Genomic DNA, 55,388 nt, shown 5'->3' on the forward strand with positions numbered 1-55,388 from the left:
GAAAGCGGATTCGGTCAAGCGGAATTGCTTCATTATGGGACTTCACGCCGTATTCATGGCGTGACCGTACAATCGAGTTTGGAACATTAAGCGAACATTGCTGGTTCGACTTGTGGCTTTTTCGTGTCGATAATGTAGAAGACGGCTTTGATCCAGTTGCGGGTTTGTCGCCTCAACGCTAGCCTTGTTCGAGCTAGCAAGTGCTGCTGACAGGAGATGTCAGGAGCGATCGACCGGACCGTTCCACCGCTTTATGGCTTGCATCGACCGTATTGACTTTCACTTCATACAAGAACATAACAAGAACGGAAGCAACAGCCTGTTCAAAACGCCAATTTGCCGCGGCAGCGCCTGCGGCGAAGCGGTAGGATAGGTCATCGGATCGGGGCGAGACCCCAGGTTGCGATAGTCGAAATATCGGCCTTGGCTTCGCGCGCGGGTCGGCAGTGTAAGGAAGTCATCATGGCGGGCAGCGTCAACAAGGTTATCCTCGTCGGCAATCTGGGGGCCGATCCAGAAGTGCGCAACCTGCCCAACGGCGGTAAGGTGGTGAACCTGTCGATTGCCACCTCGGAAAACTGGAAAGACAAGAACACCGGCGAGCGGCGCGAAAAGACCGAATGGCATCGCGTGGTGATCTTCTCGGAAGGTTTGACCCGCGTGGCCGAGAGCTACCTGAAAAAAGGCAGCAAGGTGTATATCGAGGGCCAGTTGCAAACGCGCAAATGGCAGGACCAGAGCGGCGCCGATAAATACTCCACCGAAATCGTGCTGCAAGGCTTCAATTCGAACATGACCCTGCTCGACGGCCGCGGCGACGGCGACAATGCGGGCGGTGGTGGAGAAACCGGCTTCCGCGGCACCCGCCAATCGGACAATGGCGGGGGCGGCGCCCGCCGGCCATCCTCGAACGCTCCAGCCTTCGAGTCCGGCGGCATGGACGACGATATTCCGTTCTGAGACTAACCTAGTGTGCCGGGTCTGTTGCTTGCTTGAAGGTAGCAACCAGACCTGGCAGGGCGCTGGCCAATCGGTCTGCTGCCGCCAGAGCTGGCGCCGAGCGCTGGAGATTGAACTGACCGTAAGAATGCATGACGCGGTGGCGAAAGCTGCGCGTTTCGTGCAAGTCCGCCGCTGCGGCCGGTGTCAGCAGTGCAGGCCGCGCGTGTTGGCCCTCGACAACTCGAGCCAATCGATCGATGAGCCGGGCGTGCCAATCATCACCGGTTGGCCGCTCCTCATCAAAAATTCGCAATATCCTGAGAAGGCCAGCCTCCGTCGCGGTGTGGGCCGACTGCATCGCATGCATCAGGGCCATTTCAGCGCGATAGCGATCAAGTCCGACACCGTCGAAACCGCCCGTGCCGCTAAGGGCTATAGCGTTTTCAAAGTGCCGGACGGCTGTTGCGATATCGACATCGACATCGAGCCAACGAGCATCGCTCATGGCAGCATGATCCCATCCCGGTCGATGCGCAGACGCAAGTCCTGCCCGATCTCGGCAATGAAATATGCGTCGGCACAAAGGCCCAAGCCGGTGCAGAGCGTTTCGACGTAATCACGCGCCTGTGGCCCCAGTTCGCCAGGAAAATCAACGACAACGTCGAAGTCGCTATCGAAGCGGATGTCGTTCCGCGCGACGGAGCCGAATATAATGAAGTGGCCGGCATGTTGAATGGCATAGGCCCGCAAGTCGGCGATGGCCACTACAGCCGCTTCGCGAAGCTGCTGTACCTTGCGAGTTTTTCGCTCAGGAACTGTGACGACCATGCCTGCCTCCACGACGTGCGCAATTATAGGCTGCGTAGTGAGCTTGGACAACCAGGCCGGTCAAGCAACGCCTGTGCTCCACCCTAGAGCATGTCGGTATCGCCGGTTCACTTCGTGAACGGCACTTCGGCGCGCAGGCTTTCGCCGGTTTCCACATAGACTACCTGGAAGCCCACATCGATCTGCTGGGCGGTCAGCGTGATATCGGCGGTGATGCTGATGTCGCGGCCGTCTTCGTCCTGATCGCGCTCGCGCAGGTTGAAGACCAGGCCGCGACCGCGTTTCTGGCCCACGGCAATGCCTGAAAAGGTGGCGTTCGAGGTCATCGCTGCTTCAAAGCGCGCGCTGGCATCGATATAGGCCAGCGTGCCATTGATCGATAATGTGGTGCCGGCCAGCGTGCAGCGGCCCGAATAGTTCACCTTCTCGTCATTGCCGTCCTTGAGGGACATGCGGCACACGACGGTTTCCGTCTCCGCCCCGGTCAAGGTGCCGCGCCCGCGCCATTCCCCGACATAGGATTTGAGCAAGGCCACGTCAACGGGCGCCGCAAATGCCGAGCCTGCGGCCATCGATGCCGCTAGGCCGGCAAGCATGACACGGCGCAACAGCGGTCCAACAATCGTCATGGCCTATTTCTCCAGTTGAGCGCCAAGCTTGAGCCGCGCTCAGCAGATGGCGGCCGGTGCAACCGCCCAGCCTTGTCATAACGGCATTGGCCGCCACTTGATCCACGACGCCGAATCGATTGCGCCATCTAAACGGGCCATCGGCATGCGGGCAAGCCGACGCACACGCCGGGCCGTTGTGCATGAAACGGGCAGCCGATCGCGAATGGCGTTCGAGGCGTGGCGTGTTAATCCGAACGGCGCAAATTATTTTTGGGCTTTGTCCGTTTGCGGAGCACCACGCCGTCAGAGTGTGCAGAGCCGGATGGTCCGGCTCAGCAACTCAAGGAATATCGCATGAGCCATCGTCTTGTTGGTGCCGCGATTGCGGCAATGCTCGCATTGCCCGTTCAGGCCGCACCGTTTACGCTGTTTATCTACGAAGATCAGGCCCAGCTCGACCTGCGCCCCGGTACGGACAGTGCGTCGCAGGCCTATTGGTCGGCCTATGATGTCTACGGCAAGGATCTTGCGGCGGCCGGCGTGCTGCGCGGCGGGTCGGCGCTCAACACGAGCGGCAGCGTCGCGCTGGTGACGGCAGCCAGGGCCGAGGTCGCTTCGTCTGCCTATGCCCCTTCGTCCTTGGCGCTTGGCGGCTATTTCCAGATCGACGTGCCCAGCGAAGCTGATGCTGTCCAGTGGGCACAGAAGGCACCGCTGGGTGGCGAAAGCCTGATCGAGGTCAGGGCTGGCTATCCGGTGCCCGCCATGATGATGATAAGCAACTGAGCAGGGGGACAAAATGCAATACATGCTGATGTTTTATGAGAACGAGGCCGAGATCGCCGCCCAGCGCGACCAGGCCGAACGTGCCGGACCCTATTGGGGCGCGTGGAACGCCTATATCGGTGCGCTGTACGAAGCAGGCATCGTCCTCAGAGGCGACGGGCTCCTGCCCCCTGCGGCGGCAACCACGGTACGGCTCGAAGGCGGCAACCGCCTGGTGCAGGACGGACCAGTGGCGGTTACCAAGGAACAGCTGGCCGGTTACGTCGTGATCGAGGTACCGGACCTCGATGCAGCGCTGTCCTGGGCGGCGCGCAGCCCTTCGTCTTCCCACGGGGCTACCGAAGTGCGCCCCGTGCTGCCTCCGCCCAACCAAGGCTAAGCGGTGGACGGCAGCCTTCAAGAACACGGGCGGCGGACGGCGGAGAACGCTGCCCGCACCTCCTATGGGCGCCTCCTCGCGTATCTCGCGCGAGCATGGCGCGACGTGGCGGCGGCTGAAGACGCGCTCGCGGAGGCCTTTGCCCAAGCGCTCGACATCTGGCCCACGAAAGGCGTGCCGGCCAACCCCGATGCCTGGCTGATGGTGGCGGCGCGAAACCGGCTGCGCGATGGCGCGCGGGCGCGCAAAACACGCGAACAAATGGCCAGCAGCCTCCTGGTGCTGGCACCGACCGACAGCGAGGACATGCCCCGGATTGCCGACAGACGGCTGGAACTGATGTTCGTGTGCGGGCACCGGGCCATCGATGCCGCCGCGCGCACGCCGTTGATGCTGCAAACAGTGCTCGGATTGACGGCGGAGCGTATTGCATCTTCGTTCCTGGTTTCGCCCGATGCGATGGGGCGGCGGCTGAGCCGGGCCAAGGCGCGTATTAAGGACACCGGGATTGCCTTCGAAGTGCCGGGGGAAGACGAGCTGGGCGAGCGCATGGACAATGTGCTCGAGGCCATCTATGCCGCCTATGGGCAGGGCTGGGACAGCACGGGCAGCGACGACCAGACGCGCAAGGGGCTGACCGAAGAGGCGATCTGGCTGGCACGCGTGCTGGTGGACGTGCGCGCCGACGATGCCGAGGCGCTGGGCCTTCTGGCGCTGATGCTGTTTTGCCAAAGCCGGGCCAGCGCGCGCCGGGTCGCCGGAGGCTATGTGCCGCTGGCGGAGCAGCGGACGGAACTGTGGGACCTCGACATGGCGCGCGAGGCGGAGGCGGTTTTGCGGACGGCCGGTGCGCTCAAGCGCTCCGGCCGGTTCCAGCTCGAGGCGGCGATCCAATCGGCCCTGGTGCAATCGCGCCTGACGGGAAACGACATGCGGCACCCGATCTGGGCCTTGCACGCGCTGCTTGCCCAGCAGGCGCCAACGGTCGGCAATCTCGTCGGGCTTGCGGCAGCAACCGCCGAGGTCAAGGGTCCGCAGGCCGCCCTCCATGAGCTGTCGCGAATCGCGCCGGAGCGGACCGCGGACTACCAGCCCTATTGGGCGCTGGTCGCGGACCTGCTGCGCCGGATCGGCACCGATCCCCAGGCGCAGTCACAAGCGTTCAATCGGGCGATCGGGTTGACCGAGGATCATGCGGTGCGACAATATCTGCTCGAGAGGTAAGCCATCTAGCGGGGCGGTGAACCGGGATGGGGCGCATCGGTCGTGGTGTCGCCGGTGGGATCGTCGGGCGTCGGATCGTGATCGGCGGTGCGCACGCGCAGCCGGCCGAGCGGATGAAAGAACTTACCGCCCGCCGCCAGCAGCGAGGGCAGGATGAACAGATCGCCGAGCACCGCCAGCGCCAGGGTGATGACGAACAGCGAGCCGAACAGGGCAACTTGCGGCAGTCCTGAAAACATCACGATCGACACCCCCGAGCACAGGATAAGGGTGGTCGCCACGATGGCGCCGCCGATCCGGTCCAGCGTGTGCTTAAGCGCATCCATGTGATCGCGCTTTTCCTCGCGCCGCGCATGCAGGTAATGCGACAGGAAATGGACGGTGTCGTCCACGGCAATGCCGAAGGCGATGGTCAGCGCGATTCCCGTGATCAATTGCAGTCCTTGCCCGGTGAAATACAACCACGCCTCGGTTCCCAGGACCGGAAACAGATTGGGAATGGCCGAAGCCAGCGCCACCCGGAACGACTGGAAGGCGAAGCCGATCAGCGCCAGGTTGACCAGCACCGACACCGTCAGGTCGAGCTGCAAACCGCGCACGATCTGGTCGGTGGCAAACGTGGTCATGATGCGGAAGCCGCCGATTTCGGCACCCTTGATGCCGGCCTGGTCCAGTTTGGCCGTCACGTTCTCGACCAGTTTCTTGAGCACGTCGCTGTCGATGATAGTGGGCATGAAGCCGGTGACCAACGCCTGCGCGCCATCCTCGGTGACGAAACGCCGGCGCAGGAACGGCCCGACGGCGTCGAACACCTCCTCGCGGATGAAACCGGTATCGGTGTAGTTGCTGATGCTGGCGGCAGAAATGACCTTGTTGGTGCCCAGCTCGCTTTCAAGGATAGCGTGCACCGTGCGGATGGTCTGGAAGTCCGTGTCGCTTATAGTGGGGTCATTCCCCGCCAGCGGCACGCGGATATAGAGCGGCGCCACGCCGCCGACGCCGCTGTCGATCTGCTCCGCCGTGGTCAGCGCATCCGACCCCTTGGCCACGAAGTCCTCGAAGGAAAAGTGCGGCTGGATCAGGGCGTAAGGCACGAACAGCAGCAGCGTGACGATGATGGCCAGGATCGACATCGGCCGCCCAAAGCGGGAGGCGATGAACCAGCTTAGGGGCAGGGGCGCGGTCAAAACCAAGCTGGAGCGCTTGGGGGGCTTGAAGCCGAGGCGGATGGCGGCCTTGAGCAGCAGGGGCAGGAAAGTCATCAGGCAGGCGAATAGCAGGAAACAGCCGATGGCGCCGGCAATGGAAAATTCCTGCACGCCCTTGCCCGGCGTCAGCGACAGCGACGCGAACGACACCAGCGTGGTTAGCATGGTCAGCGATGTCGCCGGGCCGACCAGCTTGACCGTGGCATCCACCGCCTGGTTGGGCGCCATGCCGTCATCGCGCCAATAGGCTAGCCAGTTGAAAACGAAGAACATCGATTCAGCAAAGCTGATCACCAGGACCAGCGTGGTGACGATGATGGTCAAAAACGAGAACGAGCCGAAAAACAGCAGCACGATGCCCATGGTCCACATCACTGCCAGAAACGGCGTCGCCGCCACAAGCAGCGCGCCAGCCAGCGAACGCAGCGCCAGGAGCGAGATAATTGCGCCCAGGGCAAAACCATAGACGGTGAACTTGATCTGGTCTTCCACCGCTGCATCGAGCATTTCGGAGGTCCAGATCGGCGGCCCGGTCAACTCGATGCCGAGGTCCGCGCTCTGGTATGGGGCGATAACCTGGCGCAGGCTGGCGAGCATGGCCTTGGTTCCATCGCCCTTGGTCAGCTCCGGATTGGGGAACATGATCAGCACGACGCCGGAGAGATCGGGCGTGATCAGGTTGCGCATCATCGGATCGTTCTGCTGCAAATCCGACAGCGCGATGGCGACCTGGGCGAAGTCCGTCATGCCCTCGGGCACTGCCGGAACGGAGCCGCCCTGGCCATCGGGCTTGCGCAATGTGAAAGGCGACATGGTGCCCAACGCGAATTCGTTGAGTTCCAGGTCGAACGCCAGGTTGCGCACCTGTTCGAGCACGACGGGGTTGGTCAATTGGGGCGAGTTGACCAGCACATAGATGTCGTTCTCGAAAGTGCCGAACGTATCGGCCAGGCGCTCATAGGCGTCGTAGTAATGACCCGAATTCGCGTAGACCCGCAGCGGGTCGCCATCGACATTGGCCCTGGGCACCTGGGAAAAGCACAGGATCGAGAACAGCAGCACCCCGATTGCCACGGCGCGGGGATAACGCAGTGTCAGCAGCCCGATATATTCAAGCCCGAAGCCGATGGAGCGGTCGTAACTGATGTACGCCCAAAGGCGCTTGAGCCCGAACCCCTTAGCCAACCAACCCGACTCCGCAGCGTCCGCAAGGTAGCGCGATTGGTACGCGGTTGCATCGATCTCGTCCAGCGGCCGCGGCCCTAGGCGGAATGTCGGCTGACCTGATCAGCCAATCGATCGGCACTTCAGACCGTATGGTTGTCGGCTATCCACTGACTGGAAAATTCTTCAAGCCATGCAATTTCGAGCTCGAGCTGGCGGATGGTCAATGTCACCATGGATTGGGCCACCACAATGCGCGCGCCCTGATCGGCATTGATTTCCAAGAGCGTCATTTGCTCGCGAGTCAATTCCGAAACCAGAAAGGCATGCCGCTGTTGAACGATCCGGACGACATCGTCATGGCGGGCGTGGATTGACAGGGCCAGCCAAGTCGCGAAGGGGTCGGGAATGCGCGACGTCGCCCATGATGCCCTCCCGAGTGCATCGGCGAGCGCCGCTGCACCATTTGCTCCAACGCTATAGACGGTTTTGGCCCTACCACCCCTCTCGCCGGCGTCGATAAGCGCCAAGGCGGACAGCTTTTGAATCGCGTAGTAGACGTGGGCCCTCGAGACACTTGCCCAATCGCGCACCTCCTGGCGCTCATATTCGCGCAAGAGTTCGTAGCCGTGCATGGCGCGCTCCGATAGCAGGCTCAACACCACAAGATCGGCGGCCGTCAAGACCGAGCCTCCTGTTCGCCGACTGGCGACTCCCCTTAGCGCTGCTGTTTCAATTGACATGGACCGGTGCTCCAGCTATTAGTCTGATTAAGATTATTAGAACAGTTCGGGGCGAGAATGCAATTCCGATACACCATAATCTATGTGCCTGACGTAGCCGCAGCGGTGAGGTTCTACGAGGCCGCTTTCGGCCTTTCGTCTCGGTTCATTCACGAAAGCGGGCAATACGCGGAGATGGAAACCGGCAGCACCGCCCTGGCTTTTGCCGGCGAGGAGTTTACGACGACTTGCCATCTGTTCGCGCCGAACCGTAAAGACGATAAACCGGCGGGCGCAGAGGTCGCTTTTGTTACAGATACCGTACAGGCGGATTTCGAAAAAGCAGTCGCAGCAGGCGCGACGTGCGCAGTTGAACCCATGGTGAAGCCTTGGGGACAGACCGTTTCCTATGTCCGCGATCTCAATGGCTTTCTCGTCGAGATTTGCAGCGAAGTGAGTGCTTAGCGTGCAGGGCGATGGTTCGTTCGAGTGTCGCTAATTATCTGTGCTTTGAAATGTCGCGCAGCAGCGTCAGCGATTTGAGGCTCCTTGACATTGAGACATGGCGCGTTGGCGGCGCAGTCCGCTGGCGCAATTGACATTCGCCTCTGCATCCTTGATGAGCACAGCCTAAGGCCCACGACCTTTGTCCCGCCACCATGCATGAGGCATGATTGGCGAAGCGCAGGATTGCCGGACCGTCACGCCCCGGCGTGGTGCCAGGGCGCGCGCAGTCCCAATCTAGTGTGTCCAGCGCAACAAGATTGCCGATGCTGGGACGACCTTGGTTCCCGCTTCCGCGACGACCTGGTCTCACGAAGCGTTGAACACGCAACAGCCTCCCAATAGCCCCGGCAATCCTAGCTACAGCCGCTTTCAATCGGGTTGGAGGCGACTGCCGTCCAGAGTTCCGTCGCTCTTGACGACTTGCAGGCGTGGGGCGCGGCCGTGTGTCAAGTGTGTCGTAAATCTCGTTCAGGGTAATGGACCTAGCCAATGAGGGTAGCGGGATCGCGACAGCGTAGTCCTCGATGGTCTTTTCGGTCCAAGTGCCGCCTTGCTGGGGTCTGCTAACCTTGACGAGGGCGATCTCGGACTCGATTTGCAGCACGGTATCGATGCCGTCCACGCCTTCGTACTCGCGAAGCTTAGCGCCGCAGTCGAACACCGCAGTGCCGGGCGAGGAGACGTCAACGACAATTGTGGGTTTAGGGGCGGTCAGCGCAGAGGCATTGGGCGGGCCACAGTCAACTACTTGTCGGGACACCGCACGCTGTCGGGTGCCGGCTGTCTGGCGGTGTCACTGGACGTGGTGCGACACCCTTTCGCCTTCCCGGCCTGAACCAGAGCCGTCTGAACGTTACCGAACACGACGTTACGCCCCTGCCTCGTACCTGCCATCGCATAGGCAAACCCCATCCGCGAACTCGTAGCGCCCCGCGAGGCCGGAGATTGCCGCGAAGAATTCGTCCACTGTCAGCTTGTCGCGCTCTGGAAAGCGCATGGCATTTTCATACTGACTGGCACAGTCTACCGTGCGCAGGGTGATGGGGCAAACGGCATGTGCGAAGTGCAAAACGTCACCCGGCGCCTTTAAAATGGGCGCCCGGCGCAGGATGGGTCGGGCCTGAGACGCTGCCGTTTTCGCTTCGAAAGCGATCGGACCAGTCACGGCTCGTCCGGTTCGACATTTTGGTGGTTCCAACACTGATTCCCACGGCAATTGCCGGATCGCGACCCAGCGCGGCCAGAATGATCGCCAAAGCCGCCTGCGGGTCCAGCGCCATCGCCTCGTAGACGAGACGCACCGGCTGGATATCGTGGCTCCGGAAGAAGTCCTCCCAAGCTGCATCGTCGCGGGTCAACTCATTGAACACTTCGCCGATGCGTGGACCGTCATAAACGTTTGGTAGCGGCGTCGCCGTTCCCTCGAACACACTGCCATCGGCGGCCAGGTGCCAGAGGCCGCTTTGTTCGGCCCGGACCAGTGATATGGCCTGGGCCACTTTGTCCAGTCGGGACAGGTGAATGTAGAGCGTGGGGCTAAAAGCGGCCAGGAATTGGGCGGCAAGGTCCATGGGTCCGCCGTTCGCGCGGACGAGACGCCGTGTCGCGTCGGCAGCGCTGCGCCACATCAGCCGAAGGCCGAAAACGCCGGTGTCATTGTTAGCCTCGCGCAGCATGGCGGCCAGATAGAGGCGGTCAAATTGAGCGTCTTCGGTGCCGTTGGTTCGCTCGACGCCCCAACCATCCGCCCAATCCGCAATGCTTTGCTGGCGAAAGTAAGAATTCGGGTGGCCGGAAACGCCGGTGGCGGCCAGCATCTCACACAGCAGCGTACTGCCCGACCGCGGCGTGCTGCAAATAACATAGGAGGCGTATTCTGACATTGCAAAACTCCAGATGAAGCATGCCGACAGGCCACAAGAAACGGCGGCAGCATGGCAAAGTGAGCAGGACGGAGCATGCGACATTGCCCCGCTGTTGCCCAGTTGGCCTATTCACAGGCTGACCGCCTCGAAAATTGGCATTTCTGCCCATGGTTGCCTATATTGAACGCAGTTCGAACAACACAGAATCACCCCAGTGACAGATACGCCCGAAACCGGCAGCGGCGGCCTTCCGTCCTCCGACATCTCCGTAATTTCCATCACCGACGAGATGCGCAAATCCTATCTTGATTACGCCATGAGCGTGATCGTGAGCCGGGCGCTGCCCGACGTGCGCGACGGGCTCAAGCCCGTACACCGCCGCATTCTCTTCTCGATGAACGAGAACGGCTACGAGTGGAACAAACCCTATCGCAAATCGGCGCGCGTCGTCGGCGACGTCATCGGTAAATATCATCCGCATGGCGACGGCGCCGTTTATATGTCGCTGGTGCGCATGGCCCAGGACTTTTCCATGGGCGTGACGCTGATCGACGGACAGGGCAATTTCGGCTCGGTCGATGGCGATATGCCGGCGGCGATGCGCTATACCGAAGTGCGCATGCAACGCATCACCGGCAATTTGCTGGATGATCTGGACAAGGACACTGTCGATTTCCGCGACAACTACGACGGCTCCGAGCACGAGCCGGTCGTGCTGCCGGCGCGGTTTCCCAACATGCTGGTCAATGGCGGCGGCGGCATTGCCGTAGGCATGGCCACCAATATTCCCAGCCATAATCTGGGCGAGGTGATCGAGGCCGCGTTGCTGGTGCTCGACAAGCCGCACGTGACCACCGAGGAGCTGATGGCCGTGATACCCGGCCCCGACTTCCCCACGGCCGGCATTATCCTGGGCCGCCATGGCATCCGCTCGGCCTACGAGACCGGACGCGGCAGCGTCATGATCCGCGGCCGCGTCGCCATCGAGGAAGTTCGCAAGGAACGCGAGGCGCTGATCATCACCGAATTGCCCTATCAGGTGAACAAGGCGCTGATGGTGGAAAAGATCGCCGATCTGGTGCGCGAAAAGCGCATCGAGGGCATTGCCGACATGCGCGACGAAAGCGACCGCAACGGCATGCGCGTGGTCATCGAGATCAAGCGCGATGCCTTGCCCGACGTGGTGCTGAACCAGTTGTATCGCTTCACCTCGCTGCAATCCTCGTTCGGCTGCAACTTCGTGGCGCTCAATGGCGGCAAGCCGCAATTGATGAACTTGCAGGAGATCTTGAGCGCATTCATCGCCTTCCGCGAGGAAGTGGTGACGCGCCGTGCGCGCTTCATGCTCAACAAGGCGCGCGACCGCGCCCATATCCTGGTCGGCCTGGCCGTGGCCGTGGCCAATATCGACGAGGTCATCGCGCTGATCCGCACCGCACCCGATCCCGCGACCGCCCGCGAGCAGCTGATGACGCGCCGCTGGCCGGCGCAGGACGTGGCGCCGCTGATCGCCCTGATTGACGATCCGCGCCACCGGATCAACGAGGACGGCACGTTCAACCTCAGCGAAGAACAGGCCCGCGCCATTCTCGAACTGCGCCTGGCGCGCCTGACGGCCCTGGGTCGGGACGAAATCGGCGACGAGCTGAACGGGCTGGGCACCGAAATTGCCGATTATCTGGATATTTTGCGCTCCCGCGAGCGGGTCATCAGCATCATCCGCGACGAGTTGACCGCGATCCGCGACCAGTACGCGACCCCGCGGCGAACCGAGATCACCGACAGCGCCGCGGACTTCGAGGACGAAGACCTGATCGCGCGCGAAGACATGGTGGTGACCGTCACCCATGGCGGCTACATCAAGCGCGTGCCGCTCTCGACCTATCGGGCGCAAAATCGCGGCGGCAAGGGCCGCTCCGGCATGGCGACGCGCGACGAAGATTTTGTCTCGCGCCTGTTCGTGGCCAATACCCACACGCCCATCCTGTTTTTCACCAGCGCCGGCATCGTCTACAAGCTCAAGGTCTGGCGCCTGCCGCTCTCGGCGGCCAATGCCCGCGGCAAGGCCTTGATCAATATCCTGCCGCTGGAGCAGGGCGAGCGCATCACCTCGATCATGCCGATGCCCGAGGACGAGGCCACCTGGGCCGATCTCGACATCATGTTCGCCACGACGCGCGGCACGGTGCGGCGCAACTCGCTGGCCGACTTCGTCGAAGTTCGCCAGAACGGCAAGATCGCCATGAAGCTGGACGAGGGCGACGGCATTATCGGCGTCGATACCTGCTCGGCGGCCGATGACGTCTTGCTGACCACCGCCGGCGGACAGGCCATTCGCTTCCAGGCCGATGAGGTGCGCGTCTTCAAGGGTCGTGATTCGACCGGGGTGCGCGGTATCCAACTGGCCAAGGACGACGTGGTCATCTCCATGGCCATCATCCGCCATTTCGAGGCGATATCGGAAGAACGCGTGGCCTATCTCAAGATGAGCCGCGCGGTGCGCGGTGAGGGCGACAGTGACGAGGTCGCCGCCGATGACGAGGACGTGGTGGCCGGCGAGCTCGGCCAGGATCGCTATGTCGCCATGAGCGAAGCCGAGCAGTTCATCTTGACCATCTCGGAAAACGGCTATGGCAAGCGCACCTCGAGCCACGAATACCGCATCACCGGTCGCGGCGGCAAAGGCATCACCGCCATGGCGGTCAATAAGCGCAATGGCCGGCTGATCGCGTCCTTCCCGGTAGATCCGGAAGACCAGATCATGCTGGTGACCGACAAGGGCCAGATGACGCGCATGCCGGTGGAGGGCAAGAAGCCGATCCGCATCGTCTCGCGCGGCAGCCAGGGCGTCATCGTCTTCGACACGGCGACCGATGAAAAGGTCGTCTCGGTCGAGCGCATCAGCGAGCCAGAAGAAGATGACGAAGGCGATGCTCCCGAGGCGGTGGATACGCCGGATGGTCCGGATGGTCCCGAAGCGCCGGATGAGCCGGCGGCGGAATAGAGCATTGGGGGGCGCTTCGGCGCCCTTTTTCCTGGTGAGCGTCCCCCTCATCCGGCACTGCGCGCCGGCTTCTCCCCGATCGGGAGAAGAACAGAAGCGCTATTACCGGTTCCTCTACCCACAAGGGCAGTGCGATCGCATATGGCCTTTGGCTCGATCTTGCCAGTGCGACAGTGCGGCTCCTCCCCCTGTCAGGGGGAGGTTGGGTGGGGGTTCGGGGCCGCGATATCGGGGGTAGGAGACCCCCACCTTGATCCTCCCCCTTGATGGGGGAGGTGTAGACTGAGACGTTTTACCAAAGGCTCGGTCAGATGCGACAGCCCAGATATCAGGGAACGAGGCAAGCGCAGGGGAGGCATGGTGACGGGATTTTATAAACTTTTATGAGTCCACCGCTTTGCCCTTAAGGCATGCTCCGAGGTTCTTTCTTACGAAGCCATCGCCGCTCAGGCGCAGGACCGGCCGCCGGGCTTAACGTCCTTCAGGATTTCCACCACCATGGGTGAGGCGCCCATGCCCATGAACACGCCGAAATCGCCGACATTGAGCAGGCCGGCAGTTGCCAATCCACGCAGGTCGGCTTTGATCTCATCGTGGAAAAACTTCATATAGTCGAAAGTGGATTGCATTTGCAGGTCATAGACGCCCGCGCCGGCGCTGGCTTCGCCGCCCAGCAGGTTACCATAAAAGTTGATCGGCATGCCCTGAAGTTGCAATCCTGCGATCAACAGGTCGGTACGGTGGAAATAGTCCATCACCGCATCGACAAGGACGGCCCGTTGCTGGCCATCGCAGAAGCGCATCGGCTTAGTGGTCGCCAGGCAATGGACTCGCTTGGCGATACGCGAATAGCCGCCCGACGTGATCGCCGGATCGGCCAGAGTCATTTCGATCGACGCATCGGCGCTCGCTGCGGTCGTGCGCGCTTTTGCCGTGCAACTGGCCTCGTCGGCCACGCTCCAGCTCAAATCATCGCTGCTTGCGGCGATCAGGGCTGCGGAAGCCGGCCCCGATCCCATCCAGCCGAAGCCGACATAGGAGCATGCACCGACCGCCATGATGGCGACGACGATGAGCACCACATCGAGCCCGCCCCACTGCGATTGTGGCTTGGCCGACACCATCGTTTCGCGCCGCGCCCGGATCAGATCGCGCCCTGACATGCGATTTCCCCAAAAATCGATCGGACGCACCTTAACCGTCAGGGATGAAAGGAGATTTAAGCGCACCGGCGACAATTCGAGGTTCATCGGGCGGCGACGCTTGCGCCCCGATAGGGGTCATGAGACAAACCGTCTGCGTTTTGAGGAGGCCATGATGAGCAAATTGGTGGGCTTTTATCCTGGCTCGTTCGACCCGGTCACCAATGGCCATCTCGATGTTATCGAGCGCGCCTGCAAGCTGGTCGATACGCTGATCGTGGCGGTGGGCATCAATGCGGGCAAGAAGGCGGCGCTGTTTGCCCACGCCGATCGCCTGGCGTTGCTGGAGCAGGTGCTGGCGCCGATCGGCAAGCGCACCGATACCGAATTCAAGGTGGTCGATTTTGGCGGTTTGATGGTCACGGCGGCGCGCGAGCACGGCGCCAAGCTGATCATTCGCGGGTTACGCGACACCACCGACTACAATTACGAAATGCAGATGGTGGGCATGAACGCGCAGATGGCGCCCGACCTGCAGACCGTGTTCCTGCCGTCCAGCCCGCCCGTGCGGCACATCTCGGCCACATTGGTGCGCCAGATAGCCGAAATGGGCGGCGATATTTCCGCCTTCGTCCCGCAGCTTGTCCTCAAGGCCCTGAAATCCAAATGAACGCTGTTTCCCGTCGCCTGTTTGGTGCGCTTGCACTCGCCGCCGCCGTTTTCGCCGCTCCCGCCTGGGCCCAGACATCGGAAGGCACGCCGCATCTGCTGCTGACGCTGCCTGCGGGCGTCGTCGACATCGAGCTGCTGCCTGCGCTGGCGCCCCAGCATGTGGAGCGCATCGTCACCCTGACCAACCAGGGGTTTTACAATGGGCTGGTGTTCCACCGCGTCATCGATGGCTTCATGGCCCAGACCGGCGATCCAACAGGCACCGGCATGGGCGGCTCGGACCTGCCCGACCTGCCGGCCGAATTCAGCGGCGCGACTTTCGGGCGCGGCGTCCTCGGCATGGCCCGGGCGCAGGACCCCAACAGCGCCAATTCGCAGTTCTTCATCACCTTCGCCGATGCCAGCTTTCTGGACGGGCAATATACGGTGTTCGGCAAGGTCGTTTCCGGCATGGAAGCGGTGGATGCGCTCAAGAAGGGCGATCAGGCCAACAATGGCCAGGTAACCGATCCGGACAAGATCGTGTCGGCCAAGATCGAGTATAAATAGCACGCTTTATTGCCACGCCCTCGTGGTTCGAGGGTCGCTTCGCTCCCGCCTCACCATGAGGTCTACTGAAGCTCGATACAACAGTAGTCCTCATGGTGAGGTGCGAGCCCTTGCGAGCCTCGAACCACGAGGGCGTGGAACAACGGTGCCGTTGCGCAGTTGCACCCACCGCCCATTCCCCTTACATGCGCACCACCCATCCACAATCAGAGAAAGCCCAGACCATGGCCGATTACGCCGATCCGGAAAACACCCTCGTCATCGAAACCACCAAGGGCAATGTCGTCATCGCGCTGCGCCCCGACCTGGCGCCCAATCATGTCGCCCATATCAAGAAGCTGGCGCGCGAGAAGTTTTATGATGGCGTCGTGTTCCACCGCGTCATTGAGGGCTTCATGGCCCAGACCGGTGATCCGCGCGGCACGGGCACCGGCGGTTCGAAATATCCGGATTTGAAGCAGGAATTCAACGCCGAGCCCCACGTGCGCGGCACGACCTCCATGGCGCGTTCGTCCAGTCCGGACAGCGCCAACTCGCAGTTCTTCATCTGCTTTGCCGATGCGCCGTTCCTCAACAAGCAATATACCGTTTGGGGCCAGGTCATCGAGGGCATGGAAAACGTCGACCAGATCAAGCGGGGCGAGCCGGTGATCAATCCCGACAAGATGGTCACCGTGCGGGTTGCGGCCGATCTGACCGAGTAGACGATTCGAGCGGCGGCCGCCTTGGCGGGCCGCCGCCTGTCTCGCGGATCGCCGCTAGCTTGGCGGTGCCGACGTCGCCGAACCGGCCAGAAAATTGCGCAGCCGCCGTGCCGTTGCCTCGGGCTTTGCTTTGGAACGAAATGCTCGCCGTCGACGGCCTGGGGCCTGGACCCGAGGGGCCTATGATCGCCAGATCGCGGCCGGCCCGCCAACTGCCTCGCACCACTAAGTGCGGTTATGGAGCCCTGCGATGGTGATATCCATGATGGGCCCATGAATTTGACGGGCACGCCCAGCGTATCGTTCGGTCGTCCCGAGGGTCTTCGAACAGGCAATGCCTCGGGAGGGGAGCGTTCCGTGCCGCTCACCAGCTTTGCCGATAATGGATTTCGGAGGTTACATTGGCGTGCTAACGACGGCCCATGCGTGTTTCCGATTTTGACTTCCAGCTTCCCGAATCCCTCATAGCGCTCCATCCCGCCGAGCCGCGCGACAGCGCGCGCCTGCTGGTGGTGGACCCGGTGCATGGCTTGGCGGACCGGACCATCCCCGACCTGCTGTGGCTGCTGAAGGCCGGCGACGTGCTGGTCGTCAACGACACCCGCGTGTTGCCCGCCGAACTGCGCGGTACGCGCGTTCGCAGCGAGAGCCGCGCCAGCGTATCGTTCAACCTCCACAAGCGCGTCGATGGGCATACCTGGCGAGCGTTTGCGCGTCCGGCCAAGCGCCTGGCGCTGCTCGACCGGCTCGAACTGGGAAATGGCGATGCCGCAGCATTGACCGCCCGCGTTGCCGGCAAGGGCGAAACCGGCGAAGTCACGCTGGAGTTCGACCTGGGCGGCGCAGCGCTGGACGAGGCCATCAAATCCCACGGCGCCATGCCGCTGCCGCCCTATATCGGGGCCAAGCGCAAGGTCGAGGCGCGCGACCAGATCGATTACCAGACCGTTTATGCCGCCCATGACGGCGCTGTCGCGGCGCCCACTGCGGGATTACATTTCACCGAACTGCTGTTGCAGCAACTGGCCGACAAGGGCGTTGGCATCGAGCGGGTGACGCTGCATGTGGGGGCAGGGACCTTCCTGCCGATGAAGGCAGATGACACCGAAGACCACGTCATGCATGCCGAATGGGGGGAGATCGACGAGGCGACGGTCGAGCGCATCCTGGCGGCCAAGGCAGCGGGCGGGCGGATCGTCGCCGTCGGCACCACGAGCCTGCGGCTGCTGGAATCGGCAGCGGTGCGCACCGGGACCTTGGCGCCGTTCAGCGGTGATACCTCGATCTTCATCACCCCCGGATTTCGCTTCCGGGCGGTTGATGTGCTGATGACCAACTTTCACTTGCCCAAGTCGACGCTGTTCATGCTGGTCAGCGCCTTTGCGGGAATGGATGTGATGCGCAAGGCCTATGAGCATGCGATTGCGGAGGGCTATCGGTTTTATTCGTATGGAGATTCGTCGCTGTTGATGCGGGCGGAGATGGGGGAAGAGTAACGGCTTTGAGACTCGGGCTAAGGGGTGTGGGGAGCCACGGTGTAGCGGCTGCCCGGTTGTGCCCCCGGCCCGTACCCACTAAAAGGCCGCCATGAAACAAGTGATCTTCACCCTTTCAGCCACGGACGGCATGGCGCGGCGTGGGCGGATCGATACCCCTCGTGGCGAGATCGAGACGCCGGCTTTCATGCCGGTGGGCACGCTGGGCACCGTCAAGGCGATGTATCCCGAGCAGGTGCGCGAGACCGGCGCCGATATCCTTTTGGGCAATACCTATCACCTGATGCTGCGGCCGGGGGCGGAGCGCGTCGCAGCACTGGGCGGGTTGCACGATTTCATGGATTGGCAGCGGCCCATCCTGACCGATAGCGGCGGCTTTCAGGTCATGTCGCTGGCCAAGTTGCGCAAGCTGAGCGAACACGGTGTCACCTTTCGCTCCCATATCGACGGGTCAGCCTATGAGCTGACCCCGGAAGGCTCGATCGAAATCCAGACCCTGCTCGATAGCGACATCATCATGCAACTCGACGAGTGCCTCGCGCTGCCGGCCGAGCCCAAGGAAATGGAGCGCGCCATGGAGCTGTCGCTGCGCTGGGCTGAGCGGTCCAAGGCGGCGTTTGCCAACCAGCAGAACCGGGCGCTGTTCGGCATCGTCCAGGGCGGCGACGCGGCCGATCTGCGAGCGCGTTCGGCGGCCGGACTGACCTCGATCGGGTTTGACGGCTATGCCGTGGGGGGGCTCGCCGTGGGCGAGCCGCAGGAGGTGATGTTCCGCGTCATCGAGGAGATCACGCCCGAACTGCCGACCGAGCGGCCGCGCTATCTGATGGGCGTCGGCAAGCCGGATGATATTCTGGGCGCGATCGGACGCGGTATCGACATGTTCGATTGCGTGCATCCAACCCGCGCCGGCCGGCACGGCCACGTCTATACCCGGTTCGGCGTCATCAACCTGAAAAACGCCCGGCATAAGGATGACCACCGCCCGATCGACGTGGCGTCACCCAATCGCAACTGCCGTCGCTTCTCGCGAGCCTATCTTCACCATTTGGTCAGAACGGAAGAGATTTTGGGTGCCATGATCCTTTCCCAGATCAACCTGGCCTATTATCAAGAGCTGGTACAAGGCGCCCGGGCGGCGATCGAAATCGGCAATTTTGCCGATCATGTCGCCGCGACCCGTGCGGCATGGACCGCCGGCGACCTTGCGCCGCTCTAACTCCGCTAAACTGCGTTCAGAAAAGGTTGATCGACATGGCTAAATCCGGGCGCAAAGCCAGTTTCGCGTCACTCGGCAAACATCGCAAGCGCCTGGAAACGATCCCGATGCGCCTTCAGTTCGCCATCGATCCGAACCGATTCAAGCGCTATTCGGCCAGCGCGGGGGACCTGCTGCTGGACTATTCCAAGAACCGCATCGACGAAGACGTCATGGCCGCGCTGTTCGAGCTGGCGCGTGCCGCCGGTGTCGAGGAGCGCCGCGCCGCCATGTGCGAGGGCGAGCACATCAATATCACCGAAGATCGCGCGGTCATGCACATGGCCCTGCGCTATCAGGGCGACAAGCCGGTGCCGGTCGATGGCGCCGATGTCATGCCCGGTATCCGCGACGTGCTGGCGCGCATCCAGAGCTATAGCAACGATGTACGCAACGGTGTCATCCGCGGCACGACCGGCGAGCAGTTCACCGACATCGTCAATATCGGCATCGGCGGCTCCGATCTGGGCCCGGCCATGGTAACGCTGGCGCTGGAACCCTACACCCGGGCCGACCTGCGCGCCCACTACGTGTCCAATGTGGACGGCGCCCATATCCATGACATCCTCAAGCGGCTCGATCCCAAGAAGACGATGTTCATCATCGCCTCGAAGACCTTCACCACCGACGAAACCATGACCAATGCCGCTTCGGCCCGGAAGTGGATCGCCGACGCGCTGGGCGATCACGCCGTAGCCGATCATTTTGCGGCCGTGTCCACCAATATTGCTGCCTGCAAAGACTTCGGCATTCGCGAAGACCGGATTTTCGGCTTCTGGGACTGGGTCGGCGGGCGCTATTCGGTGTGGTCCGCCATTGGGCTGCCGATCGCCCTGGCGGTTGGATATGACAATTTCGCCGGTTTCCTCAAGGGCGCCGATGCGATGGACCAGCATTTCCTATCCACGCCGCTGGAGAACAACCTGCCGGTTATCCTGGCAGTCCTCGGTGTCTGGTATCGCAATGCCTGGGGGTTTTCCACCCAGGCGGTGCTTCCCTACGATCAGCGCTTGTCGCGCTTTGCCGCCTACCTGCAGCAGCAGGATATGGAGAGCAACGGCAAGTCGGTGACGCTGGCGGGCAAGTCTGTCGGCTGGTCAACGGGGCCGATCGTCTGGGGCGAACCGGGCACCAATGGACAACATGCTTTCTACCAGTTGATCCATCAGGGCACCGACGTCATTCCCGCCGACTTCCTGATCGCCGCCAAGCCGCATGAGAGCCTGCCGCCCCATCACGACAAGCTCGTCGCCAATGTGCTGGCACAATCGGAAGCCCTGATGCTGGGCAAGACCGAGGACGAGGTTGTTGCCGAACTCAAGGCGCAGGGGCTCTCCAAGTCCAGGATCAAGGAACTGGCGCCGCATAAGGTGTTCCCCGGCAATCGTCCGTCCAATACGCTATTTTACCCGCAACTGACCCCCGAACTGCTGGGCTCGCTGGTGGCGATGTATGAACATAAGGTATTCGTGCAGGGCGTGATCTGGAACGTCAATTCCTACGATCAATGGGGCGTCGAGCTGGGCAAGCAACTTGCCAAGGCTTTGCTGCCCAAGGTGCAAGGCGAGGCCGGCGGCGAGGGGCATGACAGCTCGACGCAAGGGCTGCTCGGCTATTATTGGAGCCACAAAGGGTGAGCGCTTGACCATCACCACCGATGAGCAGTTGGAAAAGCTCAAGGCCATCGGCCGCATTTGCGCCTTGACCCGCGATGCCATGGCCACAGCGATGCGGCCCGGCATGACGACGGCGGAACTCGACGATCTGGGCCGGATCTTGCTGGAACGGCACGGTGCACAATCGGCGCCCCAGGTGAGCTATGACTTTCCCGGCGCCACCTGCATATCGATCAACGAGGAAATCGCCCACGGCATTCCCGGAGATCGGGTGATCCAGCCGGGCGACCTGGTCAATATCGACGTTTCGGCGGTCAAGGACGGCGTATTCGCCGATACGGGCGCGTCATTTGTTGTCGCGCCCAGCACGAGCAAGCTCGATGCACTGTGCCGTGACGGCAAGAAGGCCATGTGGGCCGGCATTCGCGCCGTGCGGGCAGGAGCCCCGTTGGCCGATATCGGGGCGGCGATCGGCAGGTTTGCCGGCAAGGGCGGCTATACGCTGATCCGTAACCTTGCCAGCCACGGCGTCGGCGACAGTCTGCACGACGAGCCGGGCGAAATCTCGACCTGGCCGGATAAATCCGAGCGCCGGCGCATGAGCAATGGACTGGTGTTCACCATCGAGCCGTTCCTGTCGCTGGGTGGCCGCATGGCCGATCAGAAATCGACGGACGACGAGTGGACCCTGGTGGCCAACCCGGCCGCACCCTGCGTGCAATATGAGCATACCGTGGTGGCAACGCCGCGTGGCGCCGTCGTGGTGACGCTGGCCGCCTAATGGCATGCTCAGTGTCGGCGGAAGCAGACCCCTCACCCGTCTCGGCCTTCGGCCGATCCACCCTCTCCCTCAAGGGGCGAGGGTTGGCTCCACTCTCGACCAACCACAAAGCCCCCTTCTCCCCTTGAGGGAGAAGGGCCCGAAGGGGGATGAGGGGTCACTCCGCTGGCTACAGCGAGACCAGAACCACCGGCGCCAGCACGATCATGGCGGCAGCGGCAACGAAGCGCATCGCACCCCAGTTCCGGATCGTGGCCGTCCGCAGCATCGAGGACAGAACGAAAAACACGATCAGCGCAATGGCGAGACGGTTGATACCAGGCAGCGCCAGCTCACTGCCCTGCGCCAGACGCACATAGCCCCACAACCCCGCCAAAACTCCGAAAATGGCAGTGATTAGCAAGCTCATCGCCTTGGCGATGATCAGCATGGCCATGTCGATGGTCGCACTGCTCAGGATCAGGGTAAGCCCGCTTCCCATCAGGAACACTGCGCCCAGCACCACGAACAGCCGGGTTGCGAGGAGCAGTGGCGTCAGGTTGCCGATATCGAGCGTGGGCAACGAGCCAATGACCGGAACAGATGCGGCGTAACTGCGGAACGCGATCAACAGGTAAACCGTCGCCAGCGTGCTGAGCGCAAAAACGATCAGCGTAACTACCATCACCTTGAGAAGATCGATCGTATCCTGCGCCATGACCTAGGGCCCCAAGCGCGATGGCGACCGGCGCAACCAGGATCGGCGTGCGGGGCAAGGCAAGGACATGAACGACTCTCGAATAGCGCTGGGCAATACCGGGAATCAAACTCCATACCGGTTGCGTTTCCTATCATGAATGCGACGGGCAATCTTCTGCCCTCATCTCAATCCCGACAGCCGCTTACGGTGACGCCGTGCAACAAACCAGTGGACTGTTGGCGCGCAAACATGTATCTGCTATTGATCATTAGTGAGCTATCATGTAATAGGCTAACGAAATGGCAAAGTCGGAAATCCTTAAGAACCTGCTGATCGTCGCTCGCGAGCTTGATACCGGCTTTGACGTTCGTCTCAAGAAGATGGGACTGACGTCGGCCCGCGTTCGAGTTTTGCTGCTGTTGTCGCAGAGTGGCAAGCTGATGAGCCAGGCCAGCATTGCCGAGCATTTGCGGGTGGAGCCGCCTACGGCGGTGCGCGTTCTGGATGGGCTGGAAACGCTGGGACATATCAACCGGCTTGCCGACCCTGCGGATCGCCGGCTCAAGATGATTGCGCTGACCGCAAGCGGCGATGCCTTGGCCGAGCAGGCGGGCATTCTCATCGCGCGCCTGGAGGCGGCGCTTCTGGAGGGGCTGGACAAGCAGGACATCGCTGCCACCGAGCGTGTGCTCACCGCGCTAAGGTCCAAGATGGTCGATCTCAAATCGGGCGGCCTGAGCCTTGTTTCGAGCACGCGGGTCCTGTCATGAGCGAGCGTGACGCAGCGGCTTCCCCGGCGGTGGTCCCGCCGGACGAACAAACCCCGGTTCAGCCCGTGCCCCCTGCGACGGCTCCCTTCGTGCCCAAATCGGTGTTCTGGTCTGCGGTTTACGCCGGCAGTTCCTTGCTGCTGGGCATTACGCAGGGCCTTGGGCTCAACCTCATCACGGCCAACCTGCCGGGGCTTCAGGCCTCGTTCGGCGCGACCCAGCAAGAAATGGGCTGGTTGCCCGCAGCCTATTTTGCCACGAACATGACCGGCACCATCCTCATGTTCAAGATCCGCTCGCAATTCGGCCTGCGCCGGTTTGCCGAAATCGGCATCGTCGTTTATGCGCTGGTGGTGATTGCGCACCTGTTCGCCCACGATCTGCAATCGGCGATCCTGGTGCGCGCAGTCATGGGTTTTGCCGCGGCGCCGCTGAGCACGCTGGCGTTCTTTTACATGCTCGAATGGCTGCCGCCGGAAAAAAAGCTGAGCGTGGGCATCTGCTTTGGGCTGCTCGGCAGCAGCATGTCGCTGCCCTTGGCCCGTGTCGTTTCGCCCGATCTGCTGCAACTGGGAGATTGGCAGGGGCTGTATCTGGTGGAAGTCGGCCTGGCGCTGGTGAGCTTTGGCGTCGTCTTTACGCTGCCCTTGACCTCGCCGCCCCGCATGAAGGTGTTCGACAAGGACGATCTGATCAGCTTTCCGCTGATGACCATCGGCTTTGGCTGCATCGCCATCGTGCTGTCGATGGGGCGTGCCTATTGGTGGCTGGAGGCGCCATGGCTGGGCGTGCTGCTGGCGACGGGTATTGCCAGCATCCTGCTGCTGGTGCTGGTGGAACTGCATCGCAAGAACCCGATCATCGACCTGCGCTGGCTGTCAAGCCGCGACATGCTGACCTTTGCCGGGGCGCTGATGGCCTTCCGCCTGCTGCTGTCGGAGCAATCGGTTGGCGTTTTCGGACTGTTCACGGCATTGGGCGTGCAGAACGATCAACTCATTCCCATTTTCGGGGTTATCGGCACCGCGACATTTGCGGCCACGGCCGTGCTCAGCATGATCGTCAAGCCGACCAGGACGCCAGCCATTCATCTGGTGGCGCTGATCCTGATCGCCACGGCCTGCTGGCTCGACGCGCAGAGCACTGTTCTCAGCCGCCCCGAACAGTTCTATCTCAGCCAGGCGATGATCGGGATCGCCAGCGGGCTGTTCCTGCCGCCCGCCATGTTGAACGGTTTCATGAAGGCCCTGGCGCGCGGGCCTCAATATATTCTGTCGTTCCTGACGGTGTTCCTGACCACGCAGACGTTCGGCGGCATTTTAGGCAGCGCCATATTTTCCAGCTTCGTCGCGGTGCGCGAACAGTTCCACTCCAACGTCATATCCGAAGGTATATCGCTGCTTGATCCACTGGTTGCCCAGCGCATCCAGGCCTATGGCGGCGCCTATGCACGGGTGCTGACCGATCCGGCGCAGCGCGACGCGAGGGGGCTGGCTCTGCTGGGACAGTCGGCGACGCAACAGGCCAATGTGTTGGCTTATAACGATCTTTTCATGCTGATTCTCGCTGGCACGCTACTGACCATGGTGGCGCTGCTGATCCAGATCCTGCTGACCGCGCTCAACAAACCGGCGGCGCCCAACTCGGCCGCGACGGCCTGACGACCTCGAGAGATTACAATGCACATCAAAGAACTGGTCCTGTCCAAGGCTACAATCCCGGCCGTGCTGGTCGGCATTCTCGGTGTCGCGGCCGTGCTCTACGCCTGGCAGCTGCCCCCGTTCACCTCGACGATCCAGACCACCAACAATGCGTTTATCCGCGGCCGCGTGACCCTGATCGCGCCGCAACTGCCCGGCTACGTCGTCGCCGTCCCGGTCACCGATTATCAGCGCGTCGCCAAGGGCGATTTGCTGATGCAGCTCGATGACCGCATCTACGTCCAGCAGATCGCCCAGGCCGAGGCCACGCTGCAGCAGCAGGAAAATGCTCTGGCCAGTTTCGAGCAGAACTATGCGTCCAAGAAAGCCAGTGTCGATTTGGCTACCGCGCAGTTGGAGGCGGCACAGGCCGGGTTGACCAATGCGCAATCGGACGCGGGCCGCAGCGAGTCGCTGCTCGCCTCCGGATTGTCGCCGCAATCGGCAGCCGACCAGGTTCGTGCTGCCTTGGCGCAGGCCCAGTCCAGCGTCGCGCAGGCGCAAGCGTCGTTGAGCATCGCCCAGCAGAACCTGTCGCTGGTCGAAACCAGCAAGCCGGCGCTGGAAGGCGCAGTCAAGGGCGCCGAGGCCACCGTCGAGCTGGCCAAGATCAGCTTGAGCAATACCAAGGTGATCGCCCCGGTCGACGGCGTCCTCGGCGAGGTCACGGCGCGGGTGGGGCAATATGTGTCGGTTGGCAGCCAACTGACCTCGGTCACGCCGCCTGCCACCTGGGTGGTCGCCAACTTCAAGGAAACCCAGCTTTATGGCATCACGGTTGGCCAGGCCGCCAAGTTCACCGTCGATGCGCTAAACCACAGCACCATGACGGGGCACATATCGGAAATCTCCCCGGCCGCGGGCTCCGAGTTCAGCGTCCTCAAGCCCGACAATGCCACTGGCAATTACACCAAGATCGCCCAGCGCATCCCGGTCCGCATCGAAATCGATCCCGACCAAGCGCTGTCATCCAGCCTGTTGCCAGGCATGTCGGTGGAAGTTGCAGTCGACACCGCAGTAGCGCCGTGAGCACAGTAAACTAGGGGTAATGGTATGCCGGGAGGGGGTCGAACCCTCGACCATTCGATTAAAAGTCGAATGCTCTACCACTGAGCTACCGGCACGCACCAAGAATTGGACGCCGCTGGCGTCGCGGCGGACCATAGCCACACGCGCCGCACTGTCAACCGCAATCGCAGCGCTTAAAAACTCAACGGCGTGCCGCCGAACGGCATCGGCATGCAGGCAATCGACACCCGTTCCAGCTTTGTGCACAAGGCACTGGCTTCGCTAAGCTCTGAAATCGGCCCGGCCACGATGCGTTTTTCATCGCTTTCCGCCTCGTCGGCCAAAAGCGGCGACAAGCCTAACAGCAGCGGCCCGAGCTTGAGCGAGAGGTCGTTCCAGGTGCCTGCGGCGTCCTCGAAGCTGACGCTGGGACCGACCGCAATGCCGAACTTTGCCTCGTCGGGAATGACAATTTCAGGCAGGGCCGCCACCGCCTCGGGGATTGGCTGGGCGGCGGGCAAGGCCGGCAATTCCATGGGCTCGCGGCGAATGGCGACCGAGCCACCATCGGCATCGTAGGTGAGCGTTTCGCCCTCGCCGATGGAGCCGGTGAGCGACGAGCGATCGATCTCGGCAGTTTGAGGCAGGGCCTCGATCAGTTTGGGCAGACTGACCTCGAGCGCGCCGACGCGCTGGATCACCTCGTTGCCGGCCTGCTCCTGCAGGGCAAAGCGGGTCACCAGCATGGTATTTTCACGCCGCAAGCGAGCGGCTTCCTCATTGAGGTCGACGACATCGACACGCAATTGGTCGATGCTGGCGCCGTCGATGCGCGTCTTGTGCAGGCCTGCGAGGATCCCCTGCGGCACCAGCGCCGACACGTTCGCGCCGAACACCGCCATGCCGCCGCAAACCAGCGCCACGATGCCCCAGACCGCCACGTCCGATTGCCGGAATTGTTCCGATGCTTTAGCCAATGCCGGGCTCCCGAGGGCGTCGCCGAATCAAGTCTCGCCTCTAGAATAACACTGCCCGAGCCGTTATCGGTTCGCCAACGCCTGCATGCCACAATTGGTGCCCATAAGCGGCCAATACAGCGCATTTCGGAGACCGCCATGACCCAGTTGCTGTCGATCATTCTGGCTGCCGGGGAAGGTACCCGCATGAAATCGGCACGGCCCAAGGTCCTCCACGAAGTTGGCGGCCTCCCCATTGTGGGGCATGTCGCCCGCGCGGCGCGTGCCGCCGGGTCCGATCGGATCGCCATGGTCACGGGGCCAGGGCACGAGGCCGTGCGCAAGGTTGTCACCGGCATCGATCCGGCGATCGTCTTTTTCGAGCAGGCCGAGCGCAAGGGCACTGGGCACGCAGCCTCTATGGCGCGCAATCTTTACCAGGATGCGGAGGGCTATATCGCCGTGCTCTATGGCGACCACCCGCTATTGCGGGGGGATAATTTTCGCGTGGTGCTGGACCGGCTCGATGCCGGTTTCGATGTCGCCATCCTGGGCTTCGAGCCGGACGACCCCACCGGTTACGGACGCTTCATCGTGGATGGCGAACAGCTTCTGGCGATCCGCGAACACAAGGACGCCACCGAGGCCGAACGGCAGATCGGGCTTTGCAACGCCTGCATCCTGGCCTTTCGCGCCGAAGTTTTTCGGGAGCTGATCGACAAGCTCGACACCGACAATGCCCAAGGCGAATACTACCTGACCGATCTGGTAAGCCTGGCCAATGCCGCCGGCAAAAAAGTCGGCTTTGGCGTGGCACCGGAAAACGACGTGCTGGGTGTCAACGATCGCGCTCAACTGGCACGTGCGGAAGGCCTGTTTCAGGACTTGCGCCGTACCGATTTCATGCAGGCGGGCGTGACACTTAAGGATCCCGGCAGCGTCTGGTTTTCCTACGATACGGAAATCGCGCGCGATGTCACCATCGAACCTCACGTGGTGTTCGGCCCCGGCGTCAGCATCGCGGAGGGCGCCACGATCCATGCGTTTTGCCATATCGAAGGCGCCAGCATTGGAGCACGGGCATCGGTGGGACCATTTGCCCGGCTGCGACCGGACGCCAAGCTTGGCGCGGGCGCCAAGGTGGGCAATTTCGTCGAGATCAAGAAGGCCGATATCGGCGCGGGCGCCAAGGTCAGCCATCTGAGCTATATTGGTGACGCGACCATCGGTGCCGAGGTCAATATCGGCGCGGGCGTGATTACCGTCAATTATGACGGCTCCAACAAGCACCGCACCATTGTCGGCGAGGGCGCTTTCATCGGCTCCAACGCGGCACTGGTAGCGCCGGTCAGTGTGGGCGAGGGCGCATTGGTCGCCAGCGGCAGCGTCATCACCGAGGACGTGCCGCCCGACACACTCGCGCTGGGGCGCAGCCGCCAGATCAACAAGCCGGGCCGTGCCAAAGCCATTTTTGAGCGCGCCAAAGCGCTCAAGTCATCCGGGGGGAAGTAGTATGTGCGGTATCGTCGGTATCGTTGGCGACGTGCCGGTTGCGCCGCGCCTGGTAGATGCGCTCAGGCGGCTCGAGTATCGCGGCTATGACAGCGCCGGCGTTGCGACGCTGGAAGCGGGAGCGATCAGCCGGCGGCGCGCCGAAGGCAAGCTCGGCAATCTGGCGCAGAAATTGTCGTTCGAACCCCTTGAAGGCAATATCGGCATCGGCCATACGCGCTGGGCGACCCATGGCGCGCCCACCGAAGCCAATGCCCATCCTCACGCCACCGAGCGCGTCGCCGTGGTCCATAACGGCATCATCGAGAATTTTCGCGAACTGCTGGCCGATCTGGCCAAGGATGGCTATCTGCCCAAGACGCAGACCGACACCGAGTCGGTCGCCCTCTGGGTCAGCCGCGAACTGGCCAACGGGGCCGACCCGGAATCGGCGGTAGCACGTACGCTCAAGCAGTTGCGCGGCGCGTTCGCGCTGGCATTCCTGTTCAAGGGCGAGGAGGGACTGCTGATCGCCGCGCGCAGCGGCGCGCCGCTCGCGATCGGCCATGGAACGACCGAGATGTATTTGGGCTCCGATGCCATGGCGCTGGCGCCGTTCACTGCGCGGCTGACCTATCTCGAGGACGGCGACTGGGCGGTGATCACCCCCAGGGGCGTCACCATCCGCGATGGCAAGGACGTCATCGTCCAGCGCGAACAGCAGCTATCGCAGGCTTCGGCATTGCTGGTGGACAAGGGCAACCACCGCCATTTCATGGCCAAGGAGATCTACGAGCAGCCTGAAACCATTTCGCATACGCTGAGCCATTATGTGGACATGGGCGCCGAAAAGGTCGCCATCCGCGAGACCTTGCCCTTCGATTTTGCCGATCTGAGCCGGCTGACCATCAGCGCTTGCGGCACGGCCTATCTGGCAGGTCTCGTCGCAAAATACTGGTTCGAGCGCTATGCGCGGCTACCTACCGATATCGATGTGGCTTCCGAATTTCGCTACCGCGAGCCGCCGCTGGAGAATGGTGGGCTGTCGCTGTTCATTTCGCAGTCCGGCGAAACGGCGGACACCTTGGCGGCATTGCGCTATTGCGCCAGCCAGGGCCAGCATATTGCGTCCCTGGTCAATACGCAGGAATCCACCATTGCCCGGGAATCGAGCGTGGTTTTTCCCATTCTGTGCGGGCCCGAAATCGGGGTTGCCTCTACCAAGGCGCTGACGGCGCAATTGACCGCCCTGGCCAGCCTTGCCATTGCCGCCGGGCGGGCCCGCGGCGTGTTGCGCGCCGAGCAGGAGGCAGAACATGTGCGGGCCCTGACCAGCCTTCCGGCCGCAGTTTCTGCCGCACTGGCGGCCGAAGCCCAGATCGTCGGCATCGCCAAGCGCCTGTCGCGCGCCAAGGACGTGCTTTACCTCGGTCGCGGACCAATGTTCCCGATCGCCATGGAGGGGGCACTCAAGCTCAAGGAAATCAGCTACATCCACGCCGAAGGTTACGCAGCGGGCGAACTCAAGCATGGACCCATCGCCCTGGTGGACGAAGACATGCCGGTGATCGTCGTCGCGCCGTCGGACGAGCTGGTCGACAAGACCTTGTCCAACATGCAGGAAGTGGCAGCACGGGGCGGCAAGATCATTTTGATCACCGATGCGGAGGGAGCCAGGACGGTTGGCCACGGCGTGGCCGACATCATCGTCATCCCCCATGTGTCCAACTTCGTCGCCCCCATCCTGGCGACCATTCCGGTGCAGCTTCTGGCCTATCACACGGCAGTGTTCATGGGTACGGACGTGGACCAGCCACGGAACTTGGCGAAATCGGTGACGGTGGAGTAGCGTTAGCTCACAGGTTCAACCGCAACACCCAGGCGGGTCGCGGCGGAGGCGAAAGTTTGGTCCAGCGTTGCAATAGCGGCGCCGTTTGCTTTTGCGATTGCCAAGTGTAAAGCATCGCCTGATCGCAGGCCTGTCTCGTAGTGCCGCACCATGCTCTCAGCACTTCGGAAATGTTCGGTGGCAACGGCCACTTGGCGGAAACTATCCAGTTTAGTTCGTTGGAGCGCCTGCTCCGCGCCTCGTCGCTGTGCGAACGTCATCGTACCACTTCTGAGCTTGCGCGACAGCGCCGAGGACACTTCCAGCTCGGTCCAGTCCGAATAGAGAAATATTTCAGTTGCCCGTCTTTTAAACCAAGACAAGGCTACCTCGCTATCACGTTCGGTTACATGCAGGGCCACAAGGAGAGACGTGTCGACGTAGATCACTAGTAACGCTCGTCGTCGCGCATCTTGCGGATGAATTCGCCGGCTGGTTCGTCCTGAAACGGCATTGTTTTTAGATGTTGACGCAGCCGCTCTACATCGACCGGCTGTTTCTGCGGCTGGGCTGGCACAAGCAGCGCCACGACCTTGCCGCGCTTCGTGATCTCAATGCTCTGACCGCTTTCGGCTTCGTTAACCAATTCGCTCAATCGAGCTTTCGCGTCCGCCAAACTCACATGCTTCATAACAGTCTCCTGACCACTTAACTGGTCATATAACATCTCAACGTAAAATTTCCAACGTTACCCTGCCCGGATCAACGGGATCGCAAGGTCTTTGCGGAACAAATAAAGCAGAGTTTGCAGGGCTGCGCCGTCGCCGCCGGCGAGGCCGGGATTGGCGGCGAAGGCGGCCTTGGCGTCGTCATGGGCATAGTCCAGCAGATGACGATGAACGTCGGGCACGGCGAGGTGATAGCCCGGCATGCCGGATTGCCTTGTGCCCAGCACATCGCCCTGGCCACGCAGTTCGAGATCGCGCTCGGCGATTTCAAAGCCATCCTCGGTGCCCTTGATGGTTTCGAGGCGCGCCTTGGCGGTTTCACTCAACGGGTCCTTGTAGAGCAAGAGGCAGGCCGAACGTTGCGCGCCACGGCCGACGCGACCGCGCAGTTGGTGCAATTGCGCCAGCCCGAAGCGCTCGGCGTGTTCGATGATCATGATCGACGCGTTGGGGACGTCAACGCCCACTTCGATGACGGTGGTAGCCACCAGCAGCTGGACCGCATTGGCAGAGAACCGCTGCATCGTGTCCTGCTTGGCGGCGGCGCCCATGCGGCCATGGATCAGCGCGACCTGATCGCCAAAGACTTTTTGCAGCTCGGCGAAACGATCCTCGGCGGACACGACGTCGAGGTGCTCGCTTTCCTCAACCAGCGGGCAGACCCAGAAGGCTTGGGCGCCGTCCGCAATCCGTGCCTTGAGACGCGCGATGACACGCGAGTAGTCGCCGATAGAGAGAACAGCCGTATCAATTGGTTGCCGGCCCTTGGGCTTTTCACGCAGGATGCTGACCTCCATGTCGCCGAAATGGGTGAGGACGAGCGTGCGCGGGATTGGCGTAGCGGTCATGACCAGAAGGTCGGTGTGGCGGCCCTTATCGGAAAGCGCCAGACGCTGGTGGACACCGAAGCGATGCTGCTCGTCGACGACGGTGAGACCCAGATCGTTGAACGCGACGCCGGTCTGGAACAGCGCATGAGTGCCCACGGCGATGCTGATCTCGCCGCTGGCAAGGCCCGCCAGGATGGGACGGCGCTCGGCGGCGGGCATCTTGCCGGTGAGCAGCACGCAGCCGAGGCCGGCCGCGTCGCAGAGCGGCTTCAGCGTCTTGTAGTGCTGCGAAGCCAGCAATTCGGTGGGGGCCATCATCGCCGATTGGGCGCCGCTTTCGACCATGGCAGCCATGGCCATCAGGGCAACAACCGTCTTGCCGGCACCCACGTCGCCTTGCAGCAGGCGGGACATGCGATCGCTCGAGGCAAGATCGGCACGGATTTCGGCAATGGCTTGTTCCTGACCGGCGGTCAGCGCGAAGGGCAGGGTGGAGAGGACGCGATCGGTGATCTCCCCGGTAAAGGTGCGCGCAATGCCGCGGGCGGCGACCATGGTCGAGCGCACGATCTGCAGCGTGAGCTGGCCGGCCAGGTATTCGTCATAAGCCAGCCGCATGCGGGCGGGGGCCCAGAGCTCGGCCTCGGCAGGATTGGTCGGGGTGTGAACCGAGCGCATGGCATCGGCGAAAGTCGGCCAGTTGAAGAAGCTTAGCGTCGCCGGCGGAATCCATTCGGGAAGATCCGGCATGGCATCGACGATCTGCCGGGTCAGCTTGGTCAGGGCCTTGGAACTCAGCCCCTGCGTCAGCGGATAAACCGGTTCGACCAGCGGCAAGCTGGCAAACTTGTCGACCTCGACCACATAGTCGGGATGGGTAATCTGCTTTTCGCCGTTGAAGAAGTCGATCTTGCCCGAGACGTAGCGCTGCTCGCCGACCGGCAGCGCCTTTTCCACCCAACCGCCCTGTGCCCGAAAGAACACCAACTGGATCTCGCCGGTTTCGTCATGGGCAAAGACCCGGTGGGGCACATGCGGCTTGCCGCGTGGCGGCGGCTGGTGATGATCGACGTGCAGAAGCAGCGTCACGACCTGGTTGAGATAGGCTTCGGCAATGCCGACCTGCCGGCTGCGATCGATGACGCCCGATGGCATATGCGTCAGGATATCGAGCGCGATCGCCTCCTGTCCTTCGGGCGCACCGAAATAGCGCGTCAGCAGGGCAGCAAGCTGCGGCCCCACGCCCTTGATCGACTGGAGGGAACGGAACAATGGATCGAGGGTTGACGGACGCGACACGATTCGAGCGATCTCCTTGCCACGCCAGCCTATCTGGCCAAGCACGGCTGACAAAGGCCGCCAATGACGTTAAGGAAGGCGCCACATCAACTTGTTCTGGATCATGGCGCGTCAATGACAGCCGGTGAAGACATCGCCATGCGCCGCAAGAAGCTGCGTTATCGCGCCTGGCATCGCGGTACGCTGGAAATGGACCGTGTGCTTGGGCCCTTTGCGGATGCGCATATCAACGACCTGAGCGAGGCCGAACTTGATCGGCTGGAGTTGGTGTTGAACGAGGAAGACCCGGCGCTGCTGAAGTGGGTGATGCAGCAAGAGCTTGCGCCGGCTGGCGTCGACGTCGAGTTTCTGGATCGGATCGTCGCCGATCATCGCGCGCGGATGAGCAAATGAACGAGGCGACCCCCATCCTACCGGCACCAACGCTGGGCAGCGTTCCCGACGGCCTGCAGCCACTGGCACTGTCGCGTCTGATCGAGCAGCGGCTGGCCGCAGCACCCGATGATGCGGCCAGCATCGTGTTCGTGGCTCGAGACGGGCGACGCCTGCAGCGGATGGCGGAAATTCTGGCGCAGATGCTCCCAGGCCATGCCATCCTGACAATGCCGGCCTGGGATTGCCTGCCATACGACCGCGTTTCGCCCAATAACGTGACCATCGCCGCCCGCATGAACACCCTGGCGGCGCTGACCAACGGCTCGACCAAAGGCGCGATCGTGCTGACGGCGGTCAATGCGCTGATCCAGAAGTTGCCGCCGCGCGACGTGGTGGAAACCATGTCGTTTTCGGCCGTAACCGGACGCATCGTCGACAGCGAAAAGCTGCTGGCCTGGGCCGCCAATAATGGCTATCTGCGCGTGCCGACGGTGCGCGAATCGGGCGAATACGCGGTTCGCGGCGGGCTGGTGGACCTGTTTCCGGCGAGTGCGGAGTCCCCGCTGCGGTTCGATTTTTTCGGCAGCCAGCTTGAATCGATCCGCACCTTCGACCCCGATACCCAGCGCACAACCGGAACGCAAAAGCGCATCGATTTGACGCCGATGAGCGAAGTGGTGCTGACCGACGACACCATTCGACGTTTCCGCCAGAATTACACCAAGACCTTTGGCGGCAATACTGCCGATGACACGCTTTATGCGACCATCAGCGGTGGTTCGCGCTATTCGGGGACCGAGCACTGGCTGCCGTTCTTTTACGAGCATCTGGATGCTTTGGCCGACTATGTCGGGGATGCGCCGTTCGTCTTCGATGACCAGGCCGCCGAGGCGTTTGCCGACCGGCAGCGCCAGATCAAGGATTATTACGAGGCGCGCGAGCACGCCCGCAAAGCGCCGCAAGTGCCTGGGGCCGGTGCGCCGTACAAGCCGGTTGCGCCGGAACTGCTCTACGCCGTGGATCAGCACCCCTATACGCTGGCTGGTGCGTCGGTGCTGCAATTGTCGCCGTTCCAGTCGCCCAATGCCAAGGCCAGCGACGATATGGGCGGACGGATCGCGCCCAGTTTCGCGGCCGAGCGGCAGGCCACCGACGTCAATCTGTTCGAGGCCGTCGTCGAGCGGCTGATGGCCGAGCGCAAGGCAGGGCGGCGGACCATCATCGCCTGCTGGAGCCAGGGCACGCGCGACCGAATGGTGCAGGTGCTGAAGGACCACGGCCTGACCAATCCGCGCATGGCGGAGAACTGGCGTGATGCCGAAACCACCAGTGCCGCGACCACGGCACTGGTGGTGTTGGGATTGGATACCGGTTTTGAGACCAAGGACCTTCTGGTCTTGTCCGAACAGGACATTTTGGGCGAGCGCATCCTGCGGCCGCAGCGCAAGCGCAAGGCCAGCGACGCGCTGACCGAGGCGGCGAGCCTGAATGCGGGCGACCTGGTTGTCCATGTCGATCACGGGATCGGCCGGTTTCTGGGCCTCAAGGTGATCGAGGCGGGCGGCGCGCCCCATGAATGTGCCGAACTGCAATATGCCGGCGACACCAAGCTTTACCTGCCGGTTGAAAATATCGAGCTGCTGTCCCGCTATGGCTCGGATGACTCGACCACGTCTCTGGACAAGCTCGGCGGCGTGGCCTGGCAGGCCAAGAAGGGCAAGCTCAAAAAGCGCATCCGCGAAATGGCGGAGCAACTCATCAAGATCGCCGCTGCGCGGCTATTGACCCGGACCGAACCGATCGAGCTGGCGCCGGGCGCTTATGACGAATTTGCTGCGCGTTTCCCGTATGAGGAAACCGAGGATCAGCTTGCCGCTATCGACTCGGTGTTCGAAGACCTGACGACCGGCAAGGTAATGGACCGCCTGGTCTGCGGCGATGTCGGCTTCGGCAAGACCGAGGTTGCATTGCGCGCGGCGTTCCTCGTCGCCATGTCGGGCAAGCAAGTGGCGATCGTGGTGCCGACGACGCTGCTGGCGCGCCAGCATTTCAAGACCTTCCGCGAACGCTTTGCCGGCCTGCCGGTCAATGTGCGCCATGCCTCGCGACTGGTTTCGGCCGCCGAACTCAAGGCCACCAAGGAAGGCCTCGATAACGGCCAAGTCGATATCGTGGTTGGCACGCATGCCCTGTTGAGCAAGTCGATCAAGTTCCGCGACCTGGGCCTGCTGGTTATCGACGAGGAACAGCACTTCGGCGTCGGCCACAAGGAACGCCTTAAGGAGCTCAAGGCCAATGTGCATGTCCTGACGCTGACGGCGACGCCGATTCCGCGCACCTTGCAGATGGCGTTGACGGGCGTACGCGATCTCAGCCTGCTGGCCACGCCACCGGTGGACCGCCTGGCGATCCGCACGTTCATTTCACCGGTCGATCCGCTGTCGATCCGCGAAGCGCTATTGCGTGAAAAGTACCGCGGCGGCCAATCGTTCTATGTGGTGCCGCGCATCAAGGACCAGCCCGACATTGCCGAGTTTCTGCGCAGTCAGGTGCCCGAAGTGTCTTTCGTAGTGGCCAATGGACAGATGCCGCCGGGCCAGCTCGACGACATCATGAACACGTTCTACGACAACAAATTCGACGTGCTGGTAGCCACGACCATTGTCGAATCGGGACTGGATATCCCCAACGCCAATACCCTGATCGTGCATCGCGCCGACAATTTCGGCCTGGCGCAGCTCTACCAGATCCGTGGGCGGATCGGGCGGGCCAAGGCGCGCGCCTATGCGCTGTTCACCGTGCCGGCGGATCGCAAGCTGACCGATACCGCCGAGCGGCGTCTTGGCGTATTGCAGTCCCTGGAGAGCCTGGGGGCAGGGTTCCAGCTTGCCAGTCATGACCTGGATATCCGCGGTGCCGGCAACCTGCTCGGCGACGAGCAATCCGGCCATATCCGCGAAGTGGGCTATGAGCTCTACCAGTCGATGCTGGAGGAGGCCGTCGCCAATCTCAAGAACGGCGACGCCGACTACGAAGACAAGAACGAGTGGAGCCCGCAGATCTCGCTCGGCATGCCGGTGATGATTCCCGAGCATTACGTCCCCGACCTGCAATTGCGCATGCAGCTCTATCGTCGCCTGGGCGATCTGCAGGATATTCGCGAGATCGACTCCGCCGGGGCCGAGCTGATCGACCGCTTCGGGCCTATGCCCGAGGAGGTCGAGGCGCTGCTCAAGGTGATCCTCGTCAAGGCTTTGTGCCGCCAGGCCAATGTGGAAAAGGTGGATGCCGGCCCCAAGGGCGTCGTGGTCACGCTGCGCCACAACGAGTTCCCCAATCCGGCGGCCCTGGTGCGGCTGGTGTCGGACCCCGCCAACCAGGTGCGTATCAAGCCGGATCAGAAATTGATGTTTGCGCGCAACTGGCCGACGCCCGATGCGCGGCTCAAGGGTGCGGCCGCGATTCTGTCGCGCCTGGCCAAGCTCGCTAAAGCGGCCAATGCCTGATTATCGCCTTGGTGTCCTGCTTAGAAGCCCATCTGACCGCCATAATGCTTTGGCAACACCATACTGTCATGGTATTGCCCAAATTCAGCACTTGAAGGGCAGTTCTATTCGAGGTGGCGAAGCGGCCATCGGGACTGCCAAGGAAGCCAAGGAAATTCTATGATCTTCAGGAACCCTCTCGTCACCGGATTTGCGGTGGCCGCGCTCATGCTGTCCTCCGTGTCGATCTACGCCCAGGAAACACCAGCGCCGGCCCCCGAGGCTCCGGCCGCCGAGACGCCTGCGCCAGCTGCACCGGATGGGGCAACGCCGCCAGCCGCAGGCGTCGCAACCCCGGCCAGCACGCAAAACTGGCTCAAGGTTTGCGATCCGCTGCCCGATGGCAAGCAGGCCTGCATCATGCGCCAGGTCGTTTTGGCGAACGGTTCGTTCCTGGGCTCGTTCCTGCTGCGCGACGATCCCGGCCAGGAAAGCCGCCTGCTCGCCGTCGCCGCCGTGCCGCTCGGCGTCTTGCTGCCGTTCGGCCTGACCTGGCAGATCGATGGCGCCAAGCCGATCCGCGTACCGTTCATGCTGTGCGACCCCACCTCGTGCGCAACCCAGCTCGTGATCAACGAAGCCTATGTCAATTCGCTCAAGAAGGGCGGAACACTCAAGCTGACCGCCAAGAACCGCCAGAACCAGGACTTGACCATCGATATCACCCTCGCGGGCTTCACCACGGCCTATGATGGCCCGGCGGCGCTGACCTTCGACGAGTTCCAGAAAGAAACCAGTGGCGAGAACGCGCTGGAGCAGGTTTTGCAGGACCGCGCCGAAGAGCTGCGCAAGCAACTGAACGACGGCACGACCCCGCCAGCGGACGGCGCGGCTCCCGCGCCTGCCGCCGATCCGGCAACGCCGGCACCCGCCGCGCCGTAAGCTGGCAGGCCGTTCGCATAAAAAAGGGCGCCTCGGCGTCCTTTTTCGTTTCAGCGGGCGCCCATGCCGATGGAAAAGGCTTGCCGACGCAGGCCCGGGAGCAGCTTTAGGGCCCAGAGTCCGCCGGCCCGCAAGGCCTGGGCGGGCAACATCTCGGCCAGCAGCGAGCGGAACAGCGTATCGACCATGCCGCCGGTTCGCCTCAAATCGCCAGCGCGCCGCCGTGCGTAGTCCTCGCTCAAACGAACCGCCCAGCCGTTGTGCGTGCGATCGGTGCCGGCCAGTGCCGCTGCGAGATCGGCGACGTCGCGCAGTCCGAGATTGAGGCCCTGGGCCCCGATGGGGGGGAATGCATGGGCGGCTTCGCCGACCAGAACCACGCCATTGGCCCCGGCCTGGTCCACCGTGATCGTGCTGAGCGCAAAGATATGCGTCGGCGTTGTCAGCGTAATCGCCCCGAACAGGCGCTGCGATTTTTCGAGCAGCAGGGCGTTCAGCGCCTCCGGGCTCAGGCCTTGCCCCTGCTTGAGGACGTCGCGCTCGTCGATCCACACCAGGTTGGCCCGCTTGCCGCCCGCGGGAACCAGCGTGAACGGACCGTTGGCGTAGTGGAACTCGACTGACGCGTTGCCAAGCGCCCGACCCAGTTCCAGATCGCAGACCAGAGCGGCCTGGGTAAAGCCATTCTCTCGCGCCCGAAAGCCGGCGGCGGCGCGGATCAGCGAGGTCTTGCCATCGGCGCCAATAACCAAAGGCGCGCGCAGCACGCTGCCATCGGCCAGGGTCAGGAGCCAACCATCGGCACAGGTTTCGAACTGCGTCAGCTTTTGTTCCAACGTCCGCAGATTAGGCAATTCAGCGATAACGGCGCGAAACGCTTCGGTCAGGCGGGCATTGGCGAAATTCCAGCCGAACGCCGGCAGGCCCGCTTCATGCGCGTCGAACACTGTCTCGGGCGCGCGCAACAACCGGGACGTGGCGTCGATGATCCTGATCTGGTCGAGTCTTTGGCCGAAATCGCCGGCGTCGCCGATCAACCCGGCAGACTGCAGGTAGGTCACGCTGGGCATCATCAGCGCCGAAGTGCGCCGATCGGGCAGGGCGGACGGGGCGATGTGAACGGTTGACAGACCCGCCTGGGCGACCGCGATGGCCGCAGCAAGACCCGCCAGGCCGCCCCCGACGACAATGGCTTCGGCATCGCTCATCGTGCGTCCGCCAGATGCCGCGCGTGGCCACTGGGCACCAGCAGGCTGCCGGCATAGGAGCCAATGAACATAGTCACGAGAAATATCCATAGATCATCGGGCAAGAACGCAATCAGGGATATGGCCGGTCCCGGGCAGATGCCCGACATACCCCAGCCAATGCCGAACAAGGCAGCGCCGCCGATCAGCCGGCCGTCGATGCGATTGTATGCCGATTGGTGAAACGCCCGGTCGAACAATGGCGCCGCGCGGCTTTTGCCCAGGCGAACAGCGATGAACATGACAGCGATCGCGGGGACGATCACGAACGCCAGGCTAGGGTCCCAGCCACCAGTGGTGATGGCAGTAATATCCAGAAAGCGCAGCACTTTGAGCGGATCGACCATCTGAGAAACATAAAGCCCTGCGCCGAACAACAGGCCGCTCAACGCCGAGGTCGCCAGATAAGGCAGCTTGAGTGCGTTCATCAGACGATCCCCGTTATCGCAACTGTGAGCATGGCCACGCTGAAGAAGACCGCGACCGCCACCAAGGAGCGGCGCGACAGGCGTGCCAGCCCGCAAACCCCGTGCCCGGAGGTGCAGCCATTGCCGATTTTAGTGCCCAGGCCGACCAGCAGCCCGGCGATCGCCAGCCACGCCGGCGTGGGGATCGCCCAAGTCGTGGGCGCTCCTGCGAGTTTGGCCGGCACATCGCCGCCCACACCCAGCTCCGGCAATAGCCGCGCCATAACGAACGCACCATTAATGAGCGCCAGCAGGAAGATTATGCGCCACACCACGGTATGTGCCGGGGGAAGCAATTGACCGAAGATACCCGAAATGCCGGCGACGCGGCCATTGCCGAGCCAGAGCACGGCTGCGGCCAGGCCGATCAACGCGCCGCCAATGGCAGCCGAGACAGGCGAAAACGATTCCATTTCTATCCTCGATCGAGCCAACTTTGGCCCCAAAGGTACTCCGCCGACGCCATCCGAACCAGCAAGCAAGCCGGCAATTACGCCCAGAAAGCCGCGACAAAGCAACGCTACACGAAAAACCCTGCCGGATCAGCTTTCTTGTGGGCAGAACAGGCCCTAGATATAGCCATCGCCTGACTCGCAACGGAGCCCGACAATGCTTGAACTACTGGCCGATCCGAATACCTGGATTGCCTTTGCTACGCTGACCGTGATGGAAATCGTGCTCGGCATCGACAACATTGTCTTTATCTCCGTGCTGGTCTCGCGCCTGCCCAAGGAGCAGGCCGACCAAGCCCGCAGGCTGGGCCTGGCATTGGCCCTGATCTTCCGCATCCTGCTGTTGCTCGTCATTTCCTGGGTCATCAGCCTGACCCAGCCCGCCGTGTCCATCCTTGGCTTCGATCTGTCCTGGAAAGACCTGATCCTGATCGCCGGTGGCGCCTTCCTCGTCTACAAGGCGACCCACGAAATGCATGCGGAAATGGAAGAGCCGCATGAAAGCGACATTGCCCAGAAGGCCGGCGCGGTATTCGCCGCCATTATCGGGCAGATCATCATCATCGACATGGTGTTCTCCATCGACTCCATCGTGACCGCGGTGGGCATGGCCGACCGCGTCGAGGTCATGATCGCAGCAGTGGTCGTTGCCGTCGGCGTCATGTTCGTCGCGTCCGGGCCGGTGGCCAAGTTCGTGGCCGATCATCCTACCACCAAGATGCTGGCCTTGGCCTTCCTGCTGCTGATCGGCGTGTCGCTGGTGGCTGACGGCTTGGGCTTCCACATTCCCAAGGGCTATATCTACTCCGCCATGGCCTTCTCGGTTCTGGTCGAGGCGGTCAACATCATCGCCAAGCAGCGCAAGAACCGCGCCAGTCCCCAGCGGCTGGCTGCAGCGGCCACCGTGCCGGGCAGCCATGTGACCGCAGGCGAGATCGAAGCCGCCGCCAGGCCGAAAGCCAAGACGACCCCGGCCAGCCGTGCCCAGTCTCGCCCCAAATCGGCGCCGCGCAAGCCGCGGACGCAAAAGCCATGACCCGCGCCCTGGTCGTCCGCCAGTCGGGCGGCCCGGAGGTGATGCAGCTCGAGGATTGGCCGCTGGCCAGTCCGGGCGAGGGGCAGATTGCCATTCGCCAGACCGCAATCGGTGTCAATTTCGTCGATACCTACCAGCGCTCGGGCCTTTACGCGGTGCCCACGCCATTCGTCGCGGGCAACGAAGGCGCGGGCATCGTTACGGCCATCGGCGGGGGCGTCACCCTGTTCAGGCCGGGCGACCGCGTGGTCTATCAGGGCCAGACCGGCTCCTATGCCGACGAGCGCGTGCTGGATGCCGAGCGGGTCGTCGCCATTCCCGACGGGATCGATGACCGGACTGCAGCCGCCGTGATGCTCAAGGGATTGACCGCATATTTCCTGCTGTTCAAGACCTGGGCGATAGAGCCCGGCCAAACCATCCTCTGGCATGCGGCCGCGGGCGGCGTCGGCCAGATCGCCACCCAATGGGCCAAGGCCCTGGGTGCACGAGTGATCGGCACCGTCGGCAGTGCCGAGAAAATGGCACTTGCCGAGCAGAACGGCTGCGATGCCGTCATCAACTATACGACGGAAGATTTTGCCGCCCGCGTTCGTGACCTGACCGGCGGCAAGGGCGTCGATGTGGTCTATGACGGTGTCGGCAAGGCTACGTTCGAAAAATCGCTGGACTGCCTGCGGCCGCGTGGGCTGATGGTCAGCTTCGGCAATGCCTCGGGCGTGGTGGCAATTCCCGACCTGACCGTGCTGTCCCGCAAGGGCTCGCTCTATGTCACGCGACCCACCAGCACCCACTACTTCGCCAGCCGAGAGGCTTTGCTTGAAGGGACAGGGGCCCTGTTCGATGCCGTCGCGCAAGGCGCCATTGGCGTTGCGATCAGCCAGACATTTCCATTGGTCGAAGCTGCCCGGGCCCATGAGGCGCTCGAAGCGCGCACCACCACCGGCTCGATCCTGCTGCTCCCCTAGCGGCTCTGGACAGCCTTGGGACAAGTGGCTAAACGAAACGCGCTGGGCAGGTGGCAGAGCGGTTGATTGCTCCGGTCTTGAAAACCGGCGAACGTGAAAGCGTTCCGGGGGTTCGAATCCCTCCCTGCCCGCCATTTCCACGCCAGGACACCGCCCGTGAGCAGACGTGATTTCGATGCTTCCAGGATGCGGCGGATGCGCAGGATTGCCGGGCGGCATGGGCTGACCATCCTGACGGCCGAAAAACTGACAGCCAAGACCGGCAAGGGCGGCCATGCGATCCGCGAGGACGAAACGTTCAAGGTGATCTTCGGGGACAAGCCGCTGCCGTTCACCGCGACTTTGGATGATGTGGAAGCTTATCTGGACAAGCTGGACGATGGCGAGGATGCGGGCGAAGAGTAAGCCCTGCTGACCTTTTGCGCAACCGGGTGAGTTTGCCGGCGCCTGACATTCCATTATTTGTTCTGTAACAAGAATCGACGCACACTGAAGTGGTAAGGCAGTTTGGAGGCGCAACTTGTTCACTCTGATTAACGCCGACGCCGATGACGACGCAGAAATCACCGATCCCCAGGAAATCGCGGAGCTGTTCGCTGCCATTGCCGCCGTCGCCATCGAGGCGATCGGTGCCGGGCAGGCCCGGCAATTGTTCGACGCCGTCGTCGAGCAGGATGGCAGGGACCCCAACTAGGTCGCTATCGCGCGTTTCGCCGATCGGTCGAGATCGGCGGCGTCATGGATCAGTTACGGCTTTGTCGTGCAGGGCTGCGCTGTGCATTGTGGCTGACAAACGCCAGTGAGGCACCGCGATGGCGACACCGAGCGATGTTGTGGTGGTGCGGCCCACGATAGTCCCGCTGGGCGACCGTGCCTTGCTGGTGCGCTTCGGCGATATACTTTGTGAAGCGGCCAATAAGGCCGCGACGGGGTTTGCCAGGACGCTGGCCGATGACCTGCCGACCGGTATCGTAGAAATTGTACCGAATCTGATTTCGGTACTGTTGCGCTACGATCCGGAGACAGTTCAACTCGCGGCACTGGCTGGTGAAGTGCGGTTGCGGCTTTATGGCAGGCGCGACATGCCGCTTGCCAGCGCCGCCAGCCACGCCATCTCCGTCACCTTTGGCGGTGAGCGGGGCGTCGATCTTGACACGGTGGCGGCCGCATTGGCCATGACGACGGGCGAGTTTATCGCCGCCCACAATGCCGGCCCGCTGCGTGTCCTCGCGACCGGCTTCGCTCCGGGCTTTGTCTATTGCGGCTTTCATTCCGACACTCTGCTTCTGCCGCGGCGCACGGAGGTCCGGGCATCCGTTCCGGCCGGCACCGTGTTGTTCGCGGCGGGGCAAACCGCCATCGCGGCGACGGCTATCCCGACGGGTTGGCACGTGATCGGCACAACGCCATTTCGCAATTTCGATCCCGCCACCACGCCGCCGACCCGGATGCGGGCCGGCGACAGCGTGCAGTTCGAGATCGCGCCATGAGCGCAACGCTGCTCATCACCCGCGCCGGGCCGCTGACAACCATCCAGGATGCCGGCCGGTTCGGCATGCTCTCCCACGGCATCAGTGCCTCGGGGCCCATGGACCGGATAGGCTATTCCCTAGCCGGCAGCTTGCTGGGTCTGGTGTCGGCCGGGGCGATAGAGATGACGACGGCAGGTCTCGATATTGAGGTTGGGGACGGCCCCTGCGTCACCGGCTTTGCCGGTGGGATGTTCACCGCGCGGCACAATGGGCACCGCATCGACTGGCCGGGCACGCAAGCCCTCGTTGCTGGCGACAGGCTGTCGATCAGCCCGGGCCCGGCCGGTAATTACGGCTATTTGCGTTTTGATGGCGCCTTCGATGTTCCCAAAGTCCTGGGAAGCATTGCAACCAATAGTCGTGCCCAACTCGGCGGGCTCGAGGGCAGGGCGCTGCGCGCCGGCGACACCGTCCGCCTCGGTGAAGGGCGTGACGCGGAAACCGGCCCTGCGGCGACCGGATCTGCCGATGGCCCGATCCGATGTGTCTGGGGGCTGCACGCCGACGTGTTCGCTGGCGCGCGTGATGGGTTCATCGGAACGCCTTTCAGGATATCCAGCCGCATGGACCGCATGGGCGTGCGCCTGGTGGACGAGGCCGGCGTCTTCAGCCATAGCGCCATTCTGTCGCTGGTCTCCGATGCCGTGCTCCCGGGTGATATCCAGATCCTGGGCGACGGCACGCCGATCGTCTTGATGCGCGATCACCAGCCCACCGGCGGTTATCCGCGCATCGCCACCATCATTTCGGCTGACCTCGATCGATTTGCGCAACTGCGGGCCGGCGCCCCTGTTGCTTTTACGCCCGTTGGCGTGGAGCATGCCCACCGATTGTTGCGGAGCGGGCGGCCATGACCTCGATCGATCTGAATGCCGACCTGGGCGAAGGCATGGGGACGGACGAGGATTTGCTGCGCATCGTATCCAGCGCCTCGATCGCCTGTGGGGGCCATGCCGGCGATGCGCCGACGATCCGCCATATCCTGAAGGCGTGCAAGGCGCGCGGCGTCCGGGCGGGAGCCCATCCCGGCTATGCCGATCCCAAGCGGTTTGGCCGTTTCCGCGTCGTCATGCCGCTCGACCAACTGCTCGGGCAAATCCGCTCGCAATTGTTTCTGGTGCGGTTCATCGCCGATGAGGTCGGCGTGCCGTTGGCTTATGTGAAGCTGCATGGTGCCCTTGCCAACCAGACTGCGGAGGAACTGGCCTTCGCCGTGGGCATATTCGCCACTATCCAGGCCATGGATCCTCAAGTCGCGGCGCTGGCGCTCGACAACAGCCAGCAGGTGCGAGCCGCCAAGGCGGTAGGCATGCCCCTGATTCGCGAGGCTTATGCCGACCGCGCTTATACGCCACAAGGCTTGCTGGTGCCGCGCAACCAGCCAGATGCGGTGATCGATGATATCGACGCGGTGATTGAACGCTGTGTGCGGCTGGCAAAGTCTGGCGAGATCGTCGCTATTGACGGCAGCGTGTTCAAATCAACGGCACGCTCGATCTGCCTGCATGGCGACACGCCGGGTGCGGTCGACCTGGCGAGCGAGCTTCGCGATGCGCTTGAAGGCGAGGGCATCGCCATCGCCGCCGATCCGCCGGAGGTGGCCCTTTAGAGATGCCCCTGATCTGGAATGTTCAGGACGTGCCCGCAGGCCTTGCAGTGCACGGCATCGGGATCATGCTTTTGCAAGCCGCATTGCGGGCAGGGAAAGTGCACCTTGTTGGGTCGAAAGACTGATTGAGCCAGCCGCACGAACAACGAAATCCCGATGATCATGATGACGATGGATGCCAGCTTGCCCCAAGTGCCCGGCAATACGATATCGCCGAAGCCTGTCGTCGTGACTGTGGCGACGGTGAAATACAGCGCGTCGATATAGCCGGCAATGCCGGAGTCGCCATGCGCGAACGCCGTGTAAACGAAGCCGGTGACCACGAACAGGAACACCAGGAGGTTGATCACCGCCTGGATCGTGTCCTGGTAACCGCCAAGCCCGCGTTGCCTGAGCGGACGCCACACGTTGGCGCTGCGCGACAGCGTCCACAGGCGCAGGATGCGCAGAAAGCCGAGATTGAAAAAGATCGTGGGCGCCAGCAGCGTCAACAGGATAAAGACGTCAACGATCACCGGCAATTGCCGCAGCCAGCGCAGGACATCGGTCGAGGCCAATGCGCGGGCGATGAAATCCAGTCCCAGCAATGCCGCGATAGAGTAATCGATCCAGAGAAATGAAGGGTTTTCCCGCAGCAGCGGGGTGGCGACAAAGAAGGCGATGATCGCCAGATCGACGATCAGCACCGCGATCTGAAAGCGCCGTGCCGCTGGCGCCTGGCTATGGTAGAGCAGGCGCAGGGTCGAGCGCAGACGGGCAAAGCCACCGGCCAGCTTCTCGTGCGTCTGGGTCTCGTCAGTCATTGCGCCCCCTGTCGTCTCAACCTGAACGGCTTGCCAAGTCCGGGCGTTCCGCGCACAACAGGGTTGCCCTTCGGCTCACGACAATCAAGGCGTTCCTTTTCATGACAATTTCGATGTATGGCGCGTCAGTGCCAGTCTTTACGCGCATGCTCACCAATCTGCTGGCTATTCTCGACAAGGCTGAAGCCTATGCGGCTGAGCGCAAGATCGATCTTGCGTTCTTCGTTGACGACCGGCTGGCGCCTGACATGCTGCCGTTCAAAAAACAGATCCAGATTGCCAGCGATCACGCCAAGGGTGCGGCCACCCGTCTTGCCGGCAAGCCGGTGCCATCCTGGGCCGACGACGAGGTGACCTTCGAGGACCTCAAGGCTCGCGTCCGCAAGACGCTCGACCTGCTGGCCAGCGTTACGCCGGCGGAAATCGACGGCTCCGAAGCGCGCGACATTCCGCTCAAATCAGGCGGCAAGGATATCGTCCAGCCCGGCCAGAGCTATCTGCTGGAACGCGCCATGCCGAACTTCTACTTTCACGTCACCATGGCCTACGCCATCCTGCGTCACAATGGCGTACCGATCGGCAAGGGCGATTACCTCGGCTGATTGCAGGATCGGCCCTGGCTGGGGGCAAGCGGCTCGGGATGCCCGGGCCGCATCGGTACCGCAACGGGACTACAGCTTTGGGATGCTGAGCTTATGAATAGCGCTGCTCGAGCCAGGGATCGCCGTGATTGTGGTAGCCGCGGACTTCCCAGAAACCCTTGTGGTCAGATGTGGTAAATTCGATGCGCCGCAACCATTTGGCGCTTTTCCAAAGATATAGATGCGGAACGACAAGGCGCACTGGACCACCGTGCTCGCCGCTCAACGCCTGGCCCTCCCAACTATGCGCCAGCAGGGCGTCGTCGCTGAGGAAGTCAGCCAGCGCCAGATTGGTAGTATAGCCATCATGGCTGGTCAGCACGGCGAAGCGCGCATCTGCTCGAATGCCAGCATGGGCCGCCAGGTCTTGGGTCGACACGCCGGTCCAGTGATTGTCGTAGCGTGACCAACTGGTCACGCAGTGAATGTCGGAGATGCGCTCGACTTGCGGCAGGCCCGAAAACGCCGCCCAGTTCAGCGCAACCGGCGCTTCCACGGCGCCGTCGATATCGAGCCGCCAACTTGGCAGGGCAATGCTAGGCTCGATGCCAAGGTCAAGGACCGGCCAATTCTTGACCAGGTGCTGTCCGGGGGGCAGACGCTCCGTCTCGGGCCTGCTGGTGCGCCCGGTAATGAACCGTCCTTCGTCGGCCCAACGCTGCTTGGTGCGTGTCAGTTTGGAATCGTCTGGCGTATCGTCGGACATAGGATGCTCCTCGCAAGCCGGCCAAGGGTGCCGCTGCCAGCCTGCGGGTGCAACACAATTCCGCGCCCCGCGGTTGCCCAAGCTCGCCGCAACCGCTATGGGCAGCGACCCGATCGTGGTTGGGGGTCGCGAGCAGAGGCAAGCATGAAACTGGCATTCGTCATTCCCGCCTATAATGAGGAAGCCCTGATCGGCAAATGCCTGCAATCGGTTATGGCGGAAATTGCCCGCTCGCAAGCCGATGCGCAGATCATCGTGGTCAACAACGCCTCGACTGACCGGACCGGCGAAATCGCTCGCAGTTTTACCGGCGTCCGCGTCGTGGATGAGCCGAAAAAAGGCCTCGTCAATGCGCGTGACGCAGGCTTCGCTGCCTCCGAAGGGGCGGAACTTGTCGCCAATATCGATAGCGACACAATGGTGCCGCCCGGCTGGATCGATACGGTCCTGCAGCAATTCGGCCGCGATCCCAAGCTGGTCTGCCTGAGCGGGCCCTATGTCTATTATGACATGAGCCCCTGGAGCCGGCTTCTGGTCACCGCCTTTTACGGGCTGACCTACGCCATCTATATTCTCAACCGGTACCTCCTGCGCGTTGGCTCGGTGGTGCAGGGCGGCAATTTTGTGTTCAAGCGCGCTGCCTGGGCTGCCGTGGGCGGTTACGACCGGTCGATCCAGTTTTTTGGTGAGGACACCGATGTCGCAGTCCGGCTGTCCAAGGTCGGAAGCGTCAAATTCACCTTCGCGCTCAAGATGAAAACGTCAGGGCGCCGGCTTGAAAAAGAAGGCGTGTTCAAGACTGCAGGCACCTATACGCTCAACTTCTTTTGGGTGACGTTTCGCGGCAAGCCGGCCACCAAGGATTATACCGACATTCGTCCCGACTGATCCGAGCTATTCGGTAACCATCAATCGGCTACACTGCCGCCAGGCCGCACGGTGCGGCAATGGGCAGGCAGCCGATGTCGATCCCCTCACAATTGCCCCCGGTCGCTTTGGCGGTACGCCCCGGCGCGCTCCAAATCCTGCCGGGCCAGACGCTTGAAGCCCTGGTGCTGGGTACGGCACTTAATGGCACGACCCAAGTCCAGATCGGCCAGCAGACGCTCAGCCTATCGCTACCCCTCCCGCTACCGGCCGGTGCCACCCTGACATTGCAGGCGCAGGGCACCGGCACCCAGCAAAAGCTGGTATTGCTGCAATCGTTGGTTCCTGCCGGAACGACGGCAAAGACCCCGCCCACTTCCGGCGCGACCCCGCCTGCATTGCCGACGACACCGGGCACGAGTTCGGCGGCAGCGCCGGTCATCTTGCCGGTGCGCTCGGAAACGGTGCAAGCCCTGGCATTGCCGCCGGGAACGCTCGTGGACGCGCGCGTGCTGGGTCCGGCACCAGGTGGTGCGACACAAATCCAGGTCGGCCGGCAGACGCTCGACGTGGTACTGCCGACGCCGATGCCACCGGGCGCTGCCTTGCCCCTGCAAGTACAAGGCAATGATGGCCAGCAAAAACTGGTTTTGCTGCAATCGCCGCCGGTCTCGACCGCGCCGGCTGCCGCTGCCAGCGGGCAGGCAGTTGCAGTGGCAGCGCCGTCGAGCAGCGGCGTCCAGCCGTCACCAAGCGCCACCGGCCCCGTGCCTGCCGCCGCATTACCTGTCCCAACGCAGGCTGGTGCAACGCCCGTGCCGCCGCCCAATGCGCCACAGGCGGCGCTCACCCAAATGGTGCAGGCTGCCGTACAACGCCAAGACAGCATGGCCGGCTTGACCACGCTGCTGACATCCGTGGTCGGCAAAGTCGCGCTGCCGCAACCGGTGTTGCAGGCAGCTCAACAACTGCTGTCGGCCAGCGTCCCCCTGACCGGTCCGGCGCCCGACGGCGCAGCGCTGCAACGCGCCATCGCCGCATCGGGTATTTTTCAAGAGGCGGGGCTGGCGCAAGGCACGCCGCTGCTGGCCAAAGGCGACGTCAAGACGCTGCTGCTGACCTTGCGTGGTGCATTGGTGTCTTGGTTGGGACCATCCCCGACAGTGACGGCGCCGTCAAATCCCTTGCCGCCGCCGGTGCGCGGTGCCGTGCCAAGGGCGCGGCCGCCCAATGCAGGTCCTATCGTCATCCCGGAAATTCCCTCAGAAGCCGGCAAGGTCATGCTGGAGCGTACCGAAGGCGCATTGGCCCGGCTGAGGTTGCACCAGCACGCTTCGCTGCCTGACACCGGCGCAGCCGTGACCAAAGCCGATTGGTCGATGGACCTGCCGGTGCTGATCGGCGGCTACCAGAGCGTGATGCAATTGCATATTCATCGCGATGAAGCCGGCCCCGAGCAGGCGGTATCCGAGCGCGGCTGGCACATCCGGTTTGCCATGGATGTTCCCAAACTTGGAGAAGTGGGGGCGCAAGTCGGCTTGCGCGGCGGCACGACGTCGGTACGGCTCTGGGCCAGTGACCCGGCAACGGCTCGGACAATCGAAATGGCCGTGCCGGAATTGAGCCAAGCCCTGGCCGCCGCCGGACTGCATCCCGGCATGGTTATCGTGCGCGCCGATGAGGCGGTGCAAGCTCCGGCGGCCGGCCATTTCGTGGATGCCAGCACATGAGCGAACAGCCCAGGCAACGCGCGCTGGCGGTGGCGCTGCAATATCAGAAAGGCAGCCGCGAAGCGCCACGGGTGACGGCCAAGGGCAGGGGGCTCGTCGCCGACCGGATCGTGGCACTGGCACGGGAGAACGACGTGGTCATCGAGGCGAATTCCGCCTTGGCCGAAGCGCTGAGCGGGGTCGAGATCGACGACACCATCCCCTTAGAACTTTATGAATCCATTGCCGTCGTCATCGGCTTCATTCTGCGCTTGGAGGTAAAATGAGCGCTCCCTTGCAACGCCTGACGCCCCATCCCATTTCTTGTGCGAGTGACCGCAAGGAGTGGGATCATGCTGCAGCCCGAAGACCGTGACGCCATCGAAGGCTTGTTCGACCGCATCGAAACCGTAGCCGCCAAAAGCGGCCAGCGAGATGCCGACGCCGAAGCGCTGATCCAGCAGCGTCTGCGCGCGGCGCCGGCGTCTCCATACTTTATGGCGCAGACCATTCTGGTGCAGGAGCGGGCTTTGCAGCTGGCCGAGCAGAAGATTGCCGAACTGGAGGCGCAAATTGCCCAGCGTCCGGCCGGCGGTGGTTTTCTAGGCGGCCTGTTCGGCGACAATGCGCCACAAGGCGAGCGCCAACAGGCTCGCCGCGGCAGTCGCGGTCCGTGGGATCGCAATGATGGCGATGACGGTCGCCAGCGGGGTGGCGGTGGCTTTCTGGCCGGCGCCGCCCAGACGGCGCTCGGAGTCACCTCGGGCGTACTGCTGGGCTCGGCGATTGCCGGCCTTCTGACAGGCGATGCCAATGCCCAGGAGTACACCGCCGACCAGCCCGCCGACGAGCCGATCGAATCCGCTGACGGCGATAGCAATGATAACGATGACGATCTTGGCGATTTCGACGTCGGCGGTGACTTTTGAAACTGAACCAGAGCTGAACCGGCGCCCCAGCACCGGTTCAACATCTGTCGACTAAATGGCTTGAACGCCAAATAAGGATTGCCGCCGTGATCATCGTCCGCCGCCAGCGACGCAATGCCTTCAGGACCCTCGTGATCATCGCCGCCGTCACCGGAGTCGCGGTCGTCATCGGTCTTCCGGGCCAGGCACTGCCTGGCTTGGCCATGGACTCGGGGGGTGCATTGATCAGCGCGGCCGTGGCGAAAATGCTTTAGTACTTCTCGTAAAACTCGTTGCCACCGGCCATCAGCACATAGTGCATGTTGGTATAGGAAAACCGCAGGCCGGCGGTGTGGAAGTGCATGGCGTTTCCCACCCCGGGATGGCGGGCACCGCGCATGATCTGGTCAGCGGTCTGCGAGGCCAGTACCGCACCGCTATCGGTCATCTTGCGGGTCAAAACGCCGGGGGCAAATTGGTTGCGCTGACCGACCACGCCACAAATACTGTGGGGATAACGTTGGTCGTTGACGCGGTTCATGACCACGGTGCCCACCGCCAGCATGCCTTCCGGGCTGGAGCGGTTGGACTCGAAATACATGGCGCGCATCAGGCATTCCTTCGGGCTGAGCTGGGCCATCCCGAACTCGATGCCAAAAAAGCTGCATCCGCCCAGGCTGGTAATCGCCAGGCAGATTGCAGCACCGCGCAATACAGCTTTGGAAATATCAAGCATTTGGGCCACCTTCGCTCAGGAACACGCTCGGCGTGCCTAATCGAAGATGACCCAACAGGCTTAAGGAAGGTCTGACCGGAAAGGTTAATTAAACCTTTAGCGGTCGGTCGCGGTAAAGATCAGTGCTGAAATCAGCGCAATCGTACCCAAGGCGACGATAACGGGAATCGGATTTTCCTGTACGGCGCGACCGGCGACATTGGCCTGCCGGCTGATCTGGCGCGCAGCGACGGCGCCCTGGTGGCGAACCTGATCGACCACGGCGACGGCATTGTGCTGCACATCGTTGAAGCGATTGTTGCTGTATTTGCTGACGCTATCGGAAATGGCAGCGAGTTCCTCGCGCAGGGCCGCAATCTGGGCTGAGATGCTGTCGCCAAGATCGTCGCTGCTATCCTCGATTCGCTTGATCGCTCGTTTTGTTGCCGTAGCCATGGTGACGCTCCACTTTCAATAATAGCGATGAAACTCCTTCTTGCCCCAATGGTTCCGGGGCCGCCGCCGGCAAGACTTTGCCGGCGCCTCTTGGATATCGGCATCTCAATACCCAAGTAGCAAGCCGACGCCTTTACATGATTTGGGGAGACACGATGCCCGCCAAAAGCCGTGCCCGCCTGAACCGCCAGTTCGATCGCATCCAGCGGCGCATTCCAAACTTTGCCGCGCGCGCACTTGATTGGCTGCGACAGCCACGAGCACGACTGGTGCGCATTCCACTCGGCCTGTTGTTGATCCTGGGTGGCGTCTTCAGCTTCCTGCCCGTGCTCGGTATCTGGATGCTGCCGCTTGGTCTGTTGCTGTTGGCGCTTGACCTCGTATTCCTTCAGGGGCCGATCAACAGTGCTCTGGTTCTGGGCAGTCGCAAATGGACGCTCTGGCGTCGCTCGCGCCGCCAATAAATTCAAAAGTTCCCATGCCCGAAGGCCACGCGCAGTTCGCCCTTGGCGTCTTTGCGTGGAGGTGCGGGATTGGTTCCACTGGCAGCATTGCAACAGCGCAACGACCTTTGCTTTTGCGTAACGGATTTATGACAACCTGAGACAGTTGGCAGGCGTACAGAAGTCCCTGCCGGTTTGTCAGGGTGATCAAGGTGCGATTGGCGGTTATCGAAGGCGGACTTGGCTACACGGGCCAGGCTCGACGGGAAGAGCAAATCCGGGTCGAAGACGTTGAGGCCGAAGCCGCCCGGCGCCTGCGCAAGGGCAGGGTGAACGAATGGCGGACCCGCGAATTGATCACGGGCACCCCGGTCCCAGCTGACATCAAATATCTCGAGTTGCAGATAAATTTTGCGACGCGCGCGCTTTGCAAGCTGTCCCCGATCCCGCCGGACTTCGCCGATGATCTGTACTGGCCAACCTGTTGGCGCGATTGAGGCGCGTTGCTCGTCCTATTTCAGCCCGGCGAGTTCCAGCCCACGCATATACCGGCTGAGCAGCGATGGGTGCATGAAGCACAGGCTGTTGGCAACCGATGCCAAGGTCAAATCGGGCCGGCCAGTGCAAAAGCGATCCAGGGACTCGCGCGCCGCAGCGGTTTCGCCCCAATTCGCGTAATAGGTCGCCAGGTCGCGATACGGCCAGGTCAGGCCCGGACGTTCCGCCAGCGCGCGCCGCACCAGAGCGATCGCCTGCTGCGGCCTGCCGGCGCCGAAATGGGCCAGGCCCATGCCCAGATACATGTTGAACGAGAACGGATCGAGCGGGCTCAGCCGCGCCGAACGTTCGAAGGCAAGGAGGCCATCCTCGGGATTGCCAAGATAAACCTGCCCAAAGCCACGCCGCATCCAGGCCCAGGCGTGGTTCGGGTCGAGCGACAGCGCCCTGTCGGCAAGCGCTGTGGCCTGTGCCACATCACCCCCGGTCTGCATCATCGCCGAAGCCAGTGCCGTCATTGCAGTCGGATCGCCTGCAACGGTGCCGGCCGCAAGTTCGATCAGGCCCGCGGCAAGTGTCCGCTCGCCGGACAGGTCCTGCGTCCAGTTATAGGCGACCTGCTGGCCATGCGCCCATGCAGCCAGCGCTGCAGCAAGACCGTAGGTCGGCTCCAGCGCCAGAGCCCGCTCGAGCAGGCTGATCGCCTCGCGATTTTCATGGGGCTGGTGCGACCATAAATGCGGCAGCGCCCGCATTACAAGGTCATAGGCTGCCAGGGTATCGGGCCGCTTGGAACGGGCCCGATCGATCTCGGCCTGCCGGATCGAGGGTGACAGCGCGCTTGCCACCAGGGCCGCGATGCTGTCCTGCAGATCGAACAACTGATGGACGGTGCCGTCGACCTTGTCGGACCAGATGTGATTGCCGGTCTCGGTCTCCACCGTCTGCGCGGTGATGCGCACGCGCTCGCCGACGCGCCGCACGCTGCCCTCGACCACGTAGCGCACGCCCAGTTCTCGCCCGACCTGGCGCACGTCCACCGCACGGCCTTTGTAGGCAAAGGCTGAATTGCGCGCGATCACGAAGAAATCCTTGATCCGCGCCAGGGTTGCGGTGATTTCCTCGACCACCGCATCGGCGAAATAGGCTTGGTCGGCTTCACCGGACATATTGTCGAACGGCATAACCACCAGCGAGGGCCGTTTGGACGCAGGCACGGGCAGGGCCACCGGCGTCGCCGCTTCGGCGGCGCGAACGCCCTGCGGATGCCAGACGTAGAGCCGCACGGTTTTCGGAATGTTCTTGAGTATGGTCGGCCCGATATCGCTGAAGACCAGATCGGATTGGCCGACCAGATATTCATACATCCACTTGGTGACCGCCATGCCACCCGGCGGCGACAGGCCCTGCACCCGTACGGCAAGATTGACGCCATTGCCGAACAGATCGTCGCCATGCACCAGCACGTCGGCCATCACGATGCCGGCGCGCACCTGCAGCAGCTCACCACCCGGCGCGCGGATTTTGCGTGTGCGCAGTTCCTTTTGCACTCCGGCAACCCAGTCGACCGCGGCGATAACGCTGTTGAACTCGGCCAGCAGGCCATCGCCCATGGTCTTGAACACCTTGCCACCCATGGCCTCGATGCGGGTCAGGGCAAAATGCTGGTAGAGCCGGCGGACAAGCCGCACGGTCTGCAATTCGTTGTGCTGCACGAGACGGGAAAATCCCACTACGTCGATGGAGACGATCGGGACCAGCCGCCGTTCGGATTTGGCCATTTTCGACAGTGGGTTGTTGACGCACCTGTGTATTAGCACCAGCGGCGCGCTTAGACGAGAGCCAAGCCATTGCCGTAGATATGGTTTTGCAGGCATTACTAGGATTGTTGGTGATTGGCGCCGCCAAACAGCCTGGCGCCGGCAGGGCAAAGGTCATGGGACCCTATATTCTGGTTATCGACCAGGGAACGACATCGAGCCGCGCTATCGTCTTCGATACTAGTCAGGCCATTGTTGGAATGGGCAAGATGGACTTCACCCAGCACCATCCGGCGCCCGGCTGGGTCGAGCATGTTCCCGAGGAAATCTGGGCCACCTGCCTTTGGGCCTGCAAGACGGCGCTGCGCAAGGCGGGCATAACCGCCAGGGATGTTGCCGCCATCGGCATTACCAACCAGCGCGAAACCACGGTGATCTGGGATCGTGACACCGGCAGGGCGATTTACAATGCCATCGTCTGGCAGGACCGCCGCACCGCCGATAGCTGCGCCCGGCTCAAGCAGGCAGGCCATGAGACCATGGTGTCGCGGCGCACCGGGCTGCTGCTCGACCCCTATTTCTCCGGTCCCAAGATCCGCTGGATTCTCGACAATGTCAAAGGAGCCCGCAAACGCGCGCGGAAAGGCGAACTGGCCTTCGGCACCATCGACAGCTTTCTGATCTGGCGGCTCACCGGCGGCAAGCTCCACGCGACCGACGCATCCAACGCCAGCCGCACCGCGCTTTTCAATATTCGAACCAACACCTGGGACCCCGAACTGCTCGCGCTGTTCGAGGTGCCCGCCAATATCTTGCCCGAGGTCAAGGACAACGCCGATGACTACGGTGAGGCGGATGCCGATATCCTGGGTGCGGCGATCCCGATCCACGGCGTGATCGGCGACCAGCAGGCATCCCTGATCGGACAGGCCTGTTTTGAGCCCGGGATGATGAAATCGACCTATGGCACCAGCTGCTTTGCCTTGCTCAATACAGGCGACACGCTAGTCCGTTCGCGCAGC

Annotated in this window: 58 protein-coding genes and 2 tRNA genes (1 of these 60 only partly in view); 38 read left to right on the forward strand and 22 right to left on the reverse strand. The window is 62.6% G+C overall.

The genetic code is table 11. The features are described from left to right. The first annotated feature begins 462 nt into the window (after positions 1 to 462). Positions 463 to 960, forward strand: a complete 498-nt coding sequence (ssb, locus tag ACFE8X_RS13875) for a single-stranded DNA-binding protein (RefSeq protein ID WP_375452077.1) — start codon at positions 463 to 465, stop codon at positions 958 to 960. A 7-nt stretch (positions 961 to 967) separates the two neighbouring features. On the opposite strand, the gene ACFE8X_RS13880 is transcribed toward ssb, so the two are convergent. From ACFE8X_RS13880 to ACFE8X_RS13890, 3 genes are all read right to left on the reverse strand, one after another. Next, on the reverse strand, positions 968 to 1,447 hold the full coding sequence (locus tag ACFE8X_RS13880) for a hypothetical protein (protein WP_375452078.1): 480 nt from the start codon (positions 1,445 to 1,447) through the stop codon (positions 968 to 970). After that, positions 1,444 to 1,770, reverse strand: a complete 327-nt coding sequence (locus tag ACFE8X_RS13885) for a nucleotidyltransferase family protein (protein WP_375452079.1) — start codon at positions 1,768 to 1,770, stop codon at positions 1,444 to 1,446. The genes ACFE8X_RS13880 and ACFE8X_RS13885 overlap by 4 nt, the downstream gene beginning before the upstream one ends. Positions 1,771 to 1,877: 107 nt before the next feature. Continuing rightward, the gene (locus tag ACFE8X_RS13890; protein ID WP_375452080.1) at positions 1,878 to 2,399 is read right to left on the reverse strand and encodes a hypothetical protein; all 522 of its coding nucleotides are present in this window, start codon (positions 2,397 to 2,399) and stop codon (positions 1,878 to 1,880) included. A 336-nt stretch (positions 2,400 to 2,735) separates the two neighbouring features. On the opposite strand from ACFE8X_RS13890, the gene ACFE8X_RS13895 reads away from it, so the two are divergent. Genes ACFE8X_RS13895 through ACFE8X_RS13905 form a run of 3 tightly spaced genes read left to right on the forward strand, consistent with a single transcriptional unit; the run spans position 2,736 to position 4,770 of the window. After that, complete coding sequence (locus ACFE8X_RS13895; protein ID WP_375452081.1) at positions 2,736 to 3,167, forward strand: YciI family protein; 432 nt, start codon at positions 2,736 to 2,738, stop codon at positions 3,165 to 3,167. Positions 3,168 to 3,180: 13 nt separating this feature from the next. Beyond that, a complete protein-coding gene (locus tag ACFE8X_RS13900; protein WP_375452082.1) occupies positions 3,181 to 3,546 on the forward strand; it encodes a YciI family protein in 366 nt (121 codons plus the stop codon). Positions 3,547 to 3,549: 3 nt separating this feature from the next. Beyond that, positions 3,550 to 4,770, forward strand: a complete 1,221-nt coding sequence (locus ACFE8X_RS13905) for an RNA polymerase sigma factor (protein WP_375452083.1) — start codon at positions 3,550 to 3,552, stop codon at positions 4,768 to 4,770. A gap of 5 nt (positions 4,771 to 4,775) precedes the next feature. Here ACFE8X_RS13905 and ACFE8X_RS13910 read toward each other — a convergent pair whose 3' ends face one another. Both ACFE8X_RS13910 and ACFE8X_RS13915 read right to left on the reverse strand, forming a co-directional pair. Continuing rightward, entirely contained in the window at positions 4,776 to 7,163 is a 2,388-nt protein-coding gene (locus tag ACFE8X_RS13910; RefSeq protein ID WP_375452084.1) for an RND family transporter, read from the reverse strand. 122 nt (positions 7,164 to 7,285) lie between these two features. Beyond that, positions 7,286 to 7,825, reverse strand: a complete 540-nt coding sequence (locus ACFE8X_RS13915) for a PadR family transcriptional regulator (protein ID WP_375452085.1) — start codon at positions 7,823 to 7,825, stop codon at positions 7,286 to 7,288. Positions 7,826 to 7,942: 117 nt separating this feature from the next. Here ACFE8X_RS13915 and ACFE8X_RS13920 point away from each other — a divergent pair, with 117 nt between their 5' ends. After that, on the forward strand, positions 7,943 to 8,329 hold the full coding sequence (locus ACFE8X_RS13920) for a VOC family protein (protein ID WP_375452086.1): 387 nt from the start codon (positions 7,943 to 7,945) through the stop codon (positions 8,327 to 8,329). Positions 8,330 to 8,363: 34 nt separating this feature from the next. Here the strand turns inward: ACFE8X_RS13920 and ACFE8X_RS13925 are convergent, their stop codons facing one another. After that, entirely contained in the window at positions 8,364 to 9,131 is a 768-nt protein-coding gene (locus tag ACFE8X_RS13925) for a Uma2 family endonuclease (RefSeq protein WP_375452087.1), read from the reverse strand. A 313-nt stretch (positions 9,132 to 9,444) separates the two neighbouring features. Beyond that, positions 9,445 to 10,254, reverse strand: coding sequence for a Stf0 family sulfotransferase (locus ACFE8X_RS13930; protein WP_375452088.1), 810 nt, complete (start codon positions 10,252 to 10,254; stop codon positions 9,445 to 9,447). Between the two features lie 196 nt (positions 10,255 to 10,450). Between ACFE8X_RS13930 and gyrA the strand changes: the two genes are divergently transcribed. Next, positions 10,451 to 13,240: a DNA gyrase subunit A gene (gene gyrA, locus ACFE8X_RS13935; protein WP_375452089.1), complete on the forward strand. Its 2,790-nt coding sequence runs from the start codon at positions 10,451 to 10,453 to the stop codon at positions 13,238 to 13,240. A gap of 446 nt (positions 13,241 to 13,686) precedes the next feature. On the opposite strand, the gene ACFE8X_RS13940 is transcribed toward gyrA, so the two are convergent. Beyond that, positions 13,687 to 14,403, reverse strand: a complete 717-nt coding sequence (locus ACFE8X_RS13940) for a hypothetical protein (protein WP_375452090.1) — start codon at positions 14,401 to 14,403, stop codon at positions 13,687 to 13,689. 154 nt (positions 14,404 to 14,557) lie between these two features. On the opposite strand from ACFE8X_RS13940, the gene coaD reads away from it, so the two are divergent. The 7 genes from coaD (at position 14,558) to map (ending at position 21,458) form a co-directional block, all read left to right on the forward strand. After that, a complete protein-coding gene (gene coaD / locus ACFE8X_RS13945) occupies positions 14,558 to 15,052 on the forward strand; it encodes a pantetheine-phosphate adenylyltransferase (RefSeq protein WP_375452142.1) in 495 nt (164 codons plus the stop codon). Then, complete coding sequence (locus ACFE8X_RS13950; RefSeq protein WP_375452091.1) at positions 15,049 to 15,603, forward strand: peptidylprolyl isomerase; 555 nt, start codon at positions 15,049 to 15,051, stop codon at positions 15,601 to 15,603. Before coaD ends, ACFE8X_RS13950 begins: the two co-directional genes overlap by 4 nt. A 224-nt stretch (positions 15,604 to 15,827) precedes the next feature. Next, the gene (locus ACFE8X_RS13955; protein ID WP_375452092.1) at positions 15,828 to 16,307 is read left to right on the forward strand and encodes a peptidylprolyl isomerase; all 480 of its coding nucleotides are present in this window, start codon (positions 15,828 to 15,830) and stop codon (positions 16,305 to 16,307) included. A gap of 422 nt (positions 16,308 to 16,729) precedes the next feature. Further along, entirely contained in the window at positions 16,730 to 17,803 is a 1,074-nt protein-coding gene (gene queA / locus ACFE8X_RS13960; RefSeq protein WP_375452093.1) for a tRNA preQ1(34) S-adenosylmethionine ribosyltransferase-isomerase QueA, read from the forward strand. A gap of 91 nt (positions 17,804 to 17,894) precedes the next feature. Continuing rightward, entirely contained in the window at positions 17,895 to 19,022 is a 1,128-nt protein-coding gene (gene tgt, locus ACFE8X_RS13965; protein WP_375452094.1) for a tRNA guanosine(34) transglycosylase Tgt, read from the forward strand. A gap of 35 nt (positions 19,023 to 19,057) precedes the next feature. Beyond that, a complete protein-coding gene (gene pgi, locus ACFE8X_RS13970) occupies positions 19,058 to 20,698 on the forward strand; it encodes a glucose-6-phosphate isomerase (protein ID WP_375452095.1) in 1,641 nt (546 codons plus the stop codon). A gap of 4 nt (positions 20,699 to 20,702) precedes the next feature. Continuing rightward, positions 20,703 to 21,458 (forward strand): type I methionyl aminopeptidase, encoded by a 756-nt coding sequence (map, locus tag ACFE8X_RS13975; protein WP_375452096.1) that lies wholly within the window; start codon positions 20,703 to 20,705, stop codon positions 21,456 to 21,458. A gap of 169 nt (positions 21,459 to 21,627) precedes the next feature. Here map and ACFE8X_RS13980 read toward each other — a convergent pair whose 3' ends face one another. After that, the gene (locus tag ACFE8X_RS13980; RefSeq protein ID WP_375452097.1) at positions 21,628 to 22,155 is read right to left on the reverse strand and encodes a hypothetical protein; all 528 of its coding nucleotides are present in this window, start codon (positions 22,153 to 22,155) and stop codon (positions 21,628 to 21,630) included. Between the two features lie 281 nt (positions 22,156 to 22,436). Between ACFE8X_RS13980 and ACFE8X_RS13985 the strand changes: the two genes are divergently transcribed. Genes ACFE8X_RS13985 through ACFE8X_RS13995 form a run of 3 tightly spaced genes read left to right on the forward strand, consistent with a single transcriptional unit; the run spans position 22,437 to position 25,636 of the window. Then, positions 22,437 to 22,907 (forward strand): MarR family winged helix-turn-helix transcriptional regulator, encoded by a 471-nt coding sequence (locus ACFE8X_RS13985; RefSeq protein ID WP_375452098.1) that lies wholly within the window; start codon positions 22,437 to 22,439, stop codon positions 22,905 to 22,907. Further along, positions 22,904 to 24,568 (forward strand): MFS transporter, encoded by a 1,665-nt coding sequence (locus tag ACFE8X_RS13990; protein ID WP_375452099.1) that lies wholly within the window; start codon positions 22,904 to 22,906, stop codon positions 24,566 to 24,568. Before ACFE8X_RS13985 ends, ACFE8X_RS13990 begins: the two co-directional genes overlap by 4 nt. Before the next feature lie 18 nt (positions 24,569 to 24,586). Next, on the forward strand, positions 24,587 to 25,636 hold the full coding sequence (locus ACFE8X_RS13995) for an HlyD family secretion protein (RefSeq protein WP_375452100.1): 1,050 nt from the start codon (positions 24,587 to 24,589) through the stop codon (positions 25,634 to 25,636). Between the two features lie 20 nt (positions 25,637 to 25,656). Here the strand turns inward: ACFE8X_RS13995 and ACFE8X_RS14000 are convergent. Both ACFE8X_RS14000 and ACFE8X_RS14005 read right to left on the reverse strand, forming a co-directional pair. Then, positions 25,657 to 25,731 (reverse strand) — tRNA-Lys (locus ACFE8X_RS14000). Between the two features lie 78 nt (positions 25,732 to 25,809). Beyond that, positions 25,810 to 26,592, reverse strand: coding sequence for a hypothetical protein (locus ACFE8X_RS14005; protein WP_375452101.1), 783 nt, complete (start codon positions 26,590 to 26,592; stop codon positions 25,810 to 25,812). A 138-nt stretch (positions 26,593 to 26,730) separates the two neighbouring features. On the opposite strand from ACFE8X_RS14005, the gene glmU reads away from it, so the two are divergent. After that, the gene (gene glmU / locus ACFE8X_RS14010; RefSeq protein ID WP_375452102.1) at positions 26,731 to 28,083 is read left to right on the forward strand and encodes a bifunctional UDP-N-acetylglucosamine diphosphorylase/glucosamine-1-phosphate N-acetyltransferase GlmU; all 1,353 of its coding nucleotides are present in this window, start codon (positions 26,731 to 26,733) and stop codon (positions 28,081 to 28,083) included. A gap of 1 nt (position 28,084) precedes the next feature. Then, entirely contained in the window at positions 28,085 to 29,911 is a 1,827-nt protein-coding gene (glmS, locus tag ACFE8X_RS14015) for a glutamine--fructose-6-phosphate transaminase (isomerizing) (RefSeq protein WP_375452103.1), read from the forward strand. A gap of 2 nt (positions 29,912 to 29,913) precedes the next feature. Here glmS and ACFE8X_RS14020 read toward each other — a convergent pair whose 3' ends face one another. The 3 genes from ACFE8X_RS14020 to recG are packed head-to-tail and all read right to left on the reverse strand — an operon-like array spanning position 29,914 to position 32,747. Then, entirely contained in the window at positions 29,914 to 30,339 is a 426-nt protein-coding gene (locus ACFE8X_RS14020; protein ID WP_375452104.1) for a type II toxin-antitoxin system VapC family toxin, read from the reverse strand. Next, positions 30,339 to 30,581, reverse strand: coding sequence for a type II toxin-antitoxin system Phd/YefM family antitoxin (locus tag ACFE8X_RS14025; protein WP_375452105.1), 243 nt, complete (start codon positions 30,579 to 30,581; stop codon positions 30,339 to 30,341). The genes ACFE8X_RS14020 and ACFE8X_RS14025 overlap by 1 nt, the downstream gene beginning before the upstream one ends. Positions 30,582 to 30,638: 57 nt before the next feature. Then, the gene (gene recG, locus ACFE8X_RS14030) at positions 30,639 to 32,747 is read right to left on the reverse strand and encodes an ATP-dependent DNA helicase RecG (RefSeq protein WP_375452106.1); all 2,109 of its coding nucleotides are present in this window, start codon (positions 32,745 to 32,747) and stop codon (positions 30,639 to 30,641) included. A 138-nt stretch (positions 32,748 to 32,885) separates the two neighbouring features. On the opposite strand from recG, the gene ACFE8X_RS14035 reads away from it, so the two are divergent. From ACFE8X_RS14035 to ACFE8X_RS14045, 3 genes are all read left to right on the forward strand, one after another. After that, entirely contained in the window at positions 32,886 to 33,140 is a 255-nt protein-coding gene (locus tag ACFE8X_RS14035) for a succinate dehydrogenase assembly factor 2 (protein ID WP_375452107.1), read from the forward strand. Continuing rightward, positions 33,137 to 36,628, forward strand: a complete 3,492-nt coding sequence (mfd, locus tag ACFE8X_RS14040) for a transcription-repair coupling factor (protein WP_375452108.1) — start codon at positions 33,137 to 33,139, stop codon at positions 36,626 to 36,628. The genes ACFE8X_RS14035 and mfd overlap by 4 nt, the downstream gene beginning before the upstream one ends. 159 nt (positions 36,629 to 36,787) lie before the next feature. Next, on the forward strand, positions 36,788 to 37,549 hold the full coding sequence (locus ACFE8X_RS14045) for an invasion associated locus B family protein (RefSeq protein WP_375452109.1): 762 nt from the start codon (positions 36,788 to 36,790) through the stop codon (positions 37,547 to 37,549). A 50-nt stretch (positions 37,550 to 37,599) separates the two neighbouring features. On the opposite strand, the gene ACFE8X_RS14050 is transcribed toward ACFE8X_RS14045, so the two are convergent. From ACFE8X_RS14050 to ACFE8X_RS14060, 3 genes are read right to left on the reverse strand one after another with little or no spacing between them, the layout of a single operon-like run. Beyond that, positions 37,600 to 38,757: an FAD-dependent monooxygenase gene (locus ACFE8X_RS14050; RefSeq protein ID WP_375452110.1), complete on the reverse strand. Its 1,158-nt coding sequence runs from the start codon at positions 38,755 to 38,757 to the stop codon at positions 37,600 to 37,602. Further along, the gene (locus ACFE8X_RS14055) at positions 38,754 to 39,224 is read right to left on the reverse strand and encodes a DUF6691 family protein (RefSeq protein ID WP_375452111.1); all 471 of its coding nucleotides are present in this window, start codon (positions 39,222 to 39,224) and stop codon (positions 38,754 to 38,756) included. Before ACFE8X_RS14055 ends, ACFE8X_RS14050 begins: the two co-directional genes overlap by 4 nt. Further along, positions 39,224 to 39,676 (reverse strand): YeeE/YedE family protein, encoded by a 453-nt coding sequence (locus tag ACFE8X_RS14060; RefSeq protein WP_375452112.1) that lies wholly within the window; start codon positions 39,674 to 39,676, stop codon positions 39,224 to 39,226. Before ACFE8X_RS14060 ends, ACFE8X_RS14055 begins: the two co-directional genes overlap by 1 nt. A 196-nt stretch (positions 39,677 to 39,872) precedes the next feature. On the opposite strand from ACFE8X_RS14060, the gene ACFE8X_RS14065 reads away from it, so the two are divergent. The 8 genes from ACFE8X_RS14065 (at position 39,873) to ACFE8X_RS14100 (ending at position 44,860) form a co-directional block, all read left to right on the forward strand. Continuing rightward, positions 39,873 to 40,751, forward strand: a complete 879-nt coding sequence (locus tag ACFE8X_RS14065; protein ID WP_375452113.1) for a TerC family protein — start codon at positions 39,873 to 39,875, stop codon at positions 40,749 to 40,751. Then, positions 40,748 to 41,719, forward strand: coding sequence for a quinone oxidoreductase (locus tag ACFE8X_RS14070; RefSeq protein WP_375452114.1), 972 nt, complete (start codon positions 40,748 to 40,750; stop codon positions 41,717 to 41,719). Before ACFE8X_RS14065 ends, ACFE8X_RS14070 begins: the two co-directional genes overlap by 4 nt. 44 nt (positions 41,720 to 41,763) lie before the next feature. Further along, a tRNA-Ser gene (locus tag ACFE8X_RS14075) sits at positions 41,764 to 41,853 on the forward strand. A 22-nt stretch (positions 41,854 to 41,875) separates the two neighbouring features. Then, positions 41,876 to 42,124, forward strand: coding sequence for a hypothetical protein (locus ACFE8X_RS14080; protein ID WP_375452115.1), 249 nt, complete (start codon positions 41,876 to 41,878; stop codon positions 42,122 to 42,124). Positions 42,125 to 42,239: 115 nt separating this feature from the next. Next, positions 42,240 to 42,413: a hypothetical protein gene (locus ACFE8X_RS14085; protein WP_375452116.1), complete on the forward strand. Its 174-nt coding sequence runs from the start codon at positions 42,240 to 42,242 to the stop codon at positions 42,411 to 42,413. A gap of 118 nt (positions 42,414 to 42,531) precedes the next feature. Continuing rightward, positions 42,532 to 43,209 (forward strand): allophanate hydrolase subunit 1, encoded by a 678-nt coding sequence (locus ACFE8X_RS14090; protein ID WP_375452117.1) that lies wholly within the window; start codon positions 42,532 to 42,534, stop codon positions 43,207 to 43,209. Further along, a complete protein-coding gene (locus ACFE8X_RS14095; RefSeq protein WP_375452118.1) occupies positions 43,206 to 44,105 on the forward strand; it encodes a biotin-dependent carboxyltransferase family protein in 900 nt (299 codons plus the stop codon). Before ACFE8X_RS14090 ends, ACFE8X_RS14095 begins: the two co-directional genes overlap by 4 nt. After that, positions 44,102 to 44,860 (forward strand): LamB/YcsF family protein, encoded by a 759-nt coding sequence (locus ACFE8X_RS14100; RefSeq protein ID WP_375452119.1) that lies wholly within the window; start codon positions 44,102 to 44,104, stop codon positions 44,858 to 44,860. Before ACFE8X_RS14095 ends, ACFE8X_RS14100 begins: the two co-directional genes overlap by 4 nt. Here ACFE8X_RS14100 and ACFE8X_RS14105 read toward each other — a convergent pair. Beyond that, positions 44,857 to 45,663 carry an ion channel gene (locus ACFE8X_RS14105; protein ID WP_375452120.1) on the reverse strand — a complete coding sequence of 269 codons (807 nt, stop codon included), beginning with the start codon at positions 45,661 to 45,663 and terminating at the stop codon, positions 44,857 to 44,859. The genes ACFE8X_RS14100 and ACFE8X_RS14105 overlap by 4 nt on opposite strands. Positions 45,664 to 45,764: 101 nt before the next feature. On the opposite strand from ACFE8X_RS14105, the gene ACFE8X_RS14110 reads away from it, so the two are divergent. Next, positions 45,765 to 46,265: a DUF1993 family protein gene (locus ACFE8X_RS14110; RefSeq protein ID WP_375452121.1), complete on the forward strand. Its 501-nt coding sequence runs from the start codon at positions 45,765 to 45,767 to the stop codon at positions 46,263 to 46,265. Positions 46,266 to 46,356: 91 nt separating this feature from the next. On the opposite strand, the gene ACFE8X_RS14115 is transcribed toward ACFE8X_RS14110, so the two are convergent. Beyond that, on the reverse strand, positions 46,357 to 47,010 hold the full coding sequence (locus tag ACFE8X_RS14115) for a sulfite oxidase-like oxidoreductase (protein ID WP_375452122.1): 654 nt from the start codon (positions 47,008 to 47,010) through the stop codon (positions 46,357 to 46,359). A gap of 144 nt (positions 47,011 to 47,154) precedes the next feature. Here ACFE8X_RS14115 and ACFE8X_RS14120 point away from each other — a divergent pair, with 144 nt between their 5' ends. The 5 genes from ACFE8X_RS14120 (at position 47,155) to ACFE8X_RS14140 (ending at position 50,769) form a co-directional block, all read left to right on the forward strand. Beyond that, on the forward strand, positions 47,155 to 47,898 hold the full coding sequence (locus ACFE8X_RS14120) for a glycosyltransferase family 2 protein (protein ID WP_375452123.1): 744 nt from the start codon (positions 47,155 to 47,157) through the stop codon (positions 47,896 to 47,898). A gap of 74 nt (positions 47,899 to 47,972) precedes the next feature. Continuing rightward, positions 47,973 to 49,607: a flagellar hook-length control protein FliK gene (locus ACFE8X_RS14125; RefSeq protein ID WP_375452124.1), complete on the forward strand. Its 1,635-nt coding sequence runs from the start codon at positions 47,973 to 47,975 to the stop codon at positions 49,605 to 49,607. After that, positions 49,604 to 49,873: an EscU/YscU/HrcU family type III secretion system export apparatus switch protein gene (locus ACFE8X_RS14130; RefSeq protein WP_375452125.1), complete on the forward strand. Its 270-nt coding sequence runs from the start codon at positions 49,604 to 49,606 to the stop codon at positions 49,871 to 49,873. Before ACFE8X_RS14125 ends, ACFE8X_RS14130 begins: the two co-directional genes overlap by 4 nt. Positions 49,874 to 49,939: 66 nt before the next feature. Then, complete coding sequence (locus ACFE8X_RS14135) at positions 49,940 to 50,515, forward strand: DUF2076 domain-containing protein (RefSeq protein ID WP_375452126.1); 576 nt, start codon at positions 49,940 to 49,942, stop codon at positions 50,513 to 50,515. An 86-nt stretch (positions 50,516 to 50,601) separates the two neighbouring features. Continuing rightward, positions 50,602 to 50,769 (forward strand): hypothetical protein, encoded by a 168-nt coding sequence (locus ACFE8X_RS14140; RefSeq protein WP_375452127.1) that lies wholly within the window; start codon positions 50,602 to 50,604, stop codon positions 50,767 to 50,769. On the opposite strand, the gene ACFE8X_RS14145 is transcribed toward ACFE8X_RS14140, so the two are convergent. Next, positions 50,766 to 51,230, reverse strand: coding sequence for a cell wall hydrolase (locus ACFE8X_RS14145; RefSeq protein WP_375452128.1), 465 nt, complete (start codon positions 51,228 to 51,230; stop codon positions 50,766 to 50,768). The two genes, ACFE8X_RS14140 and ACFE8X_RS14145, sit on opposite strands and share 4 nt — an antisense overlap. 96 nt (positions 51,231 to 51,326) lie before the next feature. Next, positions 51,327 to 51,665, reverse strand: a complete 339-nt coding sequence (locus ACFE8X_RS14150) for a hypothetical protein (protein WP_375452129.1) — start codon at positions 51,663 to 51,665, stop codon at positions 51,327 to 51,329. Between the two features lie 155 nt (positions 51,666 to 51,820). On the opposite strand from ACFE8X_RS14150, the gene ACFE8X_RS14155 reads away from it, so the two are divergent. Together ACFE8X_RS14155 and ACFE8X_RS14160 are read left to right on the forward strand one after the other, a co-directional pair. Then, positions 51,821 to 52,129: a hypothetical protein gene (locus tag ACFE8X_RS14155; protein WP_375452130.1), complete on the forward strand. Its 309-nt coding sequence runs from the start codon at positions 51,821 to 51,823 to the stop codon at positions 52,127 to 52,129. A 197-nt stretch (positions 52,130 to 52,326) separates the two neighbouring features. After that, entirely contained in the window at positions 52,327 to 52,605 is a 279-nt protein-coding gene (locus ACFE8X_RS14160) for a hypothetical protein (RefSeq protein WP_375452131.1), read from the forward strand. A 15-nt stretch (positions 52,606 to 52,620) separates the two neighbouring features. Here the strand turns inward: ACFE8X_RS14160 and ACFE8X_RS14165 are convergent, their stop codons facing one another. Further along, positions 52,621 to 54,387, reverse strand: a complete 1,767-nt coding sequence (locus tag ACFE8X_RS14165; protein ID WP_375452132.1) for an adenylate/guanylate cyclase domain-containing protein — start codon at positions 54,385 to 54,387, stop codon at positions 52,621 to 52,623. A 155-nt stretch (positions 54,388 to 54,542) separates the two neighbouring features. Here ACFE8X_RS14165 and glpK point away from each other — a divergent pair, with 155 nt between their 5' ends. Next, positions 54,543 to 55,388, forward strand: partial view of a glycerol kinase GlpK gene (gene glpK / locus ACFE8X_RS14170; RefSeq protein WP_375452133.1) — the 5' portion only. It continues 651 nt past the right edge of the window; only the first 846 of its 1,497 coding nucleotides appear in the window; the start codon lies at positions 54,543 to 54,545; its stop codon lies off the right edge, out of view.

Origin of the sequence: uncultured Devosia sp., from assembly GCF_964244875.1 — a bacterium.
Classification (GTDB): domain Bacteria; phylum Pseudomonadota; class Alphaproteobacteria; order Rhizobiales; family Devosiaceae; genus Devosia.

Coding starts and splice junctions, on each gene's coding strand:
- coaD (WP_375452142.1), top strand. CDS start 14,558: ATGAGCAAATTGGTGGGCTTTTATCCTGGCTCGTTCGACCCGGTCACC.
- ACFE8X_RS13955 (WP_375452092.1), top strand. CDS start 15,828: ATGGCCGATTACGCCGATCCGGAAAACACCCTCGTCATCGAAACCACC.
- ACFE8X_RS13885 (WP_375452079.1), bottom strand. CDS start 1,770: ATGGTCGTCACAGTTCCTGAGCGAAAAACTCGCAAGGTACAGCAGCTT.
- ACFE8X_RS13930 (WP_375452088.1), bottom strand. CDS start 10,254: ATGTCAGAATACGCCTCCTATGTTATTTGCAGCACGCCGCGGTCGGGC.
- ACFE8X_RS14025 (WP_375452105.1), bottom strand. CDS start 30,581: ATGAAGCATGTGAGTTTGGCGGACGCGAAAGCTCGATTGAGCGAATTG.
- ACFE8X_RS13950 (WP_375452091.1), top strand. CDS start 15,049: ATGAACGCTGTTTCCCGTCGCCTGTTTGGTGCGCTTGCACTCGCCGCC.
- ACFE8X_RS14055 (WP_375452111.1), bottom strand. CDS start 39,224: ATGAACGCACTCAAGCTGCCTTATCTGGCGACCTCGGCGTTGAGCGGC.
- ACFE8X_RS14070 (WP_375452114.1), top strand. CDS start 40,748: ATGACCCGCGCCCTGGTCGTCCGCCAGTCGGGCGGCCCGGAGGTGATG.
- ACFE8X_RS14130 (WP_375452125.1), top strand. CDS start 49,604: ATGAGCGAACAGCCCAGGCAACGCGCGCTGGCGGTGGCGCTGCAATAT.
- ACFE8X_RS14135 (WP_375452126.1), top strand. CDS start 49,940: ATGCTGCAGCCCGAAGACCGTGACGCCATCGAAGGCTTGTTCGACCGC.
- ACFE8X_RS14060 (WP_375452112.1), bottom strand. CDS start 39,676: ATGGAATCGTTTTCGCCTGTCTCGGCTGCCATTGGCGGCGCGTTGATC.
- ACFE8X_RS14120 (WP_375452123.1), top strand. CDS start 47,155: ATGAAACTGGCATTCGTCATTCCCGCCTATAATGAGGAAGCCCTGATC.
- ACFE8X_RS14090 (WP_375452117.1), top strand. CDS start 42,532: ATGGCGACACCGAGCGATGTTGTGGTGGTGCGGCCCACGATAGTCCCG.
- ACFE8X_RS14115 (WP_375452122.1), bottom strand. CDS start 47,010: ATGTCCGACGATACGCCAGACGATTCCAAACTGACACGCACCAAGCAG.
- ACFE8X_RS14125 (WP_375452124.1), top strand. CDS start 47,973: ATGTCGATCCCCTCACAATTGCCCCCGGTCGCTTTGGCGGTACGCCCC.
- ACFE8X_RS13900 (WP_375452082.1), top strand. CDS start 3,181: ATGCAATACATGCTGATGTTTTATGAGAACGAGGCCGAGATCGCCGCC.
- ACFE8X_RS13880 (WP_375452078.1), bottom strand. CDS start 1,447: ATGAGCGATGCTCGTTGGCTCGATGTCGATGTCGATATCGCAACAGCC.
- ACFE8X_RS13920 (WP_375452086.1), top strand. CDS start 7,943: ATGCAATTCCGATACACCATAATCTATGTGCCTGACGTAGCCGCAGCG.
- ACFE8X_RS13995 (WP_375452100.1), top strand. CDS start 24,587: ATGCACATCAAAGAACTGGTCCTGTCCAAGGCTACAATCCCGGCCGTG.
- queA (WP_375452093.1), top strand. CDS start 16,730: ATGCGTGTTTCCGATTTTGACTTCCAGCTTCCCGAATCCCTCATAGCG.
- ACFE8X_RS13990 (WP_375452099.1), top strand. CDS start 22,904: ATGAGCGAGCGTGACGCAGCGGCTTCCCCGGCGGTGGTCCCGCCGGAC.
- ACFE8X_RS14095 (WP_375452118.1), top strand. CDS start 43,206: ATGAGCGCAACGCTGCTCATCACCCGCGCCGGGCCGCTGACAACCATC.
- ACFE8X_RS13985 (WP_375452098.1), top strand. CDS start 22,437: ATGGCAAAGTCGGAAATCCTTAAGAACCTGCTGATCGTCGCTCGCGAG.
- glmU (WP_375452102.1), top strand. CDS start 26,731: ATGACCCAGTTGCTGTCGATCATTCTGGCTGCCGGGGAAGGTACCCGC.
- tgt (WP_375452094.1), top strand. CDS start 17,895: ATGAAACAAGTGATCTTCACCCTTTCAGCCACGGACGGCATGGCGCGG.
- mfd (WP_375452108.1), top strand. CDS start 33,137: ATGAACGAGGCGACCCCCATCCTACCGGCACCAACGCTGGGCAGCGTT.
- ACFE8X_RS14065 (WP_375452113.1), top strand. CDS start 39,873: ATGCTTGAACTACTGGCCGATCCGAATACCTGGATTGCCTTTGCTACG.
- ACFE8X_RS14035 (WP_375452107.1), top strand. CDS start 32,886: ATGCGCCGCAAGAAGCTGCGTTATCGCGCCTGGCATCGCGGTACGCTG.
- ACFE8X_RS13980 (WP_375452097.1), bottom strand. CDS start 22,155: ATGGCGCAGGATACGATCGATCTTCTCAAGGTGATGGTAGTTACGCTG.
- ACFE8X_RS14145 (WP_375452128.1), bottom strand. CDS start 51,230: ATGCTTGATATTTCCAAAGCTGTATTGCGCGGTGCTGCAATCTGCCTG.
- ACFE8X_RS14150 (WP_375452129.1), bottom strand. CDS start 51,665: ATGGCTACGGCAACAAAACGAGCGATCAAGCGAATCGAGGATAGCAGC.
- ACFE8X_RS14045 (WP_375452109.1), top strand. CDS start 36,788: ATGATCTTCAGGAACCCTCTCGTCACCGGATTTGCGGTGGCCGCGCTC.
- ACFE8X_RS14100 (WP_375452119.1), top strand. CDS start 44,102: ATGACCTCGATCGATCTGAATGCCGACCTGGGCGAAGGCATGGGGACG.
- ACFE8X_RS13940 (WP_375452090.1), bottom strand. CDS start 14,403: ATGTCAGGGCGCGATCTGATCCGGGCGCGGCGCGAAACGATGGTGTCG.
- ACFE8X_RS14155 (WP_375452130.1), top strand. CDS start 51,821: ATGCCCGCCAAAAGCCGTGCCCGCCTGAACCGCCAGTTCGATCGCATC.
- pgi (WP_375452095.1), top strand. CDS start 19,058: ATGGCTAAATCCGGGCGCAAAGCCAGTTTCGCGTCACTCGGCAAACAT.
- ACFE8X_RS14165 (WP_375452132.1), bottom strand. CDS start 54,387: ATGGCCAAATCCGAACGGCGGCTGGTCCCGATCGTCTCCATCGACGTA.
- ACFE8X_RS13895 (WP_375452081.1), top strand. CDS start 2,736: ATGAGCCATCGTCTTGTTGGTGCCGCGATTGCGGCAATGCTCGCATTG.
- glmS (WP_375452103.1), top strand. CDS start 28,085: ATGTGCGGTATCGTCGGTATCGTTGGCGACGTGCCGGTTGCGCCGCGC.
- ACFE8X_RS14050 (WP_375452110.1), bottom strand. CDS start 38,757: ATGAGCGATGCCGAAGCCATTGTCGTCGGGGGCGGCCTGGCGGGTCTT.
- ACFE8X_RS14105 (WP_375452120.1), bottom strand. CDS start 45,663: ATGACTGACGAGACCCAGACGCACGAGAAGCTGGCCGGTGGCTTTGCC.
- ACFE8X_RS13890 (WP_375452080.1), bottom strand. CDS start 2,399: ATGACGATTGTTGGACCGCTGTTGCGCCGTGTCATGCTTGCCGGCCTA.
- ssb (WP_375452077.1), top strand. CDS start 463: ATGGCGGGCAGCGTCAACAAGGTTATCCTCGTCGGCAATCTGGGGGCC.
- ACFE8X_RS14110 (WP_375452121.1), top strand. CDS start 45,765: ATGACAATTTCGATGTATGGCGCGTCAGTGCCAGTCTTTACGCGCATG.